This is a genomic window from Aureimonas phyllosphaerae, from assembly GCF_900113065.1.
GTDB lineage: Bacteria > Pseudomonadota > Alphaproteobacteria > Rhizobiales > Rhizobiaceae > Aureimonas > Aureimonas phyllosphaerae.
The window spans coordinates 1-57671 of sequence record NZ_FOOA01000004.1 but is presented as its reverse complement, the minus strand read 5'-3'; the positions used below and the strand labels follow the sequence as shown (position 1 = coordinate 57671).

Here is a 57671-nt window from a genome sequence, read left to right as displayed (position 1 = left end):
GGCTGACACACTGGATATGAACGGCCGACGCGGCCGGGTCTCGCAGGTCATCGGCGCCGTCGTCGACGTGCAGTTCGACGACCACCTGCCCGAGATCCTCAACGCGCTGGAAACCGACAACAACGGCAACCGGCTCGTTCTCGAGGTCGCCCAGCACCTTGGCGAGAACACCGTGCGCACCATCGCGATGGACCTCACCGAAGGCCTCGTGCGCGGCCAGCCGGTGACCGACACCGGCACCCCGATCCAGGTTCCGGTCGGCGACGGCACGCTCGGCCGCATCATGAACGTCATCGGCGAGCCGATCGACGAAGTCGGCCCGATCCATTACGAGGCTAAGCGCGGCATCCACCAGCCGGCGCCTCCCTATGTCGACCAGAACCCCGAGAGCCAGATCCTCGTCACCGGCATCAAGGTGATCGATCTCCTCGCGCCCTACGCGCGCGGCGGCAAGGTGGGTCTATTCGGCGGTGCGGGCGTCGGCAAGACGGTGCTGATCCAGGAACTGATCAACAACGTCGCGAAGGCGCACGGCGGCTACTCCGTGTTCGCCGGCGTCGGCGAGCGCACCCGCGAGGGCAACGATCTCTATCACGAGATGATCGAGTCCGGCGTGAACAAGGACCCGCACGAGAACGGCGGCTCGACCGCCGGCTCTAAGGCCGCCCTCGTCTACGGCCAGATGAACGAGCCGCCGGGCGCGCGCGCGCGCGTCGCGCTGACCGGCCTCACCATTGCCGAGAACTTCCGCGACCAGGGTCAGGACGTTCTGTTCTTCGTCGACAACATCTTCCGCTTCACGCAGGCGGGCGCCGAGGTGTCGGCGCTTCTCGGCCGTATCCCGTCGGCGGTGGGCTATCAGCCGACGCTCGCGACCGACATGGGCGCGATGCAGGAGCGCATCACGACCACGAACAAGGGTTCGATCACCTCGGTGCAGGCGATCTACGTGCCCGCCGACGATCTGACCGATCCGGCCCCGGCGACCTCGTTCGCGCACCTCGACGCGCGTACGGTTCTCAACCGCGCGATTTCGGAAAAGGGCATCTACCCGGCCGTGGATCCGCTGGACTCCACCTCGCGCATGCTGTCGCCGCTGATCGTCGGCGAGGAGCACTATGAGGTCGCCAACCGCGTCCAGCAGATCCTCCAGAAGTACAAGTCGCTGCAGGACATCATCGCCATTCTGGGCATGGACGAGCTGTCCGAAGAGGACAAGCTGACGGTCGCCCGCGCCCGGAAGGTCGAGCGCTTCCTCTCGCAGCCGTTCTTCGTCGCCGAAGTGTTCACCGGTTCGCCGGGCCAGCTCGTTCCGCTGGAAGACACGATCCGCTCGTTCAAGGGCCTCGTCGAGGGCGAGTACGACCACCTGCCGGAAGCCGCCTTCTACATGGTCGGCTCGATCGACATGGCGATCGAGAAGGCCCAGAAGATGGCCGCGCAGGCCTGACGACGATGGTCGCGTCCGAAATCCTGAAGGTGGAGGACGCGGTCAACACGACATGCCCCTGGTCGGGACAGCCGATCTCGGGCGACGCGTTGACCCTCTATCGCGAACGGGTGGTCGGGTTCTGCAATCCCGGCTGCCGCGACAAATTCGAGATCGCGGTTCGACATTTCGACACCGCGCTTCAGGCCGAGCTCCACATCGGGAGCCAAGCAAGGCAGGCGGATCGTGGCTGAGAGCTTCAAGTTCGAACTGGTGTCTCCGGAGCGTCTGCTCCTGTCCGAACAGGTGTCGGCCGTGGTCGCTCCGGGCAGCGAGGGCTACTTCACGGCGATGCCGGGCCACGCGCCCTTCATGACGACGCTGAAGCCGGGCGTCGTCCAGGCGACGCTCGCGAACGGCGGCGAGCGCCGGATCTTCGTGCAGGGCGGCTTTGCCGACATCAACCCGGAAGGGTTCACGCTGCTCGCCGAGCACGCGATGCCGGTCGAGGAGATCGACGCCGCCGAGCTCGACCAGCAGATCCGCAACACGGAAGAGGACGTCGCCGATGCGACGGACGCCACCGTGCGCTCGCGCGCCGAGCGTCGCCTTGCGGACCTGCGGAACGCCAAAGAAGCGCTCGGGCTTTAGTCCGCCAGCCGTTCGAAGCCCCTAGTTTCTGAAAGGCCCGGTCGCGGAAGCGGCCGGGCCTTTCTCCTTGAGATGCGCGTCAGTCCTGTTCGTCGTTGGCGCCGAAGGCGTCGGGATAAACCAGCATCCCGGCCCAGCCTGCGAGCGCTCCCGGCACCAGTTCGAGAGCCTGAAAATTCGGTCCGGCCCAGGGGACGATGGCGCCCTTGGCGAGGTTGGCGCGGAAGCCGAGGCGGCCATAGAAGGCGGGGTCGCCGAGGACGAAGACCGAACGCCAGCCGCGCTGCTGTGCCAGATCGAGGCCATGGCGCACCAGCCGCGCTCCGATGCCTTCGCCCTGCCGGTCGGGAACGATGGCGACGGGGCCGAGCGCCAGGGCTTTCTCGGCCCCTTCCAGCGCCGTGAAGAGCGCATGGCCGACGAAGTAGTCGCCATCGACAGCCACCACCGAGATGACATCGTGGCCGGCCGAGATGATGGCGTGGGGGAGGCGCGCCTCTTCGTCGCGTCCGAACGCCGTCGCGTGGATCGTCTCGATAAGGATCAGTTCGTCGGGCGCCATCTCGCGCAGGACGATATCGCGGACGCCATCGGCCATCATCGGCCGCCCTCCAGGTGACGGAAGGCTCGGACGACCTCCTCGTAGACGCCACGCTTGAACGGAACGACGAGGTCCAGCACTTCATCGAGTGACTTCCAGGCCCACTCGCTGAATTCCGCGTCGTGGTCCCCTGGCGGCGGATCGATCTGGATCTCGCTCTCGTCGCCTTCGAAGCGGAAGGCGAACCACTTCTGCATCTGCCCTCGGAAGCGACCCTTCAGGGCGACTCCGAGGAGATGGGGTGGCAACTCGTAACGCACCCAGCCGTCGGTCGTGCCAAGAAGCGACACCGAGCGGATGCCGGTCTCCTCGTAGAGTTCGCGCTTGGCGGCCTCCAGCGGGTCTTCCCCCTCGTCGATGCCCCCTTGCGGCATCTGCCAAAGCTGCGACGCGCCGTCCATCTCGCCCTGCGGCTCGGCGATGCGCCGCCCGACGAAGACCTTCCCATCGTCGTTCAGGACCATGATGCCGACACAGGGGCGGTAGGGCAGCGAATCGGGGGAAGGGGGCATGCGCGCTCCGGAAATCTTTCGCAAATGCTAACGCATTCGCCAAAGCGAAGAAACGCCGTTGCCGAATAGGTGACCTGTCAGCCGCGCGCTTCTGGATCGAAGGCGAGGGCCGAGACCGGCACGATTTCGATCCCACGCTCGGCGGCGGCCGCGGCCCAGCGCTTGATGCCGTCGATCGAGGCATCGAAGGCGCTGGCCGTGCCGATCGCGGTTCCCTTCGCGCGGGCGATCCGCTCGAGGACGTCGAGCTGCTTCTCGATCGACGCCGGCTCGCGCTCGGTGTCGATGACGAGATCGGCGGAGGCGAAGGACGTGCCGTTGGCCATGGCGACGTCGCGCGCTTCCGAGCGCAGGGACGTGCCGTCGTCGAGGTAGAGAAGGCCGCGCTTGGAGAGCTCGCCGAGGAACGGCTGGAGGGCCGCGGGATCGGCATTGAGGCGCGCGCCCATGTAGTTCATGACACCGACATAATTGGTGATCCGGCCCATCGACCAGTGGAGGTCGTCGAGGCGACCGGCCGCAGCGTCCGCGACTTTCAGCGTATGGGGGCCGGCCGAGACGTCGGGATAGCCGAAAGGCTCCATCGGCGCCTGCAGCAGAATCTCGTGGCCGTTCCGCCGCCCCGCTTGCATCCAGCGATCGAGGCTGTTGCCCTCGGCCGCGAAGGCCAGCGTGACGCCGGCCGGCAGTTCCTCGACGGCGCGCATGGACCCGCTCTGGCTGACGCCGAGACCGCCGACCACGATGGCGATCCGGGTGCCGCCGGTGCCCGACCAGGCACCGGCATAGACGTCGAGCGGCCGACGTCCGTCGGTGCCCCGAACTGGGAGAGGGCCGAAGTCGGTGGCTTCGAGCAGCGCCTGCTCCGGCATGTGCGAGAAAGCGGCGGGCTGGCGCAGCGAGCCGGGCTCGAGAACGCGGATTGAGCCCGTCATCGGGTTGGCGTCGTCGACGAGCGGGCGCTCGCCTTCCGCATCCGAGATCGTGAAGCCGCCGCCCTGTTCCATGCGGAGCACGTTCGGCTGGCGCTCGGCGGGCTCCGGACGGCGCTCGGCGACCTGTTCGGCGACCTTGACGGGCGAGGGCGGAGCGGGCGGCGCAAAGGCCGGCTGATTGAGAGCCGTGAAGGCGGAGCCGCCTGCCACCAGAGCCGTCGCGCAGGCGGCGCCGAGCCATCGCCCGAGCGAGCGGCGCTGGGGGCGGGCTGCGGGGGCCAGGGTCTGGCCGAGGGGACTGTAGAGCTCGTCGCGCATACGTCCTTCATAGGACGCAAGACTGGATCGGAGCTTTGCCGGACCCAACGAAAAAGGGCCCCGGCGTCGCCGCCGAAGCCCTTCGATATGTCAGGCGTTCGCCCGCTCAGTTGGCGGCCGACGCGGTATCCTGCTTCGGCGGGAAGGCGGCGTTCGTCTTCACGCCGCGCAGGAGGTCGTAGGCGTACTGCAGCTGCAGATCGTCCTTGGCCTCGGGCGGCACGTAGTCGAGCGAGCCGGAGCCGTCCTCGTTCTCCTCGGCACCCTTGATGTGGCCGCGAAGCGAAGCCTCGCCCATCTTCAGGTCCTCGTCGGCCTTAAGGCCCATCTGCGCCTTGATTTCTTCGGGCAGCGGCTGCTCGACCTCGATGTCGGGGCGGATGCCGCGACCCTGAATCGAGGAACCGGACGGGGTGTAGTACAGGGCGGTGGTCAGACGCAGGGCGCCGTTGGCACCGAGCGGGATGATGGTCTGGACCGAGCCCTTGCCGAAGGATCGCGAGCCGACGATCGTACCGCGCTTCTGGTCCTGCAACGCGCCGGCGACGATCTCGGAGGCCGAGGCCGAACCGCCGTTGACAAGTACGACCAAGGGCTTGCCGTCGATGTCGTCGCCCGAGCGGGCGTTGTAGCGGCGGGTTTCCTCGGCGTTGCGGCCGCGCGTCGAGACGATCTCGCCGTTCTGCAGGAACGCGTCGGAGACGCTGACCGCCTCGTCGAGAAGGCCGCCCGGGTTGCGGCGCAGGTCGAGGACATAGCCCTTCAGCTTGTCGGCCGGGATCTTCGACTTGATGTCGGCGATTGCCTCTTCCATGCCGGAGGTCGTCTGCTCGTTGAAGCGCAGGAGCTTGATGTAGCCGACGTCGTTCTCGACCGTGTGGCGCACGGACGGGACCTTGATCTCGGCGCGCTCGATCGTCAGCCGGACCGGCTGGGCCGCGCCCTCGCGGATGATGGTGAGGTCGACCGAGGTGCCGATCTCGCCCTTCATCTTCTCGACGGCTTCGGCCAGCGACAGGCCGCGGACCTGCTCGCCGTTGATCTCGCCGATGAGATCGCCGGCGAGGACGCCCGCCTTGTCGGCCGGGGTGCCGTCGAAGGGCGAGATCACCTTGACGAGCTCGTTCTCCATCGTGACCTCGATGCCGAGGCCACCGAACTCGCCACGCGTCTCGGTGCGCATGTCCGCCGTTTCCTTGGCGTTCATGTAGCTCGAATGCGGATCGAGCGAGGTCAGCATGCCGTTGATCGCGGTCTCGATCAGCTTCTGGTCGTCCGGCACATCGACATACTGCGCGCGCACGCGCTCGAAGACGTCGCCGAAGATGGCGAGCTGGCGGTAGGTGTCCGAACCTGCGGCATTCGCGACGCCCGCGTGCGGGCCGACGAAGGCGGTCATCGCGGTGGCACCCAGAAGCGCTCCCGCGAAGAGAATGGAGAGCTTACGTATCATTCCTCGTCCTTCCAGATGATCCATCCGCCCACCAAGGGTTCGGATCGACCGGTTTCCCGTCCTTGCGAAATTCCACGTAAAGCGAGGGTTCGGCATTCGACACGTCCGCTTCCGCCGCGCTTGCGATCCGAAGCGCCCCCATCGCCGCCAGGGGCTCTCCCGCCAGGACGAACTGTCCGACCGCAACGTCGATCCGGCTCATGCCGGCCAACACGATATGATAGCCACCGCCCGCGTTCAGGATCAAGAGTTGCCCGTAGGAGCGGAACGGTCCGGCATAAAGGATATGGCCCTCCGCCGGCGCCGTCACCAGATCGCCGGCCCGCGCCGAAAGGAGAACGCCGGAGGAGGGACGCCCGAGGTCGTCCTTCTCGCCGAAATTCCGCACCAGCGCGCCGGATACGGGCGGTACGAGGCTCTTCTTCAATGTCGAAAATGGGGCGGTCGGCTCCAGTTTCGTCATTTCCTCGCGCAGCGCCGCAATGTCGTAGCCGGGGGAGGGCTCGGCGGCGTCCGGCGCCTGCGTCATTCGGCCCTCGGTGCCGCTCGGTGCGGCCTTCGCGGCCTCCTCGGCCATGCGCTGGCGCTCGGCCTCGGCCTGCGCGGCCATCCGCTGGCGCTGGGCCTCTTCCTGCCGGTTGCGCTCGGCCTCCTGTTCCAGCGAGGCGATCAGATCCTGGAGCGTCGTCGCCTCCGCGGCGAGTTCTGCGGCGCGGCGGTTCTCCTCGCCGATGCGGCCGCGCCCTTCCGCTTCGAGCTTTTCCTTTTCCTTGAAGAGCCGGTCGAGTCGCGCGGCCTCTTCCTCGCCTTCGTTCTGCGCTTTGGCGAGCCGGGCTCTTTCGCCCTCCAGCGACTGCCGGATGGTGCCGAGGCGGGTGAGGTCGGCGACGAGCCGCTCCGTCTCGACGCGCATCTCGGGCACGACGGCGCCGAGCAGGATCGCGCTGCGCACCGAGCCTAGCGCGTCGCCCGGCTTGACGAGGAGTGCCGGCGGGGGCGCCCGGCCCATCCGCTCGAGGGCGGCCAGCACTTCGGCGAGAACCCCGCGACGTTCGCGCAGCGACGCCTTGACGCCCTTCTCCTGCCCGAGGAGTTCGGCGAGCCGGTCTTCCGAGGCGGTGATCTCGGTGGAGATCCGCTTCTGCTCGGCCGCCGCGGCGATCGTCGCCTCGCGGATCCGGTCGCGGTCGGCGGCGAGCGCCGCCATTTCGGCGTCGAGGCGGACGGTCAGTTCCTTGGAGCGCTGTAACTCGGCCGTGATGCGCTCGAGTTCGGCCTTGGTATCCGCCTGGCGCGCGTCGATCGCGGACGGGCCGAAGGCAGCGCTCTGCATCGTCGCGGACGGATCGCCCGACGCGCCGAAGACGGCGGCCGTGGAGGCGAGCGTCACGGCCAGCGCCGCCGCGACGGCTCCGCCCTTACGCCGTATCTTCGCTCCCCGCTCGCGCAACCCGAAAACCCCGCCCGCCGTCCAGCCCCAGGCCGTCAGACTATCGGCGCGAGCTTAAGATTTCATCAACCATGGGGAGCCGGTCCGGCACCCGGCGACAAGCATGACGCCGATGGTGGCGGGAACAGGGACGAGAAAACTCAAGTTGTTGTTTTTGCGACACTGTGGCGCCCCTGCATCGCGGCGCGCCACATCAGGCCCGGTGATAGGGGTGGCCCGACAGGATCGTCGAGGCGCGATAGAGCTGCTCGGCCAGGAGGATGCGCACGATCTGGTGCGGCAGGGTCAGGCGCCCGAAGGCGATCGCCTTGGCGGCGCGCGAGCGAAGCTCGGGCTGGAGGCCGTCCGGCCCGCCGATCACGAAGGCAAGGTCGCGCACGCCTTCGTCGCGAAGGCGCGCGATCTCATCGGCGAATTCGGTGGAGTTCGGCGTGCGTCCGGTCTCGTCGAGCACGAGAAAGGTCGCGTTGGCAGGCAGCGCCGTCTCGATGCGGGATGCCTCGTCGCGCTTGCGCTCTTGGACGGTGCTCTGGCGCGCTTCGGCCAGTTCCACGACGCCGCCCCATTCGAGGCCGAGCGGCGAGCCGCCCTTGCGAAGGCGATCGATGTAGCGGGCAGCTAGATCCTGCTCAGGGCCGGACTTCATCCGACCCACCGCCACGATCCAGAGCTTCAACGCCCTTGCGTCTCGCTGGCTTCCGCGACGCTCCACATCTTTTCGATGTTGTAGAAGGAACGGACCTCGGGACGGAAGATGTGGACGATGATGTCGCCCGCGTCGATCAGCACCCAGTCGCCGTTCTGCAGACCTTCCACCCGCGCGTTGCCGTATCCGGCTTCCTTCAGGTCGCGGATCAGGTGGTCGGCGACGGCCGAGACGTGGCGATGCGAACGCCCGGACGCGATGACCATGTGGTCGGCCAGCGCGGACTTCCGGCGAAGATCGATCGCCACCACTTCCTCGGCCTTGGAATCGTCGAGGCTGGCGGTCACGAGATCGATCACGAGACGCTCGGGGGCCGGCGTCTGTGTCGCGGGAGCCAGGGTCTCGAGGTCGGCGTGTAGTTCGGCAGCGGAGGTCAGCTAACTCTTCCTTCTGAGTGTTGCGGCGGAGGCTTTACGTCCGCGATGCAAGTAAAGTGGCAAGGATCGGTGACCCTTTCAAGACGAGCGCGCACGCGCCTCTCGGAGACGGGTCGAGGACAGGGTGGACCGCCGCCCGTGCAGAAAGGTCCATGCGGGCGGCGACAGGCCGGGCAGGAGCCGGGCATCGGCTTCGGGCAGCCGCTCCGAAGCGAGAAAGCGCGCGGCCGGTGAGGACAGGGGGGCGAGCGTCGCGCCGGGTCGGTCCACCACTGCGATCGGCAGGCGGGTCGCGATCTCGCGCCAGGACTGCCAGCGGTGGAAGGTCGCAAGGTTGTCCGCGCCCATCACCCAGACGAAGCGGGCCGTCGGGCGATGCGTCAGCACGAGGTCGACGAGATCGGCGGTGTAGCGGATGTGGTGCGAGGCCTCGAAGGCGGTGACCACGATCCGGCGATCGTCGGCGAGCCGCCGGCAGAGCGACACCCGGGCTTCGAGCGGGGCAGGGGGACGACCCGCCTTCAAGGGGTTTCCGGGGCTGACGATCCACCACAGCCGGTCGAGCCGCAGCCGGCGCAGCGCGGTCTCGGCCACGAGGAGATGGCCCTCGTGCGGCGGGTCGAAGGAGCCGCCGAAGAGGCCCACCCGCAGCCCGGTCGGGGCGGGGGGCATCTTCAGGTCGTCGGCACCGAGGGGCGGCTGTTCCGCTGGGGTCAAGGACGAAGCTGGCCCGTGCCGGAAACGCGGTAGTTGAAGCTTGTCAGCTGCTCGACCCCGACCGGTCCGCGGGCATGCATCTTGCCGGTCGCGATGCCGATCTCGCCGCCGAACCCGAACTCGCCGCCATCGGCGAACTGGGTCGAGGCGTTGTGAAGGAGGATCGCGGAATCGACGGCGTTGAAGAAGCGCTCCACCGCCGCCGCGTCCTCGGTGATGATCGCCTCGGTATGGCCCGACGAAAAGCGCGCGATGTGCTCGATCGCACCCTCGACGCCCCGGACGATCTCGACCGAGATGATCGCGTTGAGATACTCGGTGCGGAAGTCTTCCTCGCTCGCCGGGACAAGGCCGGGATAAAGGCGGCGAACGGCCTCGCTGCCGCGGATCTCGCAGCCGGCGCCCTTCAATGCGTCGAGAATCGGGACGAGATGCGTCCCCGCCACCGCTTCGTCGACGAGAAGCGTCTCGGCCGAGCCGCAGATGCCGGTCCGGCGCATCTTGGAGTTCAACGTCACCGCGACCGCCATGGCGAGGTTCGCCGCCCGGTCGACATAGACATGGCAGAGGCCCTCGAGGTGGGCGAAGACCGGCACGCGCGCATCGCGCTGCACGCGCTCGACCAGCGAGCGGCCGCCGCGCGGCACGATCACGTCGATCGCGCCGTTCAGCCCGGCCAGCATCTCGCCGACCGCCGCACGGTCGGATACGGGCACGATCTGGATGGCGTCGGCCGGCAGGCCGGCGGCCTCGAGGCCGCTTGCGAGCGCGGCATGGATCGCGCGGGAGGAGAGGGCCGAGTCCGAGCCGCCGCGCAGGATCACGGCGTTGCCCGACTTCAGGCACAGCGCGCCGGCATCGGCCGTCACGTTCGGTCGGCTCTCGTAGATCACGCCGATGGTGCCGATCGGCGTGCGCACGCGCCGGATCGTCAGCCCGTTCGGCCGCGTCCATTCCTCGGTCACCGCGCCGACCGGATCGGGCAGGTCGGCGATGTCTCGGAGCGCGGCGGCGATGCCCGCGATGCGGCCTTCGTCGAGCGTCAGGCGATCGACGAAGGAGGCGGCCATGCCCGACTGACGCGCGCGCTCGAGGTCGGCGCGATTGGCGGCAAGGATTTCCGGCGTAGCGGCCGTCACGGCATCGGCCATGGCGCGCAGCGCCGCGTCCTTCGTTTCGCCCGACGCCTGCGCCAGGACGCGCGAAGCGGCCTTCGCGCGGGCGCCCATGTCGGCCATGACGCTCTGAAGATCGGAAACCTTATCCAGCATCGCGCAATCCCCCTTCGTCCTGCCAGTTGCGGGCGACCACGAGGTCGTCGCGATGAATCATCGCCGCCCGAACGCCCTGTCCGAGCCGCTCCTCGATGTCGGCCGACCGGAGGCCGGCGACGAGGCGGGCTTCCGCGGCATCATAGGCCACCAGCCCGCGCGCAACCTCGGTTCCCGCCTCGTCGAGCACGAGGATCGTGTCGCCGCGCCGGAAGTCGCCGTCGACACGCCGAACGCCCGCCGGCAGCAGGCTTTTGCCGGCGTGCAGCGCCTGCACCGCGCCGGCATCGACATGCAAGCGGCCGGAGGCATTGAGATGACCCGCGATCCAGCGCTTGCGCGAGCGCACGGGATCGGCGGCGGCGAGGAACAGCGTCGAGCGCTCGCCACGCCGCACGGCGTCGAGCGGATGCAGCCGCTGGCCAGAGGTGATGATCATCGCCGCGCCCGCACCGGTCGCGATCTTGCCGGCGTCGATCTTGGTCTTCATGCCGCCGCGCGAGAACTGCGAGGCGGCCCCGCCCGCCATCGCCTCGATCTGCGGCGTGATGGCCTCGACGAGCGGAATGTGGGCAGCATTCGGGTCCTGCGCGGGCGGCGCGGTATAGAGACCGTCGATGTCGGACAGGAGCACCAGAAGATCGGCCGACATCATCGCCGCGACACGCGCCGCCAGACGGTCGTTGTCGCCGTAGCGGATCTCGGTGGTCGCCACCGTGTCGTTCTCGTTGATCACCGGCACGGCGCCAAAGCCGATCAGCGTGCCGACCGTGGCGCGCGCGTTGAGATAACGCCGCCGCTCCTCCGTGTCGCCGAGCGTCAGGAGGATCTGGCCCGCCTCGATGCCGTGCGCTCCGAGGGCCTCGCTGTAGGCGCGCGACAGCGCGATCTGCCCGACGGCCGCCGCAGCTTGGCTTTCCTCGAGCTTCAGAGGCCCGCGCGACAGCTTCAGGATCGAGCGACCGAGCGCGATCGCACCCGACGACACGAGAAGCACCTCGCGCCCCTCACCGTGAAGCTTCGCGACGTCGGTCGTCAGCGACCGCAGCCAGTCGCCGCGCAGCCCGGTGTCCGGGTCGACGAGAAGCGCTGAACCGATCTTGACGACGATGCGCCGGAACGCGCCGAGCCCGTCGCTCATCGACGCCAGTCCTCCTCGGCCAGGGTGCCGCCGAAGCGCTTGGCGTCTTCAGCCTCCTGGTCGGCGGCATCGTCGGACAGGCCGTCGATCTCGCGGCGCAGACGGCGCAGGACATCCGGCAGGCCGTGGCGCGTCACCGCCGACAGCACCAGCGGCTTGGTGCCGCTCGCCTTCGCCAGGGCATCCAGCTTGTCGCGTCGCGTCTCGTCGTCCACCGTGTCGGCCTGGCTGAGCGCGACGATCTCGGGCTTCTCGATAAGCCCTTCGTCATAGAGCTCCAACTCGCGCCGAACGGTCGCGTAGGCGTGAGCGACGTCCTCCTCGACGGCCGAGACGAGGTGCAGCAGCACGCGCGTGCGCTCGACATGGCCGAGGAAGCGGTCGCCGATCCCGACGCCCTCGTGGGCGCCCTCGATGAGGCCCGGAATGTCGGCGATCACGAACTCATGGCCGTCCACGGTCGCGACGCCGAGATTGGGGTGCAGCGTGGTGAACGGGTAGTCCGCGATCTTGGGCCGCGCCGCGGTGACGCTGGCGAGGAAGGTCGACTTGCCGGCATTCGGCAGCCCGACGACGCCGGCGTCGGCGATGAGCTTCAGCTGAAGCCAGATCGTCAGCTCCTCGCCCTCGAGGCCCGGATTGGCGCGGTAGGGCGCGCGGTTGATCGAGGACTTGAACTGCCAGTTGCCAAAGCCCCCGTTGCCGCCCGCGGCGACCCGGAACACCTGGCCGATCTCCGTGAGGTCGGCGAGCAACGTCTCCTCGTCCTCGGCGAAGACCTGCGTGCCGACGGGGACCTTGAGCGTCACGTCGGCGCCCTTGCCGCCAGTGCGGTTGCGGCCCATCCCGTGCATGCCGGTCTTGGCGCGGTAGTGCTGCTGGTAGCGGTAGTCGATCAGCGTATTGAGACCGGATACCGCCTCGATGAAGACGTCGCCGCCGCGCCCGCCGTCACCGCCGTCCGGGCCGCCGAACTCGATGAACTTCTCGCGGCGGAAGGACACCGCGCCGGCGCCCCCGTCGCCCGAGCGCACATAGACCTTGACCTTGTCGAGAAACTTCATCGTCCTGTCCCGTCATATCCTTTCGGCCGCACCGTCGAATCCTGCGGCTTGGTGTAGCGCGCCGGGCGCCATCTTGAAACTCGAACCCGCAGCGTCACGGCTGCGCGAGATGGGGCGCCAGCGCCGCCTCCGACTTGGTGAAGGTGACGCGGGCCCCCGCCAGTGGCAGGCCGAAGCGCGAGATGCGCACCCGGTTTCCCGCCGTCCCGTCGGGCCGCGGCGTGATCTGATGCCGGAAGTCGAACATCCAGCGACCGCCGCCCGGCGCAATGCCGCGATAGGCGAGGACGGCCCCGCCCGGACCACTCGTTCCCGACACGGGGAAGGGGCCCTGCAGCACGCCCCAGCCGTCTTCGGTCTCGACCGTGCCGGTGACCCGTCCACCGCGCTCGACGAGATGCCAGCGCTGGAGCCGCGCGCCGTCTTGGAAGCGGAATCGCTCGTCGAGGTCCAGCGCGTCGCCCTTCGCCTTGCCCTCGAAACGCGCCGTGAAGCGCTCCCGAAAGAGGCCGAGCGTGCGGATCTCGCCGCCGCTGACGCTGTGTCCGGCAAAGAACGAGCGTAGCGAGAAATCGTCGGCCGCCCGTGCCGGCAGCGCGAGGAGGGCGAGCGAGGCCGCGAGCGCCGCTCCGCGAAGGTCTCTGCGCCTCATCGGGGCGTGCTCCAGCTTTTGAGCGACTGCCATGTCCGCCGATCCATCCGATAGGTTTCGCTCGCGACCCGCCCCGCCGCCAGCGAGGTCGACAGGCCGGTGCCCACATAGCCGAAGCCGCATTTCTGGATCACACGGCGCGAGCCGTTATTGATCACGCGGCAGCGAACCTCGATCGCGGCAAGTTCAAGAACCGCAAATCCGTAGTCGATCGCCGCCTGCGCCGCCTCGGTCGCAAAGCCCCGGCCCCAGTGCGGGCGACCGATCCAGTAGCCGAGTTCCGCGGTTTCCGGCGCGCCCGCTGCCGCAAGGCTGCAGAGGCCGAGAAAGGCGTCGTTGTCGCGCGCCGTGATCGCCACGATGAGTTCATCCTCCGCCCGCGCCAGGAACGCATGCGCGTCGTCGAGGCGATAGGGATGGGGAATCCGCGAGGTCATCTGCGCGATCTCGAGATCGTCGGCGAAGCGGGCGATGTCCGCGGCATCGCCGGTCCGGGCGATCCGCAGCACCAGGCGGCGCGTCGTCAGCCGACATTCGTCGTCGTCGGTTTCGAGACTGGATTCTTCGCAACTCATCGGACCCCTCCGGGAATGCAAAAACGGGGAGATGGCGGCCCATCTCCCCGGTTCTCATCCCTTGTCCGACGGTTGCGTCTTCAAGGGCCGGGTCGTTGGGACGCCGGCGCCTTGAAGCAACCGGATCACTCGGCGGCTTCTGCCTTCGGCATGACGGACACGTAGGTTCGGCCCTGCGCCTTCTTCTGGAAGGTCACGGTGCCCTCGGCGACGGCGAAGAGGGTGTGGTCGCGGCCGATGCCGACGTTCACGCCCGGGTGCCAACGCGTGCCGCGCTGACGCACGAGGATGTTGCCGGCGATGACCTGCTCGCCGCCGAACTTCTTCACGCCAAGGCGCTTGGACTCGGAGTCGCGACCGTTGCGGGAAGAACCGCCTGCCTTTTTGTGTGCCATGTTTCAGTCTCCTGATGTCTGCGTCCGGGACCTTGCGGCACCGCACGGACGCTTGAATGATGGTCTCGTCCAGAACGTGGCGGACGCCTCGAGGCTCCCGCGGGTTCTGTGTCTCAGGCCTCTTCGCCCTCGGCCTTCTTCTTGGTCGCGCGCGGCTTCTTGGCGGGCGCGGCCTCGTCCGTCGTGGTCTCGGCGGCCGGCTTGGCTTTGGCGGCCTTCTTCGGCGCGGCGTCGGACGTCGTGTCGGCGACCGGCTTCGCAGCCTTCTCGGAGGGCGCCTTGCCGTCGGTCAGGATCTCGGCGATCCGGATCAGCGTCAGGTCCTGGCGGTGGCCGCGGCTGCGCTTGGAGTTCTGGCGACGACGCTTCTTGAAGGAGATGACCTTCGGGCCGCGCGTCTGCTCGACGATCTCGCCGACGACGGTGGCGCCGGCCACGAAGGGCGCGCCGATCGTCGAGCCGACCATCAGGACTTCGGTGAAGGAAACGCTGTCGCCGGCCTCGCCGGGCAGGCGCTCGATTTCGAACTGGTCGTTGGCGGCAACGCGGTACTGCTTGCCGCCGGTCTTGATCACTGCGAACATGTCTTGGCCTTTTCGGGATCGGCTCTCGCACGCTGGAAGCGCCGCGGGCCGTCTTCTTGTGTTTCTTTCGAACGATGCCGTGGCATGATCCGCCGCGAACGAGGCACGGCCGGACGCAGGTCACGACGCGCGTTGCCTAGCGCCACCGGCTGCAAAGGTCAAGGGATCGGGCGGCTGGCGCGGCCTGTTTTCAAAGTGTCACAACCCGCGTCGATTGCCTCTTGTGAAACGCCCCGTTCCTTTGCTAGAGAGCCCTCGCGCTGCAGGGCGCCGACCACGCTCGACAGCGTATGCTTCATCGATCGCAAGATCGACCTCGGACGGAGAGGTGGCAGAGTGGTTGAATGCACCGCACTCGAAATGCGGCATACTCGCAAGGGTATCGGGGGTTCAAATCCCTCCCTCTCCGCCACATACTAAAGGTCAGAATCGCAAGCCGTTTGTGCTATTGCATGCCGCGCAGTACGGCAGCTTGTAGACGTGCGGACGTGACATCTGACGAAGCCCGGCAATTGCTACATCTTCCAGATCAAAATTCCAGCTCGCCTGAACCCAGCATCAAGGCTTAGATCCTAAGGTGTTTGATCCCGGGGTTTCGTGGTTTGATCGTTTCCATGGAATGGAAGGATGCCCTGTAGGACAGGTTCGTCACGGCAGCGCCACGACCACGCACGCCATCCGAGCAGCCATACAGCGATCGCTTGCTTTCCCCGCGACGCTGAGCCGGGAACTCGGCATCAATCCGAAGACGGTAGCCAAGTGGCGTAAGCGTCAGACCCTGGAGGACAGGAAGACCGGACTGAGAGAGCCGCGCTCAACGACACTAAGCGAGGCCGAGGAGGCTATTGTGGTCGCGCTTCGCCGGCACACGCTGCTGCCGTTGGATGACGGCCTCCACGCCTCGCAGCGGACGATCCCGCATCTGACTCGCTCAGCGCTGCACCGGTGCCTCCGGCGGCACGGCATCTTCCGTCTACCAGATGTTGATGGCTACAAGCCTAAGCGGCAGCGCTTCAAGCGCTATCCCGTGGGCTTCTTTCACATCCCTTGCCCGGCAGTGGTTCGCTTGCGAACCACGTAAGGGGACATTGCCAAGGTGCAGACGGGTGAAGGCAAGCTCTACCTGTTCGTTGCGATCGACCGCACCGTCAAGTTCGCGGTCACCCGGCTTGTCGACAAGGCGGACAGGCGGACGGCTTGGGAGTTCCTGGAACACCTGCTGCAAGCCGTGCCGTATCGGATCCACACCATCCTGACCGACAACGGCATCCAGTTCGCCGAGCAGCCGCGCAACCGTAACACCGCCTGGTCCCGGCAGATGCGCTTCGACATGATCTGCGGGTCGAACGGCATCGAGCATTGGCTGACCAAGCCGAACCATCCCTGGAGTTTGAAGGATTACGAAACGATCCAGTGAATCGCTTCCCCTGAGAACGGTCAGGTTGAGCGCATGAACCGCACGATCAAGGAAGCCACCGTCAAACGCTTCCACTACGAGAGCCACGATCAGCTTCGAACGCATCTCGCCGACTTCACGGTGGCCTGTAACTTCGGCCGTCGACTGAAGACGCTCGGCGGTCTCACACCCTACGAGTACGTCGCCAGGATCCGGACCTCAGAGCCAGGCCGGTTCATCGTCAACCCGACCCACCAGATGCCGGGACTGAACGTCTAGCGGGCAACCGATGCGAGGCTCTCCGGCAACAATCGGTCGACGGCCTCAGCCATGTCACGCTGGCATGCTCGTGCCGCGCGACCTGTCTCGACCGCCTCGCCTAACGCAAACGCTTCAGCCGTTGACCGACCGCCTCGTTCAGCAATTCCAGGCCCGCCATCATCCGTCGTTCGCCGTCGTCGTCGAGATCCGCGCGAAGCTCGTCCTCGATCGCCCGGCAGAGCGTATGCAGTTTCTGGCAGGCGGCGCGTCCCTCGTCCGTCAACTCGACGCTGATGCGGCGCCTGTCGACGTCGTCGTGGTTGCGCTTCGTGAGGCCGCGCGCGGCAAGCCGGTCCATCATCTTCGAAACGGTCGAGGGTCGGACGTTCAATGCCTCCGCCAAACCGGAGACGGTCAATGGCCCCTTCTCGTGCAGAGTGGCAAGCAGTCGATCCTGTCCCGGCGCAAGACCCAGAGGGGCGAGTTTCAGGCCGATCAAAGCCCGCAGGGCTTGCGAGGTTGAAAGCGCCAGCACGAGGATCGAAACCTCGTCGTCGATGCGAGGAGACGTCAAGCGCTGCAAGGGCGGGGCGCACTGCATATGAGCGGACACAGATTCCATGATGATGACTCCCATATAGCCATCTCAATTTGGTTCGATCCCAAAGCAATTCCAGGAATTATGCGTATTTAGTCGGCAATTGTACACTTGCGGACAAAGTATTTGTGCGGGCGACGAACTCGTCTCCAAACTGTTGGTCTGCGATATATCTGAATCCGAAGATGTGAGTGGATCGCCATGGCCGCGCTCCTCGCCCGATCCTGCCGGGACCGACATCGGCCATTGGTCGGGACTGTCCCGTTCGCGCCGAGGCAAGCGACGTCGGTCAGGCGGGAAGGGCGAAGCGGAGCGTGAAGGGGTCGAGGGTTCCGGGTAGGGGAAGAGACGGGTCGAGCCGTTTCGTAGCCATGAGGGAGATTGCCCGGTCATGCATGAGAAGGCGGGCTAGCATGGCGCTCCCGATCATCGGCACGAGGTGACGGGCAGGACAGGCGCCGGGACCGGCGCTGAAGGGAACGAAAGCCGGCACATCGGTCGGGTCCCGACCGACCCAGTTCATCGGTGCGAACCGGTGCGCATCGCTCGAGCGCTCGTCATCGCGATGGAAGAAGGGCGTGAAGATGAGGATCCCTGACCCCCGCGGCAACGTGCCGTGGTGCCACTCCACGTCCCTCGTCGTCTCGCGCAAGATCATCGGTGTCGTGGGATAGAGGCGAATGGTCTCGACGATGATGGCGCGAAGAAAGGTCAGATCCGTTCGCGACCGGCCCGATTTGAGCTCCCCACGCGCCATCTCGAGTGCGTCGGGATGGGCGAGGAGAAGCGCGAGCGCCCGGAACGCCGACATGGCTCCGGGATCGAAGGCGAAGAGCCATTGGGCGACCTGGTCGCTGGGGTGCGTCCGAGGCCCATCGGGTCGGCGAGCCATCATCTCTGCGAGGCTGCCGGGTTCGGCCCGCCCGATATGATCCCGAAGGCGGTTGTGGAAGCGCTCGCGCAGGGACCTGTTCTGCGGCAGGGCGAAGGCCCAGTTGGCGCGCCTCCGAAGCCTTGCCACCATGTCCGTCAGTTCGTGGTCGTGCCGCGCGCCCCGGCCAAGCACGATGCGCCGCACGATCCGAAACCAGGCGGCGAAGAACATGTCCCAGGTGAGTTCGCCGGACGGCGCGGCGACACGCATGAGTTCGTCGGCTTCCTCCTCGACCACCGCCACGAACGCGTCCGCCATGCGGTGGACCGGGCAGGCGCTGTCCAGAATGTCGTCGCTGAAGGCACGGCCCTCGGCGCGCTCGGCTCCGCGGGTGATCAGAGAGACATGCGGCTCGAAATGTGCGAGCGCGGCGCGCTTTTCGCGGCTGGCGGGAGAAAACGGGTCCGGCGCTTGGTCGAGCACGCGACGCAGGTCCTCATGCCGGAAGATGACCGCCTGTGGGCGCACCGGATTGCGGACGAGGAGCGGGTCCTCCCCATACCGCGCTCGAAGGCGCTGCATGCGGCGCACGGCCCGATCATCGAGCGACAGGCGTTCGACGAGGGCCACCATCGCGGGCCGCCGGATGATGACGCCTTTGGCAATCGTCGGAAGCACGACGTCGCGCAGGAAAGCCGCAGAGTCTCCCGACGTCATGGAGGGCAGGGTCGGTGATCGTACCAAGGCGGATTGACCTCGCGTCCAGCAAGCCAGCCCGTGCGCCGGCTCGCGCGATGGGAGGAACCGGATCTGCGCCGGTCCCGTACCCGCAACATCGAGCATGGGATGGAGGGATCAATGAAATGGATGGAGGAAGAGCCTAGACGGCGAAACGTCCTGTGGCGCCGAGCATGAGGATCGCCGCCCGGAGCCAACGCCGGAGACTTCCACGATGCCGGCTGCTTGAGGGGCCGCAGAGCGCCGGTTGGCATTGCGAGCCGGAATTTGCGCCCACCCTTGTCCATGCCGCCGGCTGCCCGGTCGGCCCGCCTATACCTCGCGCACTGCGTTTCGGCGTCTGCAGGATCCCTGTAGACTTCGAGATGTTTCAGAGGTTCGCAAACAGACGCCGATGCGCCGCGCCAACCACCAGTTGGAGAGGCTCCGCTTCGCTACCCGCAGGGTTCGTTCACTCAGCCGTCTGATCAAAACCTGCTGTACGCTTCTGAACACTTCCCATCGATCGGCTTCAAAACCTTGGAACTCGACTGTTATTCATGTCGATACTGCATTCCGAGGAGGCATTGATGACGTGTTCTCTGACCGACTTCGACCAGATCTGCGATGTTGTGACCGAGAATCCGGATCGACGAATGGGTCCGATGCGATTGCGCGCGGCAGTCCGCTCCATCAGCATTCATCGTCCTCTCGCCGAAGCCGTCGCGATCGAACTCAGCGATGGAACGCGGCTCGACGAACTGGAGATCGAAGCGCTCCACACGATCGCATCGGGAACGTTGTTCAACGGCCCGGCCATGCCCCTCGCCACCAACGCACGGCATGACCGCAAGGCCGCGGCTGTCGGCTATTCGTCCGGATGATCCAAGGCTGCCACCGTCCTGCCGCTCGTTCGGCTATGAACCCTCGGTCGAGCATACCCGATCCGGCGGGCTCCGGACGGAACGACGGGTCCCGTCCGGTTTTCAAGAGACGTCGTTCGTCATGGATGTAGCGGGTACCCGAAGCCGAACTGCGGCCGTTGCCTCCAGCCGGGTGTCGTAATGCGGACGGCTGAAAGGCGTGAGTGATTGCCGACGCCTTCCGGCTCGTTTCATCTCAGGCGACAGCCAGCAGCGCTGCGGCCAGCTCGGACGGCTCGATCGGCTTGTCGTGGAAGCTGACGTCCGCAAAGTGAGCCGGGATCAAGTCTTTCTGGTAGCCTGATACGAAGATGAACGGCACGCCGCGTTTGCGGAGCGCCTCGGCGAGCGGAAACGACATCTCGCCCCGCAGGTTGACGTCGACGATGGCTGCATCGAGCTGAGGGGTCGCGATCAGCGTTCGCAGCGCGCTCTGGACGCTGGGGGCAGGCCCGACGACCACGGCCCCTTGCGAGGCAAGGTAGCGCTGCATTTGCGTCGCGAGGTGAAAGTCGTCCTCGACGAGGAAGATGCGCATGTCCCGGAGCTTCGCACCGGCCCGGGCCGACAGGGGCCGGATCCTGCCGAACACGGCTTCGTAGGCCGCCTCCGGGACGCCGTAGGTCTCGCCGGCGAGACGTTCGAGCCTGGCACGATCGCGGATCTCGATCCGGCCGCGAGACGCGCGGATGATATGTTCGCCTTCGAGAACGTGAAGTTCGTTCGTGACGCCCGAACGCCGCACACCCAGCATCAGCGCCAGAAACTCGTGCGTCAGCGGCATCGCATCCGTTCCGAGGCGGTCGTGGGCCATCAGGAGCCAGCGGGCCAGACGCTGCGGAATGGTGTAGCGCCCGTTGGCCAATGCCGAATAGGACAATTGGATCTGGTATGTCTGAACATAGCGCAGGAGATGGAGGCGAAGGCCTTCGTTGGCGGACATGGCCCGGTAGAGATCCTCCGTCGACAATCGCCACCCCGAACCCGCCACCTGCATGAAGGTATGCGTCGGTGTTCGCGCCATACCCAACACGACATGGAAACCCGTGATCCCCTCGAAGCCGATGTGACCCACCTCGATCTGCTGCTCGCCACTCGAACTGCTGGCGACGACCGATGCGAGGCCATCGTCGAGAAAGTGGACGTATCGCGTGTCGACATCCGGCTCGACGAGGGTCGTCCAATTGGGAAGCTCGACTCTTTCCAGTGCGGGTACCAGCGCTTCCCGGTGATCAGCCGCCATCGTCGAAAGAATGCGGTTCCGGCCGTCAGAGGGCATCGCGGAACTCCTGCTCGCTCGGTATCACGAAGCTACTTTTGGCTCTACGCGGGCTGGCCGACGGACGACCGGCATCCTGCTGGCGATGACGGCCGCACCGGCGGAGCGTGCGACCGAAGACGAGATTGATTGCGCCACCGCCCTCGGTGCAAGCCGAAGTCAGCGTCGGATCGGAAGCACATCGACCAAGCAGACACTGCCGACGATCGCCCCGTCGCTGTCGCGGATCAACACCGCGTCATCGTCGATCTGGCGCAGCGTCAGTATGGCATCGATCACCAGATCTCTAGCCGCGGAAATCGCCTCTGCCATGGCGCCCTGAAGGCTCGGCTGCAATTCACCGTCGGGATCCGGGATGACTTCGGAGCCTCGCCGGATGTCGTAGAAGAAGCGTCGCATCGGTTCGCTGTCCAATCCCGGCTGGTCTGAACGTCGTCGCACGTGATGTTGCACCATTTCGCTCGCCCTCCAGCGCCTGCCGCTCGGCATTGCCGCCGACTATTGCTTCCTCGGCCCGAAAGGTAGAGCGGATATCATTGTGACGTCTAAACACCATGCGGTTGCGTCCCTGCGGGCGCGAGGGCCTAACCTCCGGTTCTTTGTGATGATCCAGTGAGGCAGGTCATGAGTCGTGAGACCCCGCTTCGCGAGTGGCCGCGACACGCGGGCGAGATGGCCGAACGGATCCGTTCGTTCGATTGGTCTAGGACGCCTCTCGGCTCGGTCGACGCCTGGCCGCAGAGTCTGCGGACCATCGTCGATCTCGTGCTGCATTCGCCGAGCATGATGAGCCTCGTCTGGGGCGCCGACGCGATCCACCTTTACAACGATGCCTTCTCCGAACTCCTCCGGGAGCATCGCACCCTGGCGCTTGGTCGGTCCGCCTATGAAACCTTCGCCCGGTCGCGCGATGTCTTTGCCGCGGACGTGGCGGCGGGCATGTCCGGACGGTCGGCGCGACTGCCGGCGCAACGCTATCCGGTGCTCCGGAACGGCCGACTGGAGGACGCCTGGTTCGACGTCGACTATGCGCCGGTCCACGATGAGCACGGGCAGGTCGCCGGTGTCCTCTGGACCCTGAAGGAGACGACCGCGCAGGTGATGGCCGAACGCGCCTTGCGCGAGAGCGAGGCCCGACAGAGTCTGCTGATCGGAGCCTTGGCACAGGCGGTCTGGGAGGCGGACGCCGAGGGTGTTGTCGAGGTCGATAGCCCGAGCTGGCGTGCCTACACGGGACAGACCTTCGATGAATGGCAGGGCTACGGCTGGCTGAACGCGATCCATCCGGACGACCGCGAGTTCGCCGAGCGGCAGTGGCGGGAAGCCATTGCGGCCCGCGGGCTGGTCAATGCCGAATTCCGCCTTCGCGCCCCTGACGGAGGCTGGCGCTGGACCAATGTCCGGGCTGCACCCGTTCTCGATGCGCAAGGGCGCATCACCAAGTGGGCGGGCATGAACATCGACATCGATGCCCGTGTGCACGCGGAAGCGGCGCTGCGAGCCAACCAGGAGCGTCATCGAGCGGAACTCGAGCGGCGTATCGCCGAGGCGATCGAGGAGGTGCAGTCCGGTCGCCGTCTCCTGCGCGGGACGCTGGATGCCTCGCGCGACATGATCCAGGTCTTCGAGGCGATCCGCGACGACAGGGGAGAGATCGTCGACTTCCGTTGGGTTCTCAATAACCACACGTCGGAAAGCCTCTATGGCAAGGTCCGTGGCGAAAGTCTTCTGACGCGCAACCCCGGCGTCGTCACGGAGGGAATCTTCGACGCCTTCAAGCGGGTGACGGAGACCGGGCATCCGGAACAGGCGGAGCGCCATTACGTCCACGAACAGTTCGACGGCTGGTTCTATCAGTCGGTGGTCAAGCTCAACGACGGCGTGGCGACCACGACGAAGGACATCAGCGACTGGAAGGCGGCGCAGGCGGAGGTCATTCGTCTGAAGGAGGAGGCCTCCGCCCTCAAGCTGGAAGCCAGCGAGGAACGCTTCCGATCCTTTGCCGAGAACTCTACCGACGCCCTCTGGATTGTCGATGCCAGGACCCGGCAGCTCGTCTATCTCAGTCCCGCCTTCGAGCGGATCTGGGGGGAGCGACGGGCGGTCGTTCTGGAGGATATCGCCCGCTGGGGTGAGTTGGTCCACCCCGAGGACCGCGACACGGCGCTGGCCGCGCTTCCTCGCGCGCTGGCTGGCGAGAGCGTCCAGATCGTCTATCGCATCCGCCGCGCCGACGACGGGGAAATCCGCTGGATCCAGGACACGGGCTTTCCGATCCAGGGGCCGGACGGCCGGATCGACCACGTCGGCGGGATCAGCCAGGATGTCACCGAGCAACGAGACACGGCCGAACGTCTGCGCGAGAACCAGCGACGCCTCTGGACGGTGATCCGGGGCATTCCCCAGCTCGTCTGGCGGTCGGCCGAGGGCGGCGAATGGACGTGGGCGAGCCCTCAGTGGAGCGAGTATACCGGGCAGACCCCGGAGGAGAGCTACGGCCTCGGCTGGCTCGACGCCCTGCATCCCGACGACAGGGCAAAGGCGATGGCCGGTTGGCGGAGCTCGGATGGGTCGACGCATCTCGATGTCGAAACACGTCTCTTCCATGCTCGTGAAGGCCGCTACCGCTGGTTCTAGACACGCGCTCTTCCGGTGCGCGACGATGACGGGCAGATCGTGGAATGGCTCGGCACGTCGACCGACATCGACGACATGCGACACCTGCAGGGCCGCCAGCAGGTGCTGGTGGCCGAACTCCAGCACAGAACGCGCAATCTCATCGGCGTGGTCCGAGCCATGTCGGAGAGGACGGCAGAAGGCATCGACCATCTGCCCGATTTTCTGAATCTCTTCCACGCCCGACTGGGAGCGCTCGCTCGCGTCAACAGTCTCCTATCCAAGCTGGACAGCGGTCAGCGCGTGACCTTCGACAGTCTTCTCAAGACGGAACTGGAGGCACGGGGGATTCCGATCGATGCCGAGACCAGCCGTGTGGTCCTGCACGGGCCGGAAGGCGTCCGCCTCCCGTCCGCAACGGTGCAGACCTTTGCCCTCGCCCTTCACGAACTCACCACGAACGCCGTGAAATACGGCGCGCTGTCCGGCGGCGAAGGGCGACTGACCGTGACCTGGCTTGTTCGGCCTGGCGGAGCCAACGCGGACCGCCTCCATGTGGAATGGAGCGAGACGGGCGTCATCGACATGCCGGAAGAGGCGGCCGCTGCGCAAGGAAGCGGATACGGTCGAACCCTGATCGAGCAGGCGCTCCCTTACCAGCTTGATGCCATGACGACCTACGTTCTTCTGCCGGACGGCGTGCGCTGCACCATCGATCTGCCTCTTGGATAACAACGAGGAATCACAAGAGGTCTGCTCTCGGTCGGGGCATGGGCCAAGTCGCACGTCTGAAACGGGTCGTTTTCGGAAGTGCAGCTTTTCGGAGTGCCCAACCGGAGGCGGATGAGCCGTTCCAACCGCTCGGCACAAGCAACCAATCGGTCCTGCGGCCACGTTCTCTCAAGGCATCATTTCCCGTTGCGTCCGGGCTGTGGGAGAACGACGCGTCGAAGAATTCGGCGTGACTGCCTCTCGCTTGGCAAGACGAAGATCCCCGTTGTTTTCCGAGCACCGCTCCTGGACCTCCCGTCGGCGAATGATCCAAACCTCACGTCTCGCCGCACCGATGCAGTGTTCGGCGATCGCGCCGAAAATGCAGCTTGCGAGATGTTTTGAAACGGGATGCGCTGCTATCATCAGGTCGTCGCAACGATCCGCGACCCTCGTCCGTCGCGGACCGGTTGCCTGAGTTGCAGACTGTTCGCCGCTTTGATCCGGACCGACAGCGGTAAGGCTAGTGCCCTATTCGAAATCAGGCTGAAGCGCACCGCGTCGAGCCTTCGCTTGGCGTCAGACGAAGCTCGCCGCAGGTCTGATCCCTGACGGCCTCCGGATCGGTTGACCTGCGGCGATGGTTTGTGGCGAGGTGCGCGGGTTCGAGGTGCCGGCCTTCGCGCTGACGCACCTTCGTGCCGCCCGATGGGCAGGTTCCTGAAAGATATCGATCGCCAACGCATGCAGGCTCCTTCCGAAAACGACCGAGATCCGTGGCTGCTCTTGGAGCGTCGCCTTGCGGAACGGCAGGAGGCCGGATCGTCGTTGCGCGCGTGGTGGCGAGATGACGACGCGGCTCGATGGGGCCCTCAGATCGCCCGGTTGCTCGCCCTTGCCGAGGCGAGCCGGTTTCCGGTCGCGCTGGCGACGATCCCGGCATCGTTGGATGAAGGGCTGCCGCGAATTTTCGATGCGGTGTCCTCCCCGGTCACCATTCTCCAGCACGGCTATCGCCACGGCAACGAGGCACGCGAGGGAGAACGTGCTGTCGAGTGCGGTGGGCGGCGGGAGAGCGAGGAAATCCTCGCCGATCTCAGGTGTGGGCAAAGGCAGCTGGCTGAGGTGTTCGGCGACCGCTTCCTGCCGGTCATGGTGCCGCCCTGGAACCGTATCGAGGATCGGATCGCGCGTGCGCTTCCAGCCATGGGCTATGTCGGCCTGAGCGTCTTCGGTTGCGAGGGCGAGGGGCGGCGATCCGGGATGACGGTGGCGAACGCCCACCTCGACGTCTTGCGCTGGAAGGGCGGGGCGCGCTTTGCCGGCGAAGCGCGGCTCCTTTCCGACTTGCACGAGTGGCTGGACGAGAACGGGCCCGAAGCAGGCGCCGCGTTCTGCCTCCTCACCCATCATCTCGATCACGACGAGGAGACCTGGCGATTTATCGAGCGTCTCGTGCCCCTGTTGGCACGCTGGGCGGTGCCGGTTCCGGCCAGATCCGTTTTCGTTGGAGGCGCGGCACATGAGTGAGCCCTTCGTTCGTCCGGCAGGCCCGGGCGACATCGACCTCGTGGCGACGTTCCTGCACCGGTTCATGAACGAACGGATCGAGCCCGCACGCTGGCGCCGCATCCTCGACGACCCATGGCGACCGGAGGGGCTGGAGCATGGGTGGCTGGTGGAGCATGACGGGCGCATCGTCGGCTTCATGGCGACGATCTACAGCGACCGGCGGACGCGCCTCGGAACCCGGCGCTTCTGCGATCTCGGTGCGTGGTATCTCGAGCGTTCCTATCGCGGTTCGGGGCTCGGACAGGAGCTTCTCGGCGCCGGGATGCAGCGCGCCGACACGACCTATGTGACGCTCACGGCGCGCCGTGCGACAGGCCGGCGCATCCGGGCGCTGGGGTTTTCGATCCTCGACGATCAGCGCGCGCTCTTCCCGCCGAGGCGTCTGCGCTCCCACGGCGCTCTTCGGTTGACCGACGACGTGGCTTCACTCGACGAGGATGCGCGCCGCCGCCTCGCCGACCACGAAGGGCTTGGCCTGGTCAGTGCAATCGTGGAAGGGGCGGGGAGGCCGGCCCTTGTCCTTCTGCAGCGCAAGCGCAAGGGCGCGGATGTCCTGCACCACGACCTCCTCCATGCGAGCGACGCCGGGCTCCTCGCCCACCATGCGCAGGATCTGGCCGACCTTCTAGTCGAGGAGGGCGTGCTTGCGATCGACAGTCGGTTCCTGTCGGCCGGATCGGGCGTGCCACTCGAGGCGATCCCGCTGCCGCGATGGTTCCGCCCGGTCGGAGAGATCAAGGCGCGCGACGTGGATCTACTCTATAACGAGACGCTTCTCCTCGACTTAAAGCTTCCCTGATCGACCGGCCATCTGCCATGGTGAAGCGGCCGGGGCACTCGCTCCGGACGATCCGTTCGCTGTTCGTGGTTTCATGTCCCCGCTGCTGGCCGTCGAGAACCTTTCGATCGAGTTTCGGACGCTGGAAGGGCGGATCCGTGCCGTCGACGACCTTTCGTTCGAGGTCCGTGCGGGACGAACGCTCGCGCTGATCGGAGAGTCGGGCTCCGGCAAGTCCGTCACCGCACACACGATCCTCGGCCTTCTCCCCCGAACGGCGTTTCGCCTGTCCGGTCGCATCCTGTTCCGGGATCCCAAGACGGATGGGTCGATCGACCTGGCGGCTCTCTCGCGCAGCGACCCGCGATACCGCGACATCCGGGGCGACCGGATCTCGATGGTGTTCCAGGAGCCCGCCGCCGCGCTGTCGCCCCTGCACACGATCGGCGAACAGATCCTCGACGTCCTCCGCCGTCATCGCCCCGAACTCGACAAGCGCGGCGCGCGCGCGGCGATGCTGGAGGCCCTTCGCGACGTCGGTTTCCCGGATCCGGAGCGGGCGTCGGCGGCCTACAGTTTTCAGCTTTCGGGAGGCCTCTGCCAGCGCGCCATGATCGCGCTGGCGATCGTCTGCCGACCCGCCATGATCATCGCGGACGAGCCGACGACCGCGCTCGACGTGACGGTCCAGGCCGAGATCCTGCGCCTCCTTGCGAGGATTCGGGACGATCATGGAACGGCTCTCCTTCTGATTTCCCACGATCTCGGGGTCGTCGCCTCGATGGCCGACGAGATGGTCGTGATGCACCATGGTGCCGCCATGGAATCGGGCTCCGTCCCCGACCTCTTCGCCGATCCGCGCCATCCCTACCTCAAGGCCCTGATGCGCTCGGTGCCGCGTCTTTCGCGCTCGCGCAAGGAGCGCCTGAAGCCGCTACGGGAAATCCGGACCGCGGACGCGCTGGCAAAGTTCGGCCGGCGGCGCGAACAGGGGCAGGGCGATGTCCTGGTGGAGGCCACCGGCCTTTCGCGTACGTTCCGCTCCCGTAGCTTCGGTGGCGGCGCGCCGATCCATGCGCTGCGCGACGTCGACCTGACGATCCGCCGCCACGAATGTCTCGGCCTCGTCGGCGAGAGCGGCTCGGGCAAGACCACGCTGTCGCGCATCCTCGCTCGGGCCGAACGGCCGGACACGGGGCGGGTGGAGATGCGCATGCCGGACGGACGCATGCAGGACGTCTTCGACCTTCGAGGCGACACGCTGAAGGGGTGGCGGCGCCGGGTCCAATACGTCTTCCAGAACCCCTATCTCGCGCTCGATCCCCGGATGAGCATCGAGGCGATCCTCACCGAGCCGCTCGAGATTCACGGGATCGGCACGCGGGCGTCGCGGCGCGAGCGGGCCCGCGAGTTGCTGGCGATCGTCGGTCTGCCGGATTCGCATCTCCAGCGCTTTCCGCACGGCCTGTCCGGCGGTCAGCGTCAACGGGTCGGCATTGCCCGCGCGCTGGCGCTCGAGCCCGAACTCATCCTCTTCGACGAACCGGTCTCGGCTCTCGACGTGTCGGTCCAGGCGCAGATCCTCAACCTCCTGCGCGACCTGCAGCGCGAACTCGGTCTGACCTACCTTTTCGTGTCGCACAACCTCGCCGTCGTGAACTATCTGGCGGACCGCATCGCGGTCATGTCGGGCGGTCGCATCCTCGAGGTCGCCTCTCGCGATGCCCTGTTCTCGCGTCCCGTGCATCCCTATACGCGCCGCCTCATCGCCTCCATTCCGGAGCCCGATCCGGCGCAGCCCACCGATTTTTCCGCCTTCGAAGGCGGCGAGGCGAAGGGGACGTCGGGATGGGGCTGGCCGTTCACCGCGCGTGACGGCGAGGACGAGCCCGGACTCATCGCGCTGAGTCACGATCATTTCGTCCAGGCCTATGAGGATGGCCGCAACGAGATCGCCCGGTGAGCGCGAGGCGGCTTGCGGGCCCGTCGGCCCCATGCGAGCCTCGCCCTCATGCGCACGGCCTGGACGTGCGCTCACATATGGGTCTTCGCGTGCGGATCGGTCCGAGTCTCCTTCGCCTCCTGCTGCCGACGCTCGTCGTCATGGGGTCCTGGTCGATCGTCGCGGCCGCGCCTGCGGACGGCGAACCTCCGATCCTGTCGGATGAGGTCGCACGCGGGGACATTCCCCCCATGCGCGACCGTCTGCCGCAGGACCCGCTCCGCACCGACCTCGCCGCGATGGGGCGCCAGACGGGACGCTACGGCGGCACCCTGCGCACGATCGAGCCGCAGGCGCGTGACACGCGACGCATGGTGGTCTTCGGCTATGCGCGCCTCGTCGGCTATACGCCCGACGGACGCATCGTGCCCGACGTCGCGCAGAGCGTGGACGTCGTGGATGGCCGGATCTTCACCTTCCACCTCCGGCGCGGCCATCGGTGGTCGGACGGCGAACCGTTCACCTCGGAAGACTTCCGCTATTACTGGGAGGACGTCGCCAACGATCCGCAACTTGGCAAGAGCGGCCTCCCGCGCCAACTACTGGTGCATGGCGCCGGACCGACGGTCACCTTTCTCGACGCCTGGACGATCCGCTACGAATGGGCGGAGGCCAATCCCGACTTCATGCCCGCGCTGGCCGCATCATTGCCGCTCGAGATCTTTCGGCCGGCCCACTACCTCCGCCAGTTCCACAAGCGCTATGCGGGCGCTGCGGAGCTTCAGCGCCGCATCGAGGCGGAGGGCCAGCGCAACTGGCAGGCGCTGCACTTCAAACATGACCAGTCCTACAAGAACACCGACCCCGATCTGCCATCGCTGCAGCCCTGGGTTCTGGTGACCCAGCCGCCCGCCGACCGCTTCCTGTTTCGCCGCAACCCCTATTTTCACCGGGTGGACGCAGAAGGGCGCCAGTTGCCCTACATCGACGAGGTCGCGATGGAGATCGCCAGCGCAGGGCTGATCCCTGCCATGACCTCGTCGGGGCAGACCGATCTCCAGAGCACGGCGCTCACGATCGCGAACTATGCCTTTCTGAAGGCGGCCGAGGGGCGCTCGAACTACAAGGTCCTGCGCTGGCCGAGCGGGCGAGGCTCGCGGATGGTGCTCTTCCCCAACCTCAACACCGGCGATGCCGACTGGCGGACGCTGCTGCAGGCGAGCGACTTCCGCCGTGCCCTGTCCCTTGCGATCAACCGCGAGGACATCGCGCAGGCGATCTACTACGGGCTGGCGCGTCCGGCCGGCGACACCGTCCTGCCGGCATCGCCCTTGTTCACCGAGGCGCTCGCCACGCGCTGGGCCCGTTTCGACCCGGACGAGGCGAACCGTCTGCTCGACGGGCTGGGACTTCAAGCCCGCGACGGTTCGGGAACGCGTCTCATGCCGAACGGGCGAGCCCTCGATCTCGTGGTGGAGTTCGCCGGCGAGGACGGCGAGCAGACGGACGTTCTCCAGCTCGTCGCCGAGGACTGGCGCCGTATCGGCGTTCGCATGCTGTTCAAGGCGGTGGAGCGGGACACGCTGGCCTCGCGCCTTGCGGCCGGTTCGCCGCTCGTGACGGTCGGAAGCGGCCTGGAGAACGGTGCGGCTCGGGCTGAGGACAGTCCAGCCGCTCTGGCGCCCACCGACTCGTCCCAGGCGTCTTGGCCGACCTGGGGACTGAACCACGAGAGCGGCGGCAAGCTCGGTGTCCAGCCGACGCTCGCCTTCGCCAGGGAGCAGCTCGACCGCAACGAGGCCTGGCGCCGGACGCTCGACGACGCCGAGAAGCGCCGGATCTGGGACGAGATGCTGCGGGTCGACGCGGACGAACTGCCGCGCATCGGCATCGTCTCCGACGTCGACCAGATCATCGTCGCCACGCGGCGATTGCAGAACCTGCCGCAGACGGGGCGCTGGAACTTCGAACCTGGCGCCTATCTCGGCTCCTACCGTCCCGACACGTTCTTCCTCGCCGACGAAACGACGTCCGCCGCTGCGGCACCGGTTCGACCGTAATGCTGCGCTATCTCCTGTTCCGCCTCGGTACGATGGTGTCGACGCTCCTCGTCTCCAGCATCCTGATCTTCACTATCATCCAGCTTCCGCCAGGCGACTATCTCACCAACTCGATCGCGGAACTGCGAGCCGAGGGGGAAGCGCAGGCGGAGGAAAAGGTCGCGTTCCTGCGCGAACAGTACGGGCTCGACCAGCCTTTGCCCGTGCAGTACCTGCACTGGATCAGCGGCTTCGTCCAAGGCGACTTCGGCTACTCCTTCGAATATGCCGCGCCCGTTTCCGAAGTGATCGGCGACCGGGTCTTCCTGACACTCGTCCTCAACTTCGTGACCGTCCTCTTCGTGTATCTCGTGTCCTTTCCGCTCGGCCTCTTCATCGCCCGGCGGAAGCATGGTTTTGCGGATCGCTCGCTCACGCTCACCGGCTATGTCGGGCTTGCCACACCGAACTTCCTGCTCGCGCTGATCCTGCTCTACGTCGCCAACGCGATCTTCGGCGTTTCGATCGGCGGCATGATGGATCCCGCCTATCTCGGTCAGCCGTGGTCGACCGGGAAGGTCGTGTCCGTTCTGGCCCACTTGGTGGTTCCGGTCGTGGTGATCGGATTGTCCGGAACGGCCGCGATGATCCAGCGCCTGCGGGCCAACCTCCTCGACGAACTGCGCCGTCCCTACGTGGTCGCGGCCACGGCCCGTGGCCTGTCGGACGGGTTCGTCCTGCGAAAGTACGCGCTGCGTTCGGCGCTCAACCCCTTCGTCTCCGATATCGGCGATCTCCTGCCGCAGATTGTGTCCGGCTCGGTGATCATCTCCGTGATCATGTCGCTGCCGACCACGGGACCGATGCTCCTGTCCTCGCTTCGCAGTCAGGACATGTACCTGGCGGGGTCCTTTCTGATGTTCCTGTCGATTCTCACCGTCGCGGGTATGCTCGTCTCGGACGTCGCTCTGGCGCTGATCGATCCGCGCCTGCGCCTCACCGGGCGACGCGGCCATTGAGCGAACCGGTTCCTCACTGGGTCAGCACACGCCCGTTCGATGCCGAGCGCGAGACGGGCGAGCATACGAGCGTTCGCGCGGACTATGCGCGCGCTTCGAGCCGCCGTCTGTTCTGGTGGCGCCTGCGCAGCCGTCGCCTTGCCGTCGTCTCGCTCGCGTTTCTCGTGGTCTCCTATCTCGTGGCTGCGACCGCCGAGTTCATCGCGCCGACCGGTGTGGCGACGCGCGACACGCGCCACATCTTCATGCCCCCACAGCCGGTCCATCTCTTCCATGACGGCCGGTTTCTCGGCCCCTTCGTCTACGCGATGAAGGGGGAACTCGACATGGATACGCTGCAGCGTCGCTATACGCAGGATCGCACCAAGCCCCAGCCGCTCCGCTTCTTCTGCCGCGGCGAGCCCTACCGCTTCTGGGGCATCTGGGACGCGGACCGGCACCTCTACTGCGCGCCGGAGGGCGGGACGGCTTTTCTCCTCGGTTCCGACCGGCTCGGGCGCGACATGGCCTCGCGCCTCGTCCACGGGGCCCGGATCTCGCTCACGATCGGGCTGCTGGGCGTGACGCTGACCCTTGCGCTCGGGCTGCTCTTTGGCGGTCTCGCGGGCTATCTCGGCGGCCGGGCCGATTTCTGGCTGGGACGAACGACGGAGATCCTGCGCTCCCTGCCGCACCTGCCGATCTGGCTCGCCCTGTCCGCCGCGCTCCCCGTGACCATGAGTCCGCTCCTCGTCTACTTCGCGATCACGGCGATCCTTGCCTGCCTCGAATGGCCGGGGTTGGCGCGCGCCGTGCGCTCCAAGCTCCTCTCCCTGCGCGAAGAGGACTTCGTCGCGGCGGCCGAGATGATGGGCGCGGGGCCGGCACGCATCATCGCGCGGCACCTCCTGCCGAACTTCATGAGCCATATCGTGGTGTCGGCCGCGCTCGCGATCCCCTCGATGATCCTGGCCGAGACGGCTCTCAGTTTCCTGAATCTCGGCCTGCGCGCGCCGATCACGAGCTGGGGCGTCCTTCTCACGGAAGCCCAAAACATCGAGGCGGTGGTGCTTTACCCCTGGCTGCTCCTCCCCATGGTTCCGGTCATGGCGACCGTCCTGGCCTTCTCCTTTCTGGGAGACGGGTTGCGGGACGCGCTCGATCCCCTGTCCGAGTGACCGGGGTTGTGCCCGAAGATCGCTTCGGGGCCGACTAGGCCCAAGATCGCGTGTCGTCGGCCAGAAGGCCGAACAGCTCCGTTTCGTGATGCGTTCCCCTCAGGGTGAAGGAGCCGACCCGCCGCCAGTGCGCCGCCGCGACATCGACCACTTCGCTCGTCGCCAGCACCGGCACGCCCAGACGCTTGGTCTCCTTCTCGATCCGTTCGGCCTCGTTGACGGACGGGCCGATTACGGAGAAGGAAAGCCGCTGGCGGATGCCGATATTGCCGAGCCGGACCTCCCCGACACACATCGCCACGCCGAAGTCGAATTCCACGTCGCCTGCCTCGCGGCGCCTGGCATTGACGGTCCGGCGGGCCCCGCGCGCCGTGCGGGCGGCCGCGATGCCCTTCCTGATGGCGGCATCCTGCGTCAGCTTGCCGTCCTGGATCGGAAAGATGGCGAGGACCGCGTCGCCGATGAAGGCGAGGATCTCGCCGCCCGCCTCCATCGCCGCTCGTCCTGTGCAGTCGAAGTAATCGTTGAGAAGGGTCAGGTAGCAGTCTTCGCTTAGGTCTTCCGCAAGCCCCGTGGAATTGCGCAGATCGGACAGCCAGACGAGCGCCCGCACCTGACTGCCGCTTCCCAGGCGGATGCGGCCGCCGAGGACCTCTCGGGCGATGGTCGGGCCGAGATACGTATCGGCGACGCTCGTGATCAGCCGGGGGTAGATCCCGAGCTTGCAGACCAGCGACATGTAGCGCTGCAGCTGCTTCAGGGTTTCGACCACCGTGTCGTGGAAGCCGCCTGGGGCGCGGGTCGCCCAGGTCACATAGAGGCCGAGGTCGTCCGCGCGCAGCGGCAGGACGGAGCGCCCCATGAACATATTGGTGCGCAGATTGATGAGGTCCGTGAATCCGTCCGCGCGCAACTCCTCGAAGAGATCGAACGCAAGTGCCCCCGTCACATCGAGCCGGCCCCGCAGGAAGTCCAGATCGTGGTCGAGCATGTATTTGATCGGACTGCGCAGATACTCCTGCGACTCCTCCTCCTGATGGACGAAGCGTTTCGTCTCGATGCCGCGCCCCGACGTCCACAGCACCGTTTCGGCCTCGAAGAGCGGATGGAGTGTCGACCAGGTCATGCGGCACCGGTCGATCGGCACGCCGACATGGTTGAGCTTGTTGGCCAGTCCTTCCAGCATGGGTTCGAGTGGCTTTTCCGCCAGCGCCTGCTGGATGAGCCAGTCGCCGATCTCCAGTATCTTGGACGTATTGAGCACCATCGTCGGACCTTAGATCTCCGGCGCGCGAGGCAGCGCCGGCAGATCGATTTCCAGGCCCGGCCGTCCGGCGACGGCGCCCGGCAACAGGGTCTGCATCTCGCGTTCGATCCGGGCGAGGTCGTCGTCCGGCCGCTTGTGGGAATGATGGAACAGCACAAGGCGCCGAACCCCGGTGGCCAGGGCGAGGCGCACGCCTTCCTCGTAGGTCGAGTGGCCATAGCCGACGTATCGAGGCAGTTCCTCGTCGGTGAAGGTCGTGTCGAAGATCAGGACGTCCGCGCCGGCGATGAAGGTCTCGAGGGCGACGTCGCGCATGCCGGGTCGATGCTCGTGATCGGTCGCATAGACCACCGATCGCCCGTCGCTCTCCACCCGGTAGGCGACGGCGCCGTTGGGATGGGTGAGTTCATGGGTCGTGATGCGGATGCCGGCCGAAGGCTGCAGCATGTCCGTCGGCCGGAACGTCACGTACTCGATGTCCGCCTTGAACTTTTCGAGGCCCACGGGATGGAACGGGGCACGCAGGAAATCCTCCAGGAGCGCCCGGCAGTTCCGGCCGTCCTGCATGTGGCCGGCATGGATGCGAACCCGGCAGGCTGGATTGTAGAAGGGAAGGAAGTAGGGAAAGCCGATCACGTGGTCGTAGTGGGCATGGCCGAGGAACAGGTCGATCTCGCGCTCGCCGGACGCCATGAGCCGGTTGCCGAGATCCACGATCCCGGTTCCGGCGTCGAAGATCAGAACTCGCCCTTGCGCCTCGATCGACACGCAGCAGGTCCGCGCGCCGTAGCGCGACGGATCTTCCAGAGCGATGGGAACGGTTCCGCGTGCGCCCCACACGGTGAGGCGCATTCCCGCCTGCACGATGCTCAAGACGTCACGTGGGAATCAAGGCCGCCGCGCGGGCCGATACGAGTTCGGCCGATGTCCGGTTGAGGCGCATCGCCATCTCGCGCAGCATCACGCGCGCCATCGAAGGGAATGCATCCAGCATGTCGGACAGGCACTCCTTGCCCATCCGCAATGTGGCGAGATCGCCGACGGCGCGCACCGTCGCGGTCCTGGGAATGTCGCACAGGATACCGATCTCCCCCACCACCTCGTGCGGCCCCAATCGTGCCAGTTCGATCTCGCCTATCGGCGAATCGGCCAAGACCATGGCCTCGCCGGCGAGGATGAGATAGGCGCTGTCGCCAGTATCGCCCTGGTGGAACAGTGCGTCCCCATCCGAGAACCGCATCACCTGCGACGTGAAGGCCACGAGTTTCAGTCGACTGAGCTCGATCCCCTGAAACAGGGGCGTGCGCCGAAGGACTTCGACTTCGTCCGCAAGAAGACTCATGATCGCTGCTTCCTTCGCACGTGCTCGAAGTCATTGCGGCCCGGGAGAGGACGATAGGACAAGCTCGCTTCGGTCGGCAAGACTGTCGCTCGTCAACTGTCCACGCTCGAAACGCACGATACGGTCGAAAAGTTCGTTTTCGATGGGTGCGCTCGGAACCCAGTACATTCCGAACGGGCGGCCCGCGTCCCGCGCGAGCTGAAGAACGGACCTCAGGATACGCGCCTGCGTGTCGGCGTCGAGAGCGGACAGGCATCGGTTGGCCACGAGATAGTCGGGCGCCTTCAACATGGCGCGGGCCAGCGTCACCTTCTGCTGCTGCCCGAGACTCAGTCTCTTGGCACCGGCTCCCAGGTCGTATTCCAGCGCCGTCCGGAGCACGACGGGACCGAGGTCGTAGGCGTCGATCGACGCGTCGAGCAATTCGTCGATGCGGGCGCTGGTCTTGGGAGTGGCGTTCGCCACGCGGCCGAAGACGATGTTGTCCTTGAGCGTTGCGGCGGGATTGAACCGATCGGGCTCATGAAACTCGACGCCTTCGCGCACCATCTGCGACGCGGTCTCGTGAAACAGGGTCCGTGCCTCGATGACGCGCGCGCGCAGGGTATCGTCCACGAGGCCGAGGCGATACCGCGGCTCCACGTAAGACAGGGCCAGCCGGATCAGCGCGCCGCGATCCTCGTCGGATTCCGCGGTGCGGCCGCTCGATCCCAGCCGGACGACGATCTGCCGGTAGAAGTCGATCTCATCCGGGCTGATGATGTCCATGCGCCGCAGCATCGGGTCGTCGGCGCCGATCTCGCCGAAGAGTTCGACCAGCGTCATCGCGATCTTGAGACCCATCTCGACCAGCGTCCTGTCGAGGCCGAGACGTTCCAGGACGCGGCGAGCATCGGATCGTATCAGGAGCCGGGTGGCTGCGATCTCGTCCTGACGCGCGGCCCCGAAGACGAGGTTCTCCATCAGCGTCGCATGGTCGAGGAAGGCGCCGGGATCGAACCGCTCGACCATGGAGTCGAGCTTCTCCTCGCGCAGCCGCGCGGCCAGATGCCTGCGCGCCAAGACGATCCTGGGGCCTGCCTTCGCCGTCAGCCATTCGGGGACGCGACTGGAGAGGCCGAACCGGGTCAGGTCCCGCCTCAGTTCCACGGCGACCAGGATCTGCTCGATGCGGGCAATCTCTTCGTCGGGCTCCGGCGACAGCGCGGAACGATCGATCCAGTCGTCGTTGGGGTCGAGGAGACTGTTGCCCGACTGCAGCGCTTCCGTTCGCATGCGCGACTCGGAGCGGGTCGTCGCCGGCCGGGCGTCGTGCAGCGGGTGATGCATCAGCGGATAGAGCAGGGCTTCGCGCAGGTTGGAGCGCGGGTAGTAGGATGCCGGCTCGGCATAGGCGAGGCGCCGACCGGTGACGGATTCCGGCCACGCTCCGAGCGGCCGACCCGACAAGTTGATCAGGCCGGAGGCGAGCGGCGCGAGGCCCACCAGCGCTTCGGCGACGACCTCGGCGCCATCGCCGAGAGGGCCGACCGCGGCCAGCCGCTGGTGGAGCGGCAAGTCGAGCGAGACCCCACTGACCAGCGCTGCGCCCGTGTCGTCGCGGATCGTCGCCTCGATCAGCTGGAATCCCCCTTCCAGCCGTTCGGAACTCGCAGCGATCGGGGCCTGCGTCGCCGGGTCGAGGAGGCCGTCGATATCGAACTGCTGGGCGACCTGATCGTATTTGACGTCCACGTCGAGGCGCATCAGGTCCCAGTCGATGAGATCCTTGAGCGGGGCCGGCAGCTCGCGATAGGCGGCGATCACCGCGACGAGTTCGCCGATGTCGATCTGGCCACGGATCGCGAAATAGCCGCCGAACATGTAGAAGATGAACGGCGTCGCCTGCGACAGGAAGTTGTTCAGGAATTTGACGAAGAACTTCCATTGGTAGATGTCGAACCGGATCAGGAAGATGCGGCCGAGCTGCTCCGAGATTCGCGCACGCACGATGTTCGACGTGTCGTTGGTGCGGATCGTCGGCATGCTTTCGATGATCTCGCCGACCGAGCCTGCGAGGCGCCGGGCCGTCAGCTGCCGCTCCCGACCGAGGATCAGAAGCCGACGGCGCATGCGGGGGATCAGTATCGCTTGGAAGGCGGTCACGGCGAAGGCGACAGCGCCCAGCGTCCAGCTCTGAAGGAAGATGAAGATCATCGCCGTCAGGATCTGGCTCGAAAGATAGAGCGGCTGGACGAAGGCGTCGCCGATGAAGCCGCCGATCGGCTCCAGTTCGTCCTTGATCATGGAGGCGACTTCCGCCGGTCGGATGCGGCGGAACTGGCGTATGGGAAAGCGCAGGACCCTGTCCACCATCTCGTAGCGCATGCGCCGCAGCATCCGCTCGCCCAGGCGCCCCTTGTAGGTGTTCAAGTAGAACTTGAACGCCCCGTTCACGACGACGAACAGGAGGAACAGGGAGGACAGGACGAAAAGGGCCTCCATGCGCTCGAACGGCGTGCCGTCGAGAAGCACGAGGTGGTCGCTGCCACCGAGGAAGCCGGGCAGGGGAATGGTGAGCCGGAAGTAGTCGACCGTCGCGCCCGCGCCCTCGAACCCTTCACCCTGGATCGGCCCGTTGATGATGAGCTTCGGAAGGTTCAGCGACAAAAAGAACGGGATGACGGACACGACGACCACCACCAGCATCCAGATCTGTTCGCGTCGCGTATGGTGCCAGATGTAGCGATACAGGGAGGTTGCCATGGGATGCTATACCGGCTTCGGACGGGCATATAGGTTTCCGCGCTAGGAGCGCAGCAAGCCTCCCGCCCGTCAAGGCGGGAGCGCGGACGGCCTTGCCGGCCTTCTGCAAGGCGCCGCCCGCTTGCCGGGGCATGCCGCGTGCGCTAGGGCTGGGGCTCAACTGTCTCGGCGAACGGGCCATGCCAATCGACCAGATGTCGGCCCGCCCACCGCTGCTCTTCTACGCTCCCCTGAAGTCGCCGGACGACCCTGTTCCCTCGGGGGACAGAACCCTCGCTCGCCTGCTGTTCTCGGCCGTGCGCCAGGCCGGCTTCGCACCGCAACTGGCGAGCTCGTTCCGCGCGTTCTCGCGTGACGGCAGTCGGCAGCCGGCGCTCCTCGAACAGGCGTGCCTGGAGGCCCGTCGACTGGCCGCGACCATGGGAGGTCTGCCGCCAGGGCAACGCCCGAGCCTCTGGTTCACCTATCACAGCTACTATAAGGCGCCCGACCTCCTCGGGCCGGTCGTCTCCCGCTCGCTCGGCATCCCGTACGTGCTGGCGGAAGCCTCGCACGCCGAGAAGCGGCGGGATGGACCCTTCGCTTCCTTTCACGAGGCGGCGGCGAGAGCGTCGAGAACGGCCGACCTCCATCTCGTCCTGAACCGGCGGGACCTCGCCGGATTGGCGACGCTCCGCGGCAGCGAAGCCGGGCTCATCCACCTGCCTCCCTTCGTGGCCGACGTGACGGACGAGAACATCGCGCCCATACCGGAGGCGGGACCTCTGCGACTGGTGGCGGCCGCGATGATGCGCGCGCCCGACAAGCTGCAATCCTACCGGCTCCTCGCGCAGGCGTTGGCGCTCGTCGAGATCGACTGGTCGCTGGACATCCACGGCGATGGCGAGGCGCGAGACGAGGTCGAGGCCGCCTTCGCACCGATCGCCAGGCGTGTCCGCTTCCACGGCCTCGCCGGTGATCCGAGCCAGCTCGCGACCGCCTACCGTCGCGCCGATGCGCTGGTCTGGCCGGGGTTCAACGAGGCGTTCGGCATGTCCTACCTCGAGGCGGCCGCCCACGGTCGCCCGGCGGTGGCAATGCGTTATGGCGGAGTGGGCGAGGTGGTGGAGGACGGCGTTTCCGGTCTTCTCGCCGATGCCGGCGACGTGGTGGGCCTTGCGGACCGCCTCATGCAACTCGGGCGCGACCGCGCGTATCTGCGCCGGCTGGGAAAGGGAGCCCGCGCGCACGCCGCCGGCCGGCACAGTTTCGCGTCGGCGGTCCAGCGCCTCGCATCGACCCTGCATCCGCTTCTGCGGGAAAGGCCGTCGTCGTGCGCATCCTGATCGTCGTCACCCATCTTCTCGGGATCGGGCATCTCGCGCGCGCGACGTTGCTCGGCCGGGGGCTGGCGGACGCCGGCCATGACGTCTGCCTTGCCGCCGGCGGACGGCCGGTCCCCCATCTCGACATGCAAGGCCTCGACGTCGTCCAGCTTCTTCCGGTTCATTGCCGAAATGCCGACTTCCGCACGCTCTGGACCGATGACGGCGCGGTTCTCGACGAGACGGGGATGGCGGCCCGCCGCGAGGCGCTGCTCGACACCTTCGATCGCATGCGGCCCGATGTCGTCGTCACGGAAACCTATCCGTTTGGCCGGCGCTCGCTGCGCGGCGAGTTCGAGGCGCTGGTCGAGGCGGTCTGGGCGCGCCCCGATCGACCGGTCCTCCTTGCCTCGGTGCGAGACATCCTCAATCCGCCCGCGCGTCCCGAAAAGGTCGATCAGGCGGAGACGATCGTCGCCGAGCGCTATGATGGCGTGCTCGTGCACGGCGATCCGGCGGCGGTTCCGCTCGAGGCGTCCTGGCCTGTCGGCGACAGGCTGCGCGCCCGCCTGATCTATACGGGCTATGTCGCCGAGGGCGCTCCGGTCGAGCGGACGCAGCCGCGCACACGGGACGTCGTCGTATCCGGCGGCGGCGGGGTTGCCGGGCTTCCCCTGTTCGAGGCGGCTGTTGCTGCATCGCGTCTCGATGCCCGAGATGCGATCTGGCGGGTCCTCGTCGGCCACGGCGTGCCCGATGCGGCGTTCGAAGCGCTTGCGGCGGGTGCCCATCCCCGGCTCGTGGTGGAACGGGCGCGTCGCGACTTTCGCGAGTTTCTCGCGCGCTCCGCCGTTTCCATCAGCCAGAGCGGTTACAACACAGCACTCGACATCGCCGCCGCCCGTACTCCCGCGGTGCTGGTGCCGTTCGAGGACGGGGGCGAGCGCGAGCAGAGCCTGCGCGCGACAAGACTGGCGGCGTCCGGTCTCGCCGTGCTGCTTCCGGCCAGCGAACTCTCGCCCACGACACTCCTGAAGGCCGTCGAGGAGGCGCGAACCCTGTCGCTCGACACGGCGCCCCACATCGTCACGCGTGGCGTCGAGGGCAGCGTGGCCGCGATCGAGGACGCCGGCATGCGGGCGCGGCGCAACGCGGCCGCCTGGGGCGCATTGGACGAGCGCCTCGACGCGCTTGCACGAGAGGGGCGCCCGGCGCGGCTCTGGTGGCGCGACGACGACGCGGCCGAGCCGTGCGACGCGCTGGATCGTCTGCTGGAGGTGCGAGTCCGGCTGAACCTGCCGCTGGCGCTCGCCGTCAGCCCACGCCTTGCGAGCGACCGGTTGGCGACCCGGTTAAGCCGGGAACCCGACCATCTTGCGGTGATCGTTCACGGCATCCGGCATGCCAACAATGCGCCGCCGGGCCGGAAGAGCTGCGAACTCGGATACCGGCCGGCCGGCGAAATTCTGGAGGGGCTCCGGGAAGGGCTCGGCAGCCTGCGAGCGTTGTTCGGGCCGCGCGTGCGGCCGCTCCTGGCACCGCCTTGGAACCGTATCGACGACGAGCTCGTCCCGCATCTCCGGGCGAGCGGTTATCGCGGTCTCTCGACATTCGGACCGCGCAAGGCCGCCGGAAGGAATGGGCTCGCGGTGGTCAACACGCATTGCGACCCCATCGCCTGGCGACACGGCCGCGGCCTCGCGGACGAAGCGGACATTCTGGAAAAGCTCGTCCGTGATCTCGACCGCGACGAGCCGATCGGCATCCTCACCCATCACCTCGCGCACGACCGGCGAATCTGGCATTTCGTCGAACGCCTTCTTCAACGGCTGGCGGTCCATCCCGGCGCGGTGTGGATGGACACGGACGCGCTCATGGCGACGACGCCAGACAACGAGGAGGCTGCCGTTTGACCGAAGCCGAGAACCCACTGGCAACGAAGCTCGCGCGATTGATCGCCGACCGCAAGGCACGCGTTGCGATCATCGGGCTCGGCTATGTCGGGCTGCCGCTCGCGCTGACCTTGTGTCGCGCGGGCTTCCCGGTGCTCGGCTTCGACATCGACGAACGCCGTGTCGCGCTTCTCAACCGTGGCGAAAGCGGTATTCGGCACATCCCGGCGGACGCGATCCGGGCGGCCCTCGCCGAGGATCGCTTCGAGGCGAGCGCGGATTTCGAGCGGCTCGGCGAAGCGGACGCCATCCTGATCTGCGTGCCCACCCCGCTGACGCGTCAGCGCGAGCCGGACCTTTCCTTCGTCGAGCGCGCCAGCCGCCAGATCGCCCGCACCCTTCGACCCGGCCAGCTCGTCGTCCTTGAGTCCACGACATGGCCGGGCACCACGGAGGAGATCGTGAAGCCCATCCTCGAGGAGGCGGGCGCACGCTCGGGCGACGGGTTCTTCCTCGCCTTCTCGCCGGAGCGTGAAGACCCCGGCAATCGCGATTTCGGCACGCGGGACATTCCCAAGATCGTCGGCGGCGACGGGGCGCATGCATCGCGGCTCGCCGACGCGCTCTATGCGGCGGCGATGACCTCGACCGTGCCCGTATCGAGCCCCGCCGTTGCGGAAGCGGTCAAGCTGACCGAGAACATCTTCCGTTCGGTCAACATCGCTCTCGTCAACGAATTGAAGGTCGTCTACGACGCGATGGGGATCGATGTCTGGGACGTCATCGCCGCGGCATCGACCAAGCCCTTCGGCTTCATGCCGTTCCAGCCGGGCCCGGGCCTCGGCGGCCACTGCATCCCGATCGATCCCTTCTATCTCGCGTGGAAGGCGCGCGAGTTCGAGGTTCCGACGCGCTTCATCGAACTTGCCGGTGAGATCAACACCGCGATGCCGCGCCATGTCGTGGACCGTATGGCGGAAGCGCTAGACCGCCGGTTCGGGCGAGGCCTGAACGGCTCCCGGATTCTCGTGCTCGGCGTGGCCTACAAGCGCAACGTCGAGGACACGCGCGAGAGCGCCTCGTTCCGGCTCATCGAGCTGCTCGAGGACCGGGGCGCGCACACCAGCTATCACGACCCGCATGTTCCCGAGATCGGTCCGACGCGCGAGCATCGCGAGCTTGCGGGACGCCGCTCCATCGCGCTGACCGCTCAGGCGATCGCGGACTTCGACGCCGTGCTGGTCGCGACGGACCACGACGACGTCGATTATGCGCTGGTTGCGGCACACATGCGGCTGGGCGTCGACACGCGCAATGTCTTCGCCAAGCGGCAACTCGACCTTTCTCGGGTCGTCAAGGCGTAGGCTCGCGCTCCGCCAGGCTTTCTCGAAGAAGCTGCTTCAACGTTGCGATCCCGCCTTCGAGCGTGAACTGCTCGACGAGAACCCTGTAGGCTGCCGCACCCAGCGCCTGCCGCATGCCGGGATCGCCGATCAGATCGGCGACGACCTTCGACAGGGCATCGGGGTCCGCCGGTGGGACGAGGCGGCCGTTTCGTCCGTCGGTGACGAACTCCGGCACGCCGGCGAAGTCCGTCGAGACGATCGCGAGCTTCTGGGACGCGGCTTCCATCAGGACGTTCGGCAGCCCGTCCCGGTCGCCGCCGTCCCCCTCTCGGCATGGCAGCACGAACAGGTCCGACGCGCGCAAGACCGAGACGACGGCATCCTGCGGCTGCGAGCCCTTCCATTCGATGCGGTCGTCGAGCCCGAGACGCGCCGCCTGGGTCTTCAACGCGTCCTTCAGTTCGCCCGAGCCGATGTGGACGAGCCGCCAATGCAGCTCGTTCGGCAGGGCCGCGAGCGCATCGAGAAGGTCGGAAAATCCCTTCTTGGCCACCATGCGCCCCACGGTGACGATGCGGACGGGATCGGCCGCCGAACGCCCGTCGCGAGGCGAGCGGGTCTCAGGTGGCGGGGGAAATCGAGACAGGTCGAGGCCGTGATAAGCAAGGCGAACGCGGCCGCGGTCGTACGGCGGCGATAGCCGGACGAGCTCGTCGAAACCCTGTCTCGTGCACGTCACGCCCCAGCGGCTGGCTTCGATCTTCTCGCGCCGTTCCCATTCCGGCGTCGTCCAGATGTCCTTGGCATGGGCCGAGAAGCTCCAGCTTCCTCCGCGCAGCAGCGCAGCATAGCGCGCGACGGAGCCGGGTGTGTGGAGGAAATGGACGTAGAGATGAGCGAGAGCCGGATCGAGCTCTCGCGCCAGTACCATCGCCTGTCCCAGGCGGCGCATGCGATTGGGTGTCGGATCGCGCTTCAGATCCTGCCAGGCGGCGCGAAGGAATGGACGCCATCCCGTCAGCCGACGTGCATGGGCCAGTCCCGCCAGCACGCGCTTCGGCGCCTGGTAGAGATATTCGGGAAGATAGTGGACCGGTGCGCGGATCCTTCGGTGCAACTCGTGCTGCGCGCCGTCGGTCGGGCGTCGAAGCGACCAGATCTCGATCAGGAAGCCCGCGTCCTCGAGAGCCAAGAGCTCCTGCGCGATGAAGGTCTCGGAAAGGCGAGGATACCCTTTCACCACGACGGGAAGGCGCAGGCCTTGTTCCGGTCTCCGGCCGGGCGGCGTTCGAACCAGCATCGTCAGGCAAACACCGCGTCGCGCGGCGCGGCGATGCGCGTCTGCGTCATCAGAGCATGCGTGGCGGCCTCGATCCGATCCAGCCCATCCAGGAGCCCCTTCGGAAAACTCTTCGACGGCAGCGGCTGCTCCGCGAGTGCGCGGATCGCCAGACCCATCATGGCGGGATCGCGGCGCGCACCGGGCTCCAGCATGGCGCCGTCCAGCATGGACACGAGGCCGAGTTCCGCTGCTCGCTCGGCGCGGATCGTCTGTTCCAGCCGTGGCGTGCGGCGGGGGACGATCAATGCGCGCTTGTCGAAGGACAGGATCTCGCAGAAGGTGTTGTAGCCACCCATCGCGATCACGCCCTCGGAACGATGCATCAGATGCTCGATCTTGGTGTCGAAGGTGATGGCGTCCATCCGAGGCAGGCCGGCGATCCGTTCGATGAACGCCATGCGGCGCGCTCGGGGGATGAATGGGCCGAAGACGACCAGCGCTCCCAACGGGATCGACGGGTCGGCCTCGTAGGCCGAAATCACCCAGTCGATCAGTTCCTCGCCGTCGCCGCCTCCTCCCGTCGTCACGAGAACGAACGGTTCGCGCGTCAGCTTCGGGTAGCGTGCGGGCTGGGGTCTCGGCGGCAGTTCGCGTGGGATATAGCCGGTATAGACGATGCGCCTGACTGCGGCGGGCGAGAGATCGAACGCCTCCAGCGGCGCATGGATCTGCGGCAAGCCATAGACCCAGATCTCGTCATAGAAGCGTTCCAGCGCCGCGAGCGCCCCTTTCCTCTGCCACTCCGGCACGATCACGGCAGGCTCGTCGAGAACATCGCGCAGACCGAGAACGATGCGGGTGCCAGCCTCCTTCAGGAATTGCAGCGTCTGGACGAGTTCGTCGCGAAACCCGGTCGGCTCCTTGTCGACGATCAGGATGTCGGGCCGCAGTCCGCGAGCCGTCGCCATGATGATGGCCTCCCGGATCCGCACCGTCTCCTCCAGATCCAGCGAGAGGCTGGATGTGGAATAGGTGCCGTCCGGCAGCTTCACCACGCCGGGCACCCGAACATAGTCGATACCATCCCCGAACTCGAAGCTGCCGATCACGGGCGAACCGGAGATGATGACGATCGAGGGGTCGTGAAAACTTGTCGCCAGCCGATTCGCGATGGCGCGGCAGCGACGGATGTGTCCGAGACCGAACGTATCGTGACTGTAGATCAGGATCCGGGGCCCGCTGCTGGATGCGGGTTGGTGCGCCCTGAGGGGTGAGATCGACATCAAAGATTTCCAGGCCTCCGACGCGAGACCGATGGTCTGCGGGGCCCCGTTATACGACAGCACCGCGCGATTGGGAAAATCGTAATTCCGCCTGATCACGCGGCGCGGCATCATCAGGCTCTCTCAGCCCCATGCGGTCGGGGCGGGCGGCAGGGAACGACGGGTCGGTTGCAGCCGGCGCTTTTCTCGCGAGCCTGTTGGGAGTACGTCCGTCGATCGAAACCGGGGGGCACGGGACAACCGCACAGGGCGGATGTTCGGGATCCCGGCTGCCGGGCGACAGACTGGGGGCTCCGCATTCAACGCGTTCTGATCACTGGAGCTGCCGGCTTCGTCGGGCACCACCTGTCGCTTCGTCTCCTGCGGCAGGGGATGGACGTTCTGGGCATCGACAATCTCGATCCCTACTACAATCCCAGTCTGAAACGTGCCCGGCTGAAGCGGGTGTCCGACCACGAGGCGTTTCGATTCAAGGAGGCGGACGTCGCCGATGGGGCGCGCCTACTTGGGATCATGGAGACGTTTCGCCCCGATGCCGTCGTTCACCTCGCGGCTCGGGCGGGCGTTCGCAATCCGAGCGGCGACCTGTGGGCCTACGCGCGGCCCAACCTCGACGGCTTCGTGTCGATGCTGGACGCCTGCCGCTACGTCCGTCCCCGCCACATCGTCTATGCTTCATCGAGCTCGGTCTATGGAGCCGATTCGTCGATCCCGTTCCGCGAGGACGACCGTGCCGATCGACCGGCCTCGTTCTACGCGGCCACGAAGCGTTCGAACGAACTCATGGCGGAAGCCTTCTCGGCGCTGGAGGGCATCGCCTGTACGGGCCTGCGCTTCTTCACGCTGTATGGCCCATGGGGGCGCCCCGACATGGCGTATTACAGTTTCACCCGCGAGATTTTGGCGGGACGGCCGATCACGCTCTACGACGCTGACGTCATGCGACGCGATTTTACCTATATCGATGACGCCGTGGAGGCCGTGACGCGCCTGGTCAACAGGAGCGCCGGTGACCCGCAGACCGCCGCAAGTGCCGGGCACCGCATCTACAACATCGGAAACACGCATCCGGTCGCGTTGGGCGATTTCGTCGCGACCCTCGAGACGCTCCTCGGCAGAAAAGCCGCCATCACCCACCGGCAACGCCAACCCGGGGAAATGACGGTCACCTTTGCCGATACGACCCGCCTGCGTGAGGCTGTCGGTTTCGTTCCATCGACCGATCTTCGAGACGGCCTGTCGAGCTTTGTCCGGTGGTACAGGAGCTACCACGATGCCCCGGCCATGACGAGCGGTTGATCCCGACAGTCCAGCCGGCCGAGGATTCATGCTGGCCGATGATCGCAAGCTCTGTCGGTCATTCGGCGTGCGAGTTTGGGTCTGACTGATTTTCGGTGGCGTTTGTCGGCGGGAATGGCGGTGTCCTTCGAGGCGCGCTGCCATGCCATGTCCCCTCTCGCCCTCGTCTGTCGTTCTAGCCGGGTGGGCCGTCGACCATGAGAAGCTCATCGATGGCGTCCTGACCGTCACCATCTCGGCACGAGTGCGATCGGCGGCGGGCCCGGTGGACCCTCAGCCCCGACATGCGCCGAGCGCCTTCAGTTCGAAGGTCACCTTCGCTGCGAGGAAGCGAACGCCATCGTTACGGAGGTGACGGCCAACGGGGCGTCGATCAGGAAGATCGTCCGCCGAACGGGTCGCAGCCGCAAGGTCATCCGCCGGTTCGTGCGGGACCAGCGCACGGACCTGTTCCGCACCCGCCACGGCTCTTTCGATTCGCCCTTGGTGTTTCTCGACGCGTAGCGGGAGCCGGCCTGCCGCGACGGCGCAGAACCCAGGCGGCGCCTTCGAGCCTCCGGCTCTGGTGGTTCAGAGCGCGTCGTTCGAGACGAGGTGACGCGCCGGCGCCGGTCGCAACGCATGACGTGCGCCGTGCTTCGCAGACCACCGTCCGCCCGTACTATCGCCCGCCTGATGACGCTGAAGCGCATCCACCGGACCGGAGCCGGGACCCTCACGATCTCCGCGATCGAGGAATGCACGTGATCGCTCGGCGAAGCGCGAACCCTGATCGACCGCTTCCGGTCCATCGTCCAGGGCAAGGCCGAGGCCGATCTTGATCCCTGGCTCCGCACTGCCAAGTCCGGCCTCATCGCCTCGCTTGGCTGCGACGTCATCGCGGTGCGGAAGGCGTCGACGAAACATGTCGACCGTCAGGGTCCGAGGACTTTCCTCATGGACGCGCGTTGGCTGGCGCGCGGGGTCAGGCGGTTGGAGAAGGCTACGAGCTTGTTCATGAACCCGGCGATCACCGATGCCTTGCCTCGCGACAGGGCATCGAGCCCGGCCTCGGCGACGGGCCGCGGCTTCATCGTCATCCGACGCAGCATCGGCGAGACGGGCGCATCGGCCGCCGCGTCGAAGCCGGTTTCCGTGTGTCCCGGGCACAGCGTGGTGACGACGACGCCGCGCTCGCGCAGCTCGTCGTGGAGCGCTTCCCCGAAGGACAACACGTAGGACTTCGTCGCGGCGTAGGCGGCAAAGCCGGGGACGGGCTGGTACGCCAGGAGGCTCGCGACAAGGAGGATCTTTCCCGATCCGCGAGCTGCCATGTCCTGACCGAAGACGTAGCTGAGTTCGGTCAGTGCCGTGACGTTGAGCTGGATCATGTCGGCGGTGCGCTCGACCGGCGTGTCCAAGAACTCGCCATGCAGGCCGTAACCGGCGTTGTTGACGAGAATATCGATGTGCGTCGAGGAAGCGTCCAGCGTCTCCTTGAGGCGCACCGCGGCTCCCGGGGCGGCGAGGTCGATCGGCAGGACGACCACGTCGACGCCGTACCTCGCACGCAGATCGGCGGCCAGCTCCTCCATCGGCTCCCGACGCCTTGCGGCGAGCACGAGATCGACACCCTGCGCGGCCAGGAGATCGGCGAACTCCAATCCGAGCCCGCTCGACGCTCCCGTGACGAGGGCGCGCTTGCGCATGGAGGCATAGACCGTCCGAGCGGCCGTGGATGTTCTGTCGGGGGCGCTGTTCATCGTTCGTCCTTGGGGCTGGTTCGGCCGTCTGTCTCGGAGGGGCTGAGCGCCACGGCAGCACACAGGGCAGCTCGCATGGTCACTTGGCGTGCGGACCGGGAGTGCTTTCATGGCGCTTCAGGATGTCCCGGATCGAGGCATCGAGAATCTCCTTCGACAGGGTCTCGTCGTTGACGCTGCGGGCGAGGACGATCGCGCCGATCATCGACGCGGCCGTCGCCATCGCGCGCTCGCGCCGATCCGGCTCGTCCTCCGGCAGGCAGGCCTCCAGGAAGTCGATATGGGCGACCAGCCCGTCCTGCATGGCGGCGCGCACGACAGGTCCCGCGCGCGCGGCATCCGCGCCGAGCGCCGCCATCACGCAGCCTTCCGCCTGTTCGTCGCGGTGCTCGGGAGAGAGGTAGGATCGCACGAGCGACGCGAGCGGGCGCCTGGGGTCCTGCGACGCGAACTGCCGCCAGCGCTCGCGGATGCCCGCATACCCGCGGACGGTGGCTTGGGCGGCCAGATCCTCCTTCGATGCGAACTGCTTGTAGAAGGCGCCCTGCGTCAGGCCGGCCGCTGCCATCAGATCCTTCAAGCCGATGCCGTCGAAGCCGTAACGGCGGAACAGGCGGCTGGCGACGTCGATGACCCGCTCGCGGTTCGCCTCGGCCTGGGTGCGGGAAACGCGCATGAGCTCTCCATTTATAGATTGCGTTCGACAGCTATACGGCATATAGAAGTTGCACGCAATCTATAAAGGCCTCGGGCAGCGTCCCGTCAACGAGGTGGTCTCATGAGACTCGTTTCCTTCATCGTTCTGGGATCCGCCGCGCTGGCTGCCGCGGGGGCCGCCGTCACCGTCTATCCATCGCTGGCCTCGACGGAAGAGGCGACCAAGCCCGCTGTGGTCGACGCGAGGTCCGAGCCCCCGATGGTCGCGACCGTCGACGCGAAGCGGATCGGGGCGTCCGAGCGCGCCTTCACGGGATCGGTCTCGGCCCGGATCCAGAGCAATCTCGGCTTCCGCGTGCCCGGCAAGATCGTCGAACGCCTCGTGGACGCGGGCGAGGAAGTGAAGGCCGGCCAGCCGTTGATGCGGGTCGACGACCGCGACCTTCGCCTAGCGTTGACGGCCAAGCTGAAGGCGGTCGACGCCGCGCGGGCGCTGGCGGTTCAGGCACGGGCGGACGAGGCCCGCTACGCTTCGCTCCTGCGGCTCGGACAAGCGCCTCGCCAGCGATACGAGCAGGCGAAGGCGACACTGGACACGGCGGAGGGACAGCTCTCGGCCGCCGAGGCCGAGGCCGATGTCGCGCGCAACGAGGCCGATTACGCCGTGCTCGTCGCGGACGCGGACGGCTCGGTCGTCGAGACCCTCGGCGAACCCGGTCAAGTCGTCTCGGCGGGCCAGGCGGTGGTGCGTCTTGCCCATGACGGACAGCGCGAGGCGACTGTCTCCCTGCCGGAGACCGTGCGTCCCGGGATCGGCGCCGCCGCCGAGGCCAGCATCTACGGGCTCGGCGACCGGCGCTGGCCGGCGGTCCTGCGCCAGCTCTCGAGCGCGGCCGACGTGCAGACGCGAACCTACGAGGCACGCTTCGTTCTCGGGGGCGACGCCGCCGCCGCCCCGATCGGCTCGACGGTCACGGTCTGGATCAAGGATCCGGTCGCCGCGCGTTCCGCCGAGGTGCCGATCGGCGCGATCCTCGACGAGAACGGGACGACGGGCGTGTGGGTCGTGGACCGCGCATCGTCGAAGGTGAACCTGCGGCCTGTCACGATCCTCGAGCTTGGCGAGGAGACCGCGACCGTCTCCGGGCTCGAGCCCGGAACACCCGTCGCGGCGCTCGGCGCCCATCTCCTCCACGAAGGCGCCGCGATCCGGCTCCTCGCCGCCAAGGGGTTCTGAGCCATGAGCCTCAACCTCTCCGCCCTCGCCGTGCGCCACCGGTCGGTGACGCTCTTCCTCATCATCATCACGGCCCTTGCCGGCGCCTTCGCCTTCCTCAATCTCGGCCGTGCCGAGGATCCGGCCTTCACGGTCAAGACGCTGATCACGACGGTCGCCTGGCCGGGCGCGACCGCGCAGGAGATGCAGGATCTCGTCGCCGAGCCCCTGGAGAAGCGGCTCCAGGAGCTGCGCTACTACGATCGCGTCGAGACCATCGCCCGGCCGGGCGTCGCGTTCCTGACGCTGACCCTTAAGGACGACACGCCGCCCGCCGCCGTGCAGGAGGAGTTCTACCAGGCCCGCAAGAAGCTCGGCGACGAGGCACGCAACCTGCCGAGCGGCGCCTTCGGCCCCTTCGTCAACGACGAGTTCTCCGACGTCACGTTCGGCCTCTACGCGCTGAAGGCCAGGGGCATGCCGATGCGTGTCCTGGTGCGCGAGGCGGAAGCGATGCGCCAGGAGATTCTCGACGTTCCGGGCGTGAAGAAGGTCAACATCATCGGCGAGCGCCCGCAGCGCATCTTCGTCGAGTTCTCCTATGCCAAGCTCGCAACCCTCGGCATCTCGGCGCAGGACGTGTTCCTGGCGCTCCAGCGCCAGAACACCGTCGCCCCGGCCGGCTCGATCGACACCGCGGGGCCGCAGGTGTTCCTGCGTCTCGACGGCGCCTACGACGATGTCCAGAAGATCGCCGACACGCCGATCGTGGCGGCGGGGCGGACGCTGCGACTGTCCGACATCGCCGAGGTCCGCCGCGGCTACGAGGATCCCGCGACCTTCCGGATCCGCACCGAAGGCGAGCCCGCGCTGATGCTTGGCGTCGTCATGCAGGATGCCTGGAACGGGCTCGACCTCGGCAAGGCGCTGGAGGCCAAGACCGCCGAGATCGGCGCCCGCCTGCCGCTTGGGCTGAGCCTCACCAAGGTCACCGATCAGGCCGTCAACATCTCCGGCTCGATCAACGAGTTCATGGTCAAGTTCGTCATGGCGCTCGGGGTCGTGCTCTTGGTCAGCCTGATTGCGCTCGGCTGGCGCGCCGGCATCATCGTGGCGCTCGCCGTGCCGCTGACGCTGGCGGTCGTCTTCCTGATCATGCTGGACACCGGGCGGTTCTTCGACCGCATCACGCTTGGCGCCCTGATCCTGTCGCTCGGCCTCCTCGTCGACGACGCTATCATCGCCATCGAGGTCATGGTGGTGAAGATGGAGGAGGGCATGGACCGCGTGTCGGCCGCCGCGGTCGCCTGGAGCCACACCGCCGCGCCGATGCTGTCGGGAACGCTCGTCACGGTGATCGGCCTGATGCCCGTCGGCTTCGCCCAGTCGACCGCGGGCGAGTATGCCGGCAACATCTTCTGGATCGTCGGCTTCTCGCTGATCGCCTCCTGGGTCGTGGCGGTCACCTTCACCCCCTATCTCGGCGTCAAGCTCCTGCCCGAGATCAAGCCCGTACCCGGCGGCGTGCACGCGATCTACGACACGCCGAACTATCGGCGCCTGCGCGCTGTCATCACCGCCGCCGTGCGCCACAAGTTCCTGACCTGCGCCTTCGTCGTCCTCGCCTTCGGCGCCGCCGTGGTCGGCATGGGCGGGGTGAAGCAGCAGTTCTTCCCGTCTTCCGATCGCCCGGAGGTGCTGGTCGAGGTGCGCCTGCCCGAGGGCTCCAGCATCGAGGCGACCACCCGGACCGTCGCGAAGCTCGAGGCCTGGCTGGACAAGCAGCCCGAGGCCGAGCTCGTGTCGAGCTACATCGGTCAGGGTGCGCCGCGCTTCTTCCTCGCCATGTCGCCGGAGATGCCCGACCCGTCCTTCGCCAAGATGGTCATCCTGACGAAGGATGCCGAGACGCGCGAGGTGCTGAAGCACCGCATGCGCGAGGCGATCGCCGAGGGGCTGGCGCCGGAAGCCTATGTCCGTGTGACGCAGCTCGTCTTCGGTCCCTATACGCCGTTCCCCGTCGAGTTCCGCGTCATGGGACCGGACGCGGGCGAACTCGTGCGCATCTCGAGCGAGGCGTTGTCGGTCATGCGCGGCGTCGAGGGCGTGCGCCAGGCCAACCGCGACTGGGGCAGCCGCTCGCCGACCCTTCGCTTCGTGCTCGATCAGGACCGCCTGAAGCTCATCGGCCTGTCGCCGACCGAAGCCGCCCAGCAGCTCCAGTTCCTGCTCTCCGGGATCACGGTGACGCAGGTGCGCGAGGACATCCGAACCGTCGACATCGTGGCCAGGAGCGCCGGCGAGGAGCGTCTCGACCCGACGCGCCTCAAAGACTTCTCGCTGACGAGCCGTGACGGCCGGCTCATCCCGCTCGACCAGATCGGGCGCACCGAGATCCGCATGGAGGACCCGATCATCAAACGCCGCGACCGCACGCCGACGATCACGGTCCGGTCCGACATCGCCGAAACGGCACAGCCGCCGGAGGTCTCGACCGCCGTGCTCGCCGCGCTCCAGCCGCTGATCGCCTCGCTTCCCGCGGGCCACCGCATCGAGATGGGCGGCAACATCGACGAGTCGCTGAAGGCCAACGCGGCGCTCGCCAAGGTCTTTCCGATCATGATCGTCCTGACGTTGATCGTGATCATGTTCCAGGTGCGCTCGTTCTCGGCGACCTTCATGACCGTTCTGACGGCGCCGCTCGGCCTCGTCGGCGCCGTGCCGATCCTCCTCGCCTTCGACCAGCCGTTCGGCTTCAACGCCATCCTCGGCATGATCGGCCTCGCCGGCATCCTGATGCGCAACACGCTGATCCTGATCGAGCAGATCCGCGAGAACAAGGCGGAAGGGCTCGACGACTACCACGCGGTCATCGAGGCGACCGTCCAGCGCACGCGCCCCGTGATCCTGACGGCGCTCGCCGCCGTGCTCGCCTTCATCCCGCTGACGCACTCGGTCTTCTGGGGCTCGATGGCCTACACGCTGATCGGCGGCACCGCTGGCGGCACGGTCCTCATCCTCCTCTTCCTGCCCGCCCTGTACGCGACCTGGTTCCGCATCAAGGCGCCGAAGACGAAGGAAGGAACGGCAGCGCCGACCGCGTTGCGGGACGATCACCCGGACGGATCAAGCCCGGTGCCGGCGGAGTGACGGCAGGACCGGATCGATGACCTCGGGTCGAAGGAGGGGAGTAGCCATGACAGACCATCAACACGATGCCGGCAACGACCGCTCGAAGGAGCCCGCTCCCTTGCCGCGAGGCGAGATCGCGGCGCTGTCCGGGCTCGAAGTCCTCGAACGGATGCTGGACGGGCGGCTGCCCCTGCCGCCCTTCGGGGCGACGATGGACATCACGCCGGTCAGCGTCTCGGCGGGGCGGATCGTCTTTGCAGGACGGCCGAAGGCGGCGTTCCTGAACCCGTTGGGAACGGTTCATGGTGGCTGGATCGCGACGATCCTCGATACCGCGATGGCCTGTGCCGTCCATTCGACCCTCAAGGCCGGGCAGAGCTACACGACGACCTCCCTGTCCATCAACTACGTCCGGGCGCTGCTGCCGGGCGAGGTGGATGTGCGGTGCGAGGCGTCGGCGCTCTTCTCGGGCCGACGCATGGCGACTGGCGAGGGACGTCTCTACGACGCCGAGGGACGCCTGATCGCTCACGGCACCGAGACGTGCCTCGTCCTCGACAACCCCCGGCCGACAGACGGGGCCGCCGTCGGCTGACTTCTTCAGGGAGCACGGCCTGCCGGCGCTTCGATTGCTTCTCCACCCTCCCGTTTCGCCGCGCAGCGAGGAATGCCGCATGACCGATGCCGCCGCTTCAGCCGGACTCGCTTCGCCATCACCACCGCAGATGGATGGGCGCACGCATTCGCTTCTGTCGGATCCCGTCGTGCCGCTGATCCTCCGGCTCGCCTGGCCGAACCTTGCCGTGATGCTGCTCCAGGCGTCGACGGGCCTTGTGGAGACCTACTGGGTCGGGCGGCTCGGGCCCGATGCCTTGGCCGGCATGGCGCTCGTCTTCCCGGTCTTCATGCTGATGCAGATGCTCTCGATCGGTTCGATGGGGGGCGGCATCTCCTCGGCGGTCGCGCGTGCACTCGGGGCCGGACGGCGCACCGACGGCGATCGCGTCCTCTTTCACGGGACGGTGCTCCTCGGCGGCATCGGGCTGGCCTTCTCGATCCTGGCGCTTGCCTTTGGGCGCCCGTTCTATGCGATGCTGGGCGCGCGAGGCGGCGCGCTGGACGCGGCGGTCACCTATTCCAACATCATCTTCGCCGGCAACGTCCTCCTCTGGGTGATGAACGCCCTGGCGAGCGCGCTTCGAGGGACCGGCGACATGCGCGTGCCGGCCGCGATCGCGGGGCTCGGTGTCCTCCTGATCGTGCCGCTTTCGCCGCTGCTCATCTATGGCTACGGCCCGGTGCCGGCGATGGGCGTTGCGGGAGGCGGCCTCGCCATCGTCGTCTTCAACGCCGTAGGCTGCGCCTATCTCGCCTGGCACATCCTCTCGGGACGCAGCCTCCTCTCCCTTCGAGCCGGCCGGCTGGAGTGGCGGCTGTTCGCCGACATCCTCCGGGTCGGCGCCCTGTCATCGCTGACGGCGATCCAGACCAACGTCATCTTCATCGTCATCACGTCGATCGTCGGACGCCTGGCTGGCGAGGGAGCGCTGGCAGGCTACGGGACGGCGGCACGCCTCGAATACCTCCTCATCCCGCTCACCTTCGGCTTCGGCGCTCCGCTCGTGCCTCTCGTCGGCACGAATGTCGGGGCGGGCCGGATCGAGCGGGCCAAGCGGATCTCCTTCACGGGTGCGGCGATGGCCTTCGCGGCGGCGGAAATCGTCGGGCTTCTCGGCGCCGCGTTCCCGTCGCAGTGGCTTGGGCTCTTCGGATCGGATCCCGAGATGATCGCGACCGGATCGCACTATCTCGCGATCGTCGGACCGGCCTTCGGCTTCTTCGGCCTCGGGATGGGCCTCTACTTCGCCGGGCAGGGGGCTGGACGCCTGGCCGGGCCTCTGGCGGTTACGGTTCTGCGCACCGCGATCGCCCTCGGTGGCGCGTTTCTGGTCCTGCGCATGGGCGGCACCTCCTCGATCGTGTTCGCGGCCATCGCCGCCGGGATCGTCGTCTACGGACTTGCGATGGCGGCGGTCACGGTCCGGGCGGATTGGCGATCGTCCTAGTCGCGCCGCTTTCGCCGCCGGGCGCAGGCCGCGCCCGGCAGTTCGCCGCGTCGATAGATCATTCCATCCGCTGGAACACGAGGCTCGCGTTCACGCCGCCGAAGCCGAACCCGTTCGAGAGAACCGTTCGGAGCGATGAACGGCGTGCGGTGCCCGCGACGATGTCCATGCCCGACGCCAAGGGATCGGGGTCGAGGAGATTGAGGGTCGGGGGAACGATGCCGTCGCGCCGGGCGAGGACCGAGAACACGGCCTCGATCCCGCCGGCCGCGCCCAGAAGATGACCTGTCGCCGACTTCGTGGACGTGATGATCGGTCGAACCTCGCCGAAGAGCGCGCGGATGGCGGCGAGCTCTCCCTGGTCGCCCACGGGGGTCGACGTCGCATGTGCGTTGATGTGGTCGATCCCCGTCGGATCAAGACCGGCCTGACGGAGCGCCGTCGCCATCGCACGCCGGGCGCCGCTGCCGTCCTCTGGCCCCGCCGTGAGGTGGTACGCGTCGGCGCTCGTGCCATAGCCGACGAGTTCCGCGATCGGCACCGCACCACGGGCGATCGCGTGGTCGAGCGCCTCGATCACCAGGATCCCGGCGCCTTCCCCCATCACGAAGCCGTCGCGGGCGGCATCGAACGGCCGCGAGGCAAGCGCCGGATCCTCATAGTGCGCTGTCGAAAGGGCCCGAGCCGCCGCGAACCCTCCAAGACTCACCCGGTCGATGCACGCCTCGGCGCCGCCGCAGACCGCGACATCGACCTCTCCCGCCCGGATCATCCGTGCGGCATCGCCGATCGCCTGAACGCCTGCCGCGCAGGCCGTGACCGGCGATCCCGGCGGCCCCTTCAGCCCGTGGCGGATCGAAACCCAACCCGACGCGAGATTGGCAAGGAACGAGGGGATGACGAACGGGGAAAGCCGCTTCGTTCCGCGCTCGTCGGTCGTGCGAACGGCGCCGGCGATCTCGGGGAAACCGCCGATCCCGGTGGCGATCACGGTCGCCGCGCGCTCACGCTCCGCCTCGGTCGACGGGGTGAAGCCCGCCTGCGCGAGGGCTTCGTCGCTGGCCGCAAGAGCGAAGGCGATGAAGCGACCGAGCTTGCGCTGGTCCTTGACGGACACGACCCCGTCGATGTCGAACCCGGCTTCCGGGTCCTCCTCGCGCGTGGGAACCACGCCCCTGACCTTCGCGGCGACGTCCGGCACCAGATCGTCGGGAAGCCGGCGGATGCTGGAACGACCCCCGACGAGGCGGCTCCAGACGGGCTCGATCCCGACGCCCAAAGGCGAGACGATCCCCATGCCGGTGACGACGACGCGGCGGGAATAGGCATGATGCACAGACATGGTCGAGCTCCGATGAGCGATCTTCTGGAACCATATCTAGGCTGATAGAAGTCGATTGAAATCTAAAAGAGGGTGACGATAACGCGTCTTTCAGGCGGACCTTCCCCGTCCTTTAGTGCCCGTTATCGAAATCGGGCCTCGACGGACCTCATGGTTGAGGAGGCCGATGGCGCTCACTGAGCGGTTTCCAGATCAGGCGCCGAGCTTCGGCGGCAGTTCCGGAAACGAGGGATGCAACGCAGGCTGAAGGATCGCCTGCCGACATCGTGAACTTTCGGACGCGGCGGATGGTCGGCGATGGCGGCTCGCAGGTGTCGGCATCCTCACCTCAGGCGATCGGGTTGTGACCAGAACCGGTGGTCGCAGTCGCTCCCACAGCGGCGGTTTTCCCTTGTTGGATCCGGACATCCCGCGGGTCTCCCCCGCAATCGGTCGCGGCTAACGTGTCGCACGGCATGGGTGTCCGATTTGGCGTATGGGGTCTTGAACGAGCGGGGTGCGACGGATCGCGATGATGCATGGTCGTCGGATAGGCTTCCACCCGTAGCGACCCCATCATCACGACATCCGCAGCGATCAACGAAACCAGGAGAGTCGAGCGATGAGTTCGAGGAAGTCGGCCACGGGGATCATGGCAGCTCTGTATGTGGTCATCGGTATCGGCGTCGCCGGGTTGCTGGTGCTGTTCTTCACCCGGTTCTTCGGCGGGGTCTGACCGCTCAAACGAATGGGCGTTCCGAGCGTGTCGTCTGTCGGCTCCGGCGAAGCGCTGGGGCACGCGACCGCTCCCGTTGCGGGCTTCACCGAGCCCGTTTGAGCAGCAGCGGTCGGCCGAGAAGGTACCCCTGCCCATAGTCGACGCCGAGCTCACGCAGGCGATCCAGCTGCGGCGCGACCTCGATCCCTTCGGCGACGATCCTGGTGTCGAACGTGCGGGCGAACTGCACGAGCCCTGCGAGAAGTGCCGCCCGGCTCGGGCAGACATGAATGTTGTTCGTCAGGCTGGCATCGATCTTCAGGATGTCGGGCCGCAGGCTCAGGAT

General features: G+C 67.0%; 49 protein-coding genes, 1 tRNA gene and 1 pseudogene (1 of these 51 running past the window's edge). 22 read left to right on the top strand and 29 right to left on the bottom strand.

Annotated features, from left to right (window positions below; all coding sequences use genetic code 11):
- The 3 genes in view from atpD to BM175_RS07420 are tightly spaced (at most 5 nt apart) and all read left to right on the top strand, a layout consistent with a single transcriptional unit that may run on beyond the window.
- Positions 1 to 1450, top strand: partial view of a F0F1 ATP synthase subunit beta gene (gene atpD / locus BM175_RS07430; RefSeq protein ID WP_090961466.1) — the 3' portion only. 2 nt of this gene lie to the left of the window's left edge; 1450 of the gene's 1452 nt are visible here — the last part of the coding sequence; its start codon straddles the left edge of the window (only 1 of its three bases is visible, at position 1); it ends in the stop codon at positions 1448 to 1450.
- Between the two features lie 5 nt (positions 1451 to 1455).
- Positions 1456 to 1683, top strand: coding sequence for a glutathione S-transferase (locus tag BM175_RS07425; protein ID WP_090961463.1), 228 nt, complete (start codon positions 1456 to 1458; stop codon positions 1681 to 1683).
- Complete coding sequence (locus BM175_RS07420; protein ID WP_090961460.1) at positions 1676 to 2080, top strand: F0F1 ATP synthase subunit epsilon; 405 nt, start codon at positions 1676 to 1678, stop codon at positions 2078 to 2080. Before BM175_RS07425 ends, BM175_RS07420 begins: the two co-directional genes overlap by 8 nt.
- A gap of 79 nt (positions 2081 to 2159) precedes the next feature.
- On the opposite strand, the gene BM175_RS07415 is transcribed toward BM175_RS07420, so the two are convergent.
- The 15 genes from BM175_RS07415 to rplU form a co-directional block, all read right to left on the bottom strand.
- The gene (locus BM175_RS07415; protein WP_175526789.1) at positions 2160 to 2678 is read right to left on the bottom strand and encodes a GNAT family N-acetyltransferase; all 519 of its coding nucleotides are present in this window, start codon (positions 2676 to 2678) and stop codon (positions 2160 to 2162) included.
- Positions 2678 to 3193 carry an RNA pyrophosphohydrolase gene (locus BM175_RS07410; protein WP_090961454.1) on the bottom strand — a complete coding sequence of 172 codons (516 nt, stop codon included), beginning with the start codon at positions 3191 to 3193 and terminating at the stop codon, positions 2678 to 2680. Before BM175_RS07410 ends, BM175_RS07415 begins: the two co-directional genes overlap by 1 nt.
- A gap of 77 nt (positions 3194 to 3270) precedes the next feature.
- Positions 3271 to 4446 (bottom strand): divergent polysaccharide deacetylase family protein, encoded by a 1176-nt coding sequence (locus tag BM175_RS07405; RefSeq protein ID WP_090961451.1) that lies wholly within the window; start codon positions 4444 to 4446, stop codon positions 3271 to 3273.
- A 106-nt stretch (positions 4447 to 4552) separates the two neighbouring features.
- Positions 4553 to 5899: a S41 family peptidase gene (locus BM175_RS07400; RefSeq protein ID WP_090961449.1), complete on the bottom strand. Its 1347-nt coding sequence runs from the start codon at positions 5897 to 5899 to the stop codon at positions 4553 to 4555.
- A complete protein-coding gene (locus BM175_RS07395) occupies positions 5889 to 7289 on the bottom strand; it encodes a murein hydrolase activator EnvC family protein (protein ID WP_139224587.1) in 1401 nt (466 codons plus the stop codon). Before BM175_RS07395 ends, BM175_RS07400 begins: the two co-directional genes overlap by 11 nt.
- Positions 7290 to 7542: 253 nt before the next feature.
- Positions 7543 to 8025 (bottom strand): 23S rRNA (pseudouridine(1915)-N(3))-methyltransferase RlmH, encoded by a 483-nt coding sequence (rlmH, locus tag BM175_RS07390; protein WP_090961443.1) that lies wholly within the window; start codon positions 8023 to 8025, stop codon positions 7543 to 7545.
- On the bottom strand, positions 8022 to 8354 hold the full coding sequence (rsfS, locus tag BM175_RS07385; RefSeq protein ID WP_425285262.1) for a ribosome silencing factor: 333 nt from the start codon (positions 8352 to 8354) through the stop codon (positions 8022 to 8024). Before rsfS ends, rlmH begins: the two co-directional genes overlap by 4 nt.
- 156 nt (positions 8355 to 8510) lie before the next feature.
- Positions 8511 to 9104 (bottom strand): nicotinate-nucleotide adenylyltransferase, encoded by a 594-nt coding sequence (locus BM175_RS07380; RefSeq protein WP_090961437.1) that lies wholly within the window; start codon positions 9102 to 9104, stop codon positions 8511 to 8513.
- A gap of 41 nt (positions 9105 to 9145) precedes the next feature.
- Positions 9146 to 10420, bottom strand: a complete 1275-nt coding sequence (locus tag BM175_RS07375; RefSeq protein ID WP_090961434.1) for a glutamate-5-semialdehyde dehydrogenase — start codon at positions 10418 to 10420, stop codon at positions 9146 to 9148.
- Complete coding sequence (gene proB / locus BM175_RS07370) at positions 10410 to 11561, bottom strand: glutamate 5-kinase (protein ID WP_090961432.1); 1152 nt, start codon at positions 11559 to 11561, stop codon at positions 10410 to 10412. The genes BM175_RS07375 and proB overlap by 11 nt, the downstream gene beginning before the upstream one ends.
- Positions 11558 to 12625: a GTPase ObgE gene (obgE, locus tag BM175_RS07365; protein ID WP_090961429.1), complete on the bottom strand. Its 1068-nt coding sequence runs from the start codon at positions 12623 to 12625 to the stop codon at positions 11558 to 11560. The genes proB and obgE overlap by 4 nt, the downstream gene beginning before the upstream one ends.
- A 94-nt stretch (positions 12626 to 12719) precedes the next feature.
- Positions 12720 to 13277, bottom strand: a complete 558-nt coding sequence (locus tag BM175_RS07360; RefSeq protein WP_090961426.1) for a DUF3833 family protein — start codon at positions 13275 to 13277, stop codon at positions 12720 to 12722.
- On the bottom strand, positions 13274 to 13852 hold the full coding sequence (locus BM175_RS07355; protein ID WP_090961424.1) for a GNAT family N-acetyltransferase: 579 nt from the start codon (positions 13850 to 13852) through the stop codon (positions 13274 to 13276). The genes BM175_RS07360 and BM175_RS07355 overlap by 4 nt, the downstream gene beginning before the upstream one ends.
- Before the next feature lie 125 nt (positions 13853 to 13977).
- Positions 13978 to 14247 carry a 50S ribosomal protein L27 gene (gene rpmA / locus BM175_RS07350; protein WP_055892932.1) on the bottom strand — a complete coding sequence of 90 codons (270 nt, stop codon included), beginning with the start codon at positions 14245 to 14247 and terminating at the stop codon, positions 13978 to 13980.
- A gap of 113 nt (positions 14248 to 14360) precedes the next feature.
- Positions 14361 to 14831: a 50S ribosomal protein L21 gene (gene rplU / locus BM175_RS07345; protein WP_090961421.1), complete on the bottom strand. Its 471-nt coding sequence runs from the start codon at positions 14829 to 14831 to the stop codon at positions 14361 to 14363.
- A 322-nt stretch (positions 14832 to 15153) separates the two neighbouring features.
- Between rplU and BM175_RS07340 the strand changes: the two genes are divergently transcribed.
- Both BM175_RS07340 and BM175_RS07335 read left to right on the top strand, forming a co-directional pair.
- Positions 15154 to 15243, top strand: a tRNA-Ser gene (locus BM175_RS07340).
- A 207-nt stretch (positions 15244 to 15450) separates the two neighbouring features.
- A pseudogene (locus BM175_RS07335) lies at positions 15451 to 16506 on the top strand (DDE-type integrase/transposase/recombinase).
- A gap of 100 nt (positions 16507 to 16606) precedes the next feature.
- Here BM175_RS07335 and BM175_RS07330 read toward each other — a convergent pair.
- The gene (locus tag BM175_RS07330; protein WP_183193280.1) at positions 16607 to 17110 is read right to left on the bottom strand and encodes a MarR family winged helix-turn-helix transcriptional regulator; all 504 of its coding nucleotides are present in this window, start codon (positions 17108 to 17110) and stop codon (positions 16607 to 16609) included.
- Between the two features lie 265 nt (positions 17111 to 17375).
- Positions 17376 to 18677 carry a cytochrome P450 gene (locus tag BM175_RS07325; protein ID WP_090961417.1) on the bottom strand — a complete coding sequence of 434 codons (1302 nt, stop codon included), beginning with the start codon at positions 18675 to 18677 and terminating at the stop codon, positions 17376 to 17378.
- A gap of 590 nt (positions 18678 to 19267) precedes the next feature.
- On the opposite strand from BM175_RS07325, the gene BM175_RS07320 reads away from it, so the two are divergent.
- Positions 19268 to 19561, top strand: coding sequence for a hypothetical protein (locus tag BM175_RS07320; RefSeq protein WP_090961414.1), 294 nt, complete (start codon positions 19268 to 19270; stop codon positions 19559 to 19561).
- A 235-nt stretch (positions 19562 to 19796) separates the two neighbouring features.
- Here the strand turns inward: BM175_RS07320 and BM175_RS22960 are convergent, their stop codons facing one another.
- Together BM175_RS22960 and BM175_RS07310 are read right to left on the bottom strand one after the other, a co-directional pair.
- A complete protein-coding gene (locus BM175_RS22960) occupies positions 19797 to 20879 on the bottom strand; it encodes a helix-turn-helix domain-containing protein (protein ID WP_090961411.1) in 1083 nt (360 codons plus the stop codon).
- Between the two features lie 159 nt (positions 20880 to 21038).
- Positions 21039 to 21278, bottom strand: coding sequence for a DUF6894 family protein (locus BM175_RS07310; protein ID WP_090961408.1), 240 nt, complete (start codon positions 21276 to 21278; stop codon positions 21039 to 21041).
- A gap of 225 nt (positions 21279 to 21503) precedes the next feature.
- On the opposite strand from BM175_RS07310, the gene BM175_RS07305 reads away from it, so the two are divergent.
- The 8 genes from BM175_RS07305 (at position 21504) to BM175_RS07270 (ending at position 32713) form a co-directional block, all read left to right on the top strand.
- Positions 21504 to 23516: a PAS domain-containing protein gene (locus BM175_RS07305; protein ID WP_090961402.1), complete on the top strand. Its 2013-nt coding sequence runs from the start codon at positions 21504 to 21506 to the stop codon at positions 23514 to 23516.
- Between the two features lie 15 nt (positions 23517 to 23531).
- On the top strand, positions 23532 to 24227 hold the full coding sequence (locus BM175_RS07300; protein ID WP_210185772.1) for a sensor histidine kinase: 696 nt from the start codon (positions 23532 to 23534) through the stop codon (positions 24225 to 24227).
- 687 nt (positions 24228 to 24914) lie between these two features.
- Positions 24915 to 25736, top strand: a complete 822-nt coding sequence (locus tag BM175_RS07295; protein ID WP_139224585.1) for a polysaccharide deacetylase family protein — start codon at positions 24915 to 24917, stop codon at positions 25734 to 25736.
- Positions 25729 to 26577 carry a GNAT family N-acetyltransferase gene (locus BM175_RS07290; protein WP_090961396.1) on the top strand — a complete coding sequence of 283 codons (849 nt, stop codon included), beginning with the start codon at positions 25729 to 25731 and terminating at the stop codon, positions 26575 to 26577. Before BM175_RS07295 ends, BM175_RS07290 begins: the two co-directional genes overlap by 8 nt.
- 73 nt (positions 26578 to 26650) lie before the next feature.
- Positions 26651 to 28519: a dipeptide ABC transporter ATP-binding protein gene (locus BM175_RS07285; RefSeq protein ID WP_090961393.1), complete on the top strand. Its 1869-nt coding sequence runs from the start codon at positions 26651 to 26653 to the stop codon at positions 28517 to 28519.
- Positions 28520 to 28596: 77 nt separating this feature from the next.
- On the top strand, positions 28597 to 30558 hold the full coding sequence (locus tag BM175_RS07280) for an ABC transporter substrate-binding protein (protein WP_090961390.1): 1962 nt from the start codon (positions 28597 to 28599) through the stop codon (positions 30556 to 30558).
- Positions 30558 to 31556: an ABC transporter permease gene (locus BM175_RS07275; RefSeq protein ID WP_090961387.1), complete on the top strand. Its 999-nt coding sequence runs from the start codon at positions 30558 to 30560 to the stop codon at positions 31554 to 31556. Before BM175_RS07280 ends, BM175_RS07275 begins: the two co-directional genes overlap by 1 nt.
- On the top strand, positions 31553 to 32713 hold the full coding sequence (locus BM175_RS07270; protein WP_090961384.1) for an ABC transporter permease: 1161 nt from the start codon (positions 31553 to 31555) through the stop codon (positions 32711 to 32713). The genes BM175_RS07275 and BM175_RS07270 overlap by 4 nt, the downstream gene beginning before the upstream one ends.
- A gap of 34 nt (positions 32714 to 32747) precedes the next feature.
- On the opposite strand, the gene BM175_RS07265 is transcribed toward BM175_RS07270, so the two are convergent.
- From BM175_RS07265 to BM175_RS07250, 4 genes are read right to left on the bottom strand one after another with little or no spacing between them, the layout of a single operon-like run.
- Positions 32748 to 33980, bottom strand: a complete 1233-nt coding sequence (locus tag BM175_RS07265; protein ID WP_090961382.1) for an adenylate/guanylate cyclase domain-containing protein — start codon at positions 33978 to 33980, stop codon at positions 32748 to 32750.
- Positions 33981 to 33989: 9 nt separating this feature from the next.
- A complete protein-coding gene (locus BM175_RS07260; RefSeq protein ID WP_244545925.1) occupies positions 33990 to 34844 on the bottom strand; it encodes an MBL fold metallo-hydrolase in 855 nt (284 codons plus the stop codon).
- A 13-nt stretch (positions 34845 to 34857) separates the two neighbouring features.
- Complete coding sequence (locus BM175_RS07255; protein ID WP_090961376.1) at positions 34858 to 35322, bottom strand: cyclic nucleotide-binding domain-containing protein; 465 nt, start codon at positions 35320 to 35322, stop codon at positions 34858 to 34860.
- A gap of 30 nt (positions 35323 to 35352) precedes the next feature.
- Positions 35353 to 38067, bottom strand: a complete 2715-nt coding sequence (locus BM175_RS07250) for an ABC transporter transmembrane domain-containing protein (protein WP_090961373.1) — start codon at positions 38065 to 38067, stop codon at positions 35353 to 35355.
- 179 nt (positions 38068 to 38246) lie between these two features.
- Here BM175_RS07250 and BM175_RS07245 point away from each other — a divergent pair, with 179 nt between their 5' ends.
- From BM175_RS07245 to BM175_RS07235, 3 genes are read left to right on the top strand one after another with little or no spacing between them, the layout of a single operon-like run.
- The gene (locus BM175_RS07245) at positions 38247 to 39392 is read left to right on the top strand and encodes a glycosyltransferase family 4 protein (RefSeq protein WP_175526787.1); all 1146 of its coding nucleotides are present in this window, start codon (positions 38247 to 38249) and stop codon (positions 39390 to 39392) included.
- Positions 39380 to 41284: a glycosyltransferase gene (locus BM175_RS07240; RefSeq protein ID WP_090961367.1), complete on the top strand. Its 1905-nt coding sequence runs from the start codon at positions 39380 to 39382 to the stop codon at positions 41282 to 41284. The genes BM175_RS07245 and BM175_RS07240 overlap by 13 nt, the downstream gene beginning before the upstream one ends.
- Entirely contained in the window at positions 41281 to 42627 is a 1347-nt protein-coding gene (locus tag BM175_RS07235) for a nucleotide sugar dehydrogenase (protein ID WP_090961364.1), read from the top strand. Before BM175_RS07240 ends, BM175_RS07235 begins: the two co-directional genes overlap by 4 nt.
- Here the strand turns inward: BM175_RS07235 and BM175_RS07230 are convergent.
- Both BM175_RS07230 and BM175_RS07225 read right to left on the bottom strand, forming a co-directional pair.
- A complete protein-coding gene (locus tag BM175_RS07230) occupies positions 42617 to 43909 on the bottom strand; it encodes a glycosyltransferase family 4 protein (protein ID WP_090961362.1) in 1293 nt (430 codons plus the stop codon). The genes BM175_RS07235 and BM175_RS07230 overlap by 11 nt on opposite strands.
- 2 nt (positions 43910 to 43911) lie before the next feature.
- On the bottom strand, positions 43912 to 45174 hold the full coding sequence (locus tag BM175_RS07225) for a glycosyltransferase family protein (protein ID WP_090961867.1): 1263 nt from the start codon (positions 45172 to 45174) through the stop codon (positions 43912 to 43914).
- A 297-nt stretch (positions 45175 to 45471) separates the two neighbouring features.
- Here BM175_RS07225 and BM175_RS07220 point away from each other — a divergent pair, with 297 nt between their 5' ends.
- Positions 45472 to 46473, top strand: coding sequence for an NAD-dependent epimerase/dehydratase family protein (locus BM175_RS07220; protein ID WP_090961865.1), 1002 nt, complete (start codon positions 45472 to 45474; stop codon positions 46471 to 46473).
- Between the two features lie 914 nt (positions 46474 to 47387).
- On the opposite strand, the gene BM175_RS07210 is transcribed toward BM175_RS07220, so the two are convergent.
- Together BM175_RS07210 and BM175_RS07205 are read right to left on the bottom strand one after the other, a co-directional pair.
- On the bottom strand, positions 47388 to 48215 hold the full coding sequence (locus BM175_RS07210) for an SDR family NAD(P)-dependent oxidoreductase (protein WP_090961356.1): 828 nt from the start codon (positions 48213 to 48215) through the stop codon (positions 47388 to 47390).
- 79 nt (positions 48216 to 48294) lie between these two features.
- Positions 48295 to 48891 carry a TetR/AcrR family transcriptional regulator gene (locus tag BM175_RS07205; RefSeq protein WP_090961354.1) on the bottom strand — a complete coding sequence of 199 codons (597 nt, stop codon included), beginning with the start codon at positions 48889 to 48891 and terminating at the stop codon, positions 48295 to 48297.
- A gap of 102 nt (positions 48892 to 48993) precedes the next feature.
- Between BM175_RS07205 and BM175_RS07200 the strand changes: the two genes are divergently transcribed.
- The 4 genes from BM175_RS07200 to BM175_RS07185 all read left to right on the top strand — a co-directional run bounded on the left by BM175_RS07200 (position 48994) and on the right by BM175_RS07185 (position 55286).
- Complete coding sequence (locus BM175_RS07200) at positions 48994 to 50109, top strand: efflux RND transporter periplasmic adaptor subunit (RefSeq protein ID WP_090961351.1); 1116 nt, start codon at positions 48994 to 48996, stop codon at positions 50107 to 50109.
- Between the two features lie 3 nt (positions 50110 to 50112).
- Positions 50113 to 53238 (top strand): efflux RND transporter permease subunit, encoded by a 3126-nt coding sequence (locus tag BM175_RS07195; RefSeq protein ID WP_090961348.1) that lies wholly within the window; start codon positions 50113 to 50115, stop codon positions 53236 to 53238.
- 46 nt (positions 53239 to 53284) lie between these two features.
- Positions 53285 to 53815, top strand: a complete 531-nt coding sequence (locus BM175_RS07190; protein ID WP_090961345.1) for a PaaI family thioesterase — start codon at positions 53285 to 53287, stop codon at positions 53813 to 53815.
- Between the two features lie 79 nt (positions 53816 to 53894).
- Positions 53895 to 55286, top strand: a complete 1392-nt coding sequence (locus BM175_RS07185) for an MATE family efflux transporter (protein ID WP_090961343.1) — start codon at positions 53895 to 53897, stop codon at positions 55284 to 55286.
- A 58-nt stretch (positions 55287 to 55344) separates the two neighbouring features.
- Here the strand turns inward: BM175_RS07185 and fabF are convergent, their stop codons facing one another.
- Together fabF and BM175_RS07175 are read right to left on the bottom strand one after the other, a co-directional pair.
- Positions 55345 to 56628, bottom strand: coding sequence for a beta-ketoacyl-ACP synthase II (gene fabF, locus BM175_RS07180; protein ID WP_090961339.1), 1284 nt, complete (start codon positions 56626 to 56628; stop codon positions 55345 to 55347).
- A gap of 800 nt (positions 56629 to 57428) precedes the next feature.
- Positions 57429 to 57671: EAL domain-containing protein (locus BM175_RS07175; protein WP_175526786.1), on the bottom strand; the 243-nt coding region annotated here is incomplete at its 5' end.

Bases quoted from the DNA above. Each gene is read 5' to 3' on its own strand.
- BM175_RS07425 (WP_090961463.1), top strand. From the start codon at position 1,456: ATGGTCGCGTCCGAAATCCTGAAGGTGGAGGACGCGGTCAACACGACA.
- BM175_RS07415 (WP_175526789.1), bottom strand. From the start codon at position 2,678: ATGGCCGATGGCGTCCGCGATATCGTCCTGCGCGAGATGGCGCCCGAC.
- BM175_RS07410 (WP_090961454.1), bottom strand. From the start codon at position 3,193: ATGCCCCCTTCCCCCGATTCGCTGCCCTACCGCCCCTGTGTCGGCATC.
- BM175_RS07405 (WP_090961451.1), bottom strand. From the start codon at position 4,446: ATGCGCGACGAGCTCTACAGTCCCCTCGGCCAGACCCTGGCCCCCGCA.
- BM175_RS07400 (WP_090961449.1), bottom strand. From the start codon at position 5,899: ATGATACGTAAGCTCTCCATTCTCTTCGCGGGAGCGCTTCTGGGTGCC.
- BM175_RS07380 (WP_090961437.1), bottom strand. From the start codon at position 9,104: ATGCCCCCCGCCCCGACCGGGCTGCGGGTGGGCCTCTTCGGCGGCTCC.
- BM175_RS07375 (WP_090961434.1), bottom strand. From the start codon at position 10,420: ATGCTGGATAAGGTTTCCGATCTTCAGAGCGTCATGGCCGACATGGGC.
- proB (WP_090961432.1), bottom strand. From the start codon at position 11,561: ATGAGCGACGGGCTCGGCGCGTTCCGGCGCATCGTCGTCAAGATCGGT.
- obgE (WP_090961429.1), bottom strand. From the start codon at position 12,625: ATGAAGTTTCTCGACAAGGTCAAGGTCTATGTGCGCTCGGGCGACGGG.
- BM175_RS07360 (WP_090961426.1), bottom strand. From the start codon at position 13,277: ATGAGGCGCAGAGACCTTCGCGGAGCGGCGCTCGCGGCCTCGCTCGCC.
- BM175_RS07355 (WP_090961424.1), bottom strand. From the start codon at position 13,852: ATGAGTTGCGAAGAATCCAGTCTCGAAACCGACGACGACGAATGTCGG.
- rpmA (WP_055892932.1), bottom strand. From the start codon at position 14,247: ATGGCACACAAAAAGGCAGGCGGTTCTTCCCGCAACGGTCGCGACTCC.
- rplU (WP_090961421.1), bottom strand. From the start codon at position 14,831: ATGTTCGCAGTGATCAAGACCGGCGGCAAGCAGTACCGCGTTGCCGCC.
- BM175_RS07330 (WP_183193280.1), bottom strand. From the start codon at position 17,110: ATGGAATCTGTGTCCGCTCATATGCAGTGCGCCCCGCCCTTGCAGCGC.
- BM175_RS07325 (WP_090961417.1), bottom strand. From the start codon at position 18,677: ATGACGTCGGGAGACTCTGCGGCTTTCCTGCGCGACGTCGTGCTTCCG.
- BM175_RS07320 (WP_090961414.1), top strand. From the start codon at position 19,268: ATGACGTGTTCTCTGACCGACTTCGACCAGATCTGCGATGTTGTGACC.
- BM175_RS22960 (WP_090961411.1), bottom strand. From the start codon at position 20,879: ATGCCCTCTGACGGCCGGAACCGCATTCTTTCGACGATGGCGGCTGAT.
- BM175_RS07310 (WP_090961408.1), bottom strand. From the start codon at position 21,278: ATGCGACGCTTCTTCTACGACATCCGGCGAGGCTCCGAAGTCATCCCG.
- BM175_RS07305 (WP_090961402.1), top strand. From the start codon at position 21,504: ATGAGTCGTGAGACCCCGCTTCGCGAGTGGCCGCGACACGCGGGCGAG.
- BM175_RS07295 (WP_139224585.1), top strand. From the start codon at position 24,915: ATGGGCAGGTTCCTGAAAGATATCGATCGCCAACGCATGCAGGCTCCT.
- BM175_RS07290 (WP_090961396.1), top strand. From the start codon at position 25,729: ATGAGTGAGCCCTTCGTTCGTCCGGCAGGCCCGGGCGACATCGACCTC.
- BM175_RS07285 (WP_090961393.1), top strand. From the start codon at position 26,651: ATGTCCCCGCTGCTGGCCGTCGAGAACCTTTCGATCGAGTTTCGGACG.
- BM175_RS07280 (WP_090961390.1), top strand. From the start codon at position 28,597: ATGGGTCTTCGCGTGCGGATCGGTCCGAGTCTCCTTCGCCTCCTGCTG.
- BM175_RS07275 (WP_090961387.1), top strand. From the start codon at position 30,558: ATGCTGCGCTATCTCCTGTTCCGCCTCGGTACGATGGTGTCGACGCTC.
- BM175_RS07265 (WP_090961382.1), bottom strand. From the start codon at position 33,980: ATGGTGCTCAATACGTCCAAGATACTGGAGATCGGCGACTGGCTCATC.
- BM175_RS07255 (WP_090961376.1), bottom strand. From the start codon at position 35,322: ATGAGTCTTCTTGCGGACGAAGTCGAAGTCCTTCGGCGCACGCCCCTG.
- BM175_RS07250 (WP_090961373.1), bottom strand. From the start codon at position 38,067: ATGGCAACCTCCCTGTATCGCTACATCTGGCACCATACGCGACGCGAA.
- BM175_RS07245 (WP_175526787.1), top strand. From the start codon at position 38,247: ATGCCAATCGACCAGATGTCGGCCCGCCCACCGCTGCTCTTCTACGCT.
- BM175_RS07230 (WP_090961362.1), bottom strand. From the start codon at position 43,909: ATGCTGGTTCGAACGCCGCCCGGCCGGAGACCGGAACAAGGCCTGCGC.
- BM175_RS07225 (WP_090961867.1), bottom strand. From the start codon at position 45,174: ATGTCGATCTCACCCCTCAGGGCGCACCAACCCGCATCCAGCAGCGGG.
- BM175_RS07210 (WP_090961356.1), bottom strand. From the start codon at position 48,215: ATGAACAGCGCCCCCGACAGAACATCCACGGCCGCTCGGACGGTCTAT.
- BM175_RS07205 (WP_090961354.1), bottom strand. From the start codon at position 48,891: ATGCGCGTTTCCCGCACCCAGGCCGAGGCGAACCGCGAGCGGGTCATC.
- BM175_RS07200 (WP_090961351.1), top strand. From the start codon at position 48,994: ATGAGACTCGTTTCCTTCATCGTTCTGGGATCCGCCGCGCTGGCTGCC.
- BM175_RS07195 (WP_090961348.1), top strand. From the start codon at position 50,113: ATGAGCCTCAACCTCTCCGCCCTCGCCGTGCGCCACCGGTCGGTGACG.
- BM175_RS07190 (WP_090961345.1), top strand. From the start codon at position 53,285: ATGACAGACCATCAACACGATGCCGGCAACGACCGCTCGAAGGAGCCC.
- BM175_RS07185 (WP_090961343.1), top strand. From the start codon at position 53,895: ATGACCGATGCCGCCGCTTCAGCCGGACTCGCTTCGCCATCACCACCG.
- fabF (WP_090961339.1), bottom strand. From the start codon at position 56,628: ATGTCTGTGCATCATGCCTATTCCCGCCGCGTCGTCGTCACCGGCATG.